The sequence below is a fragment of the Saccharibacillus sacchari genome, assembly GCF_037722395.1.
Lineage (GTDB): Bacteria > Bacillota > Bacilli > Paenibacillales > Paenibacillaceae > Saccharibacillus > Saccharibacillus sacchari_A.
Window position 1 is genome coordinate 1 of the sequence record NZ_JBBKAR010000058.1, and the last position, 57,671, is coordinate 57,671.

General features: G+C 55.4%; 49 protein-coding genes (1 of these 49 running past the window's edge). 36 read left to right on the forward strand and 13 right to left on the reverse strand.

Features of this window, described 5'->3' with window-relative positions:
* The first annotated feature begins 160 nt into the window (after window positions 1-160).
* The 12 genes from aroD (at window position 161) to WKI47_RS24250 (ending at window position 16,371) form a co-directional block, all read left to right on the forward strand.
* Window positions 161-916, forward strand: coding sequence for a type I 3-dehydroquinate dehydratase (gene aroD / locus WKI47_RS24195; RefSeq protein WP_340229768.1), 756 nt, complete (start codon window positions 161-163; stop codon window positions 914-916).
* Window positions 917-1,112: 196 nt separating this feature from the next.
* Complete coding sequence (locus tag WKI47_RS24200; RefSeq protein ID WP_340229769.1) at window positions 1,113-1,673, forward strand: hypothetical protein; 561 nt, start codon at window positions 1,113-1,115, stop codon at window positions 1,671-1,673.
* Window positions 1,674-1,950: 277 nt separating this feature from the next.
* The gene (locus tag WKI47_RS24205) at window positions 1,951-2,736 is read left to right on the forward strand and encodes a nucleotidyltransferase domain-containing protein (RefSeq protein ID WP_340229770.1); all 786 of its coding nucleotides are present in this window, start codon (window positions 1,951-1,953) and stop codon (window positions 2,734-2,736) included.
* A 6-nt stretch (window positions 2,737-2,742) separates the two neighbouring features.
* Complete coding sequence (locus tag WKI47_RS24210) at window positions 2,743-4,062, forward strand: class I SAM-dependent methyltransferase (RefSeq protein WP_340229771.1); 1,320 nt, start codon at window positions 2,743-2,745, stop codon at window positions 4,060-4,062.
* A 4-nt stretch (window positions 4,063-4,066) separates the two neighbouring features.
* Entirely contained in the window at window positions 4,067-6,709 is a 2,643-nt protein-coding gene (locus WKI47_RS24215; RefSeq protein ID WP_340229817.1) for an AAA family ATPase, read from the forward strand.
* Window positions 6,710-6,946: 237 nt separating this feature from the next.
* Window positions 6,947-9,004 carry a hydantoinase/oxoprolinase family protein gene (locus WKI47_RS24220; RefSeq protein ID WP_340229772.1) on the forward strand — a complete coding sequence of 686 codons (2,058 nt, stop codon included), beginning with the start codon at window positions 6,947-6,949 and terminating at the stop codon, window positions 9,002-9,004.
* A complete protein-coding gene (locus WKI47_RS24225; protein ID WP_340229773.1) occupies window positions 9,001-11,007 on the forward strand; it encodes a hydantoinase B/oxoprolinase family protein in 2,007 nt (668 codons plus the stop codon). Before WKI47_RS24220 ends, WKI47_RS24225 begins: the two co-directional genes overlap by 4 nt.
* Before the next feature lie 144 nt (window positions 11,008-11,151).
* Window positions 11,152-12,264, forward strand: a complete 1,113-nt coding sequence (locus tag WKI47_RS24230) for an ABC transporter substrate-binding protein (protein ID WP_425355506.1) — start codon at window positions 11,152-11,154, stop codon at window positions 12,262-12,264.
* Window positions 12,264-13,409: an ABC transporter ATP-binding protein gene (locus WKI47_RS24235; protein ID WP_340229774.1), complete on the forward strand. Its 1,146-nt coding sequence runs from the start codon at window positions 12,264-12,266 to the stop codon at window positions 13,407-13,409. Before WKI47_RS24230 ends, WKI47_RS24235 begins: the two co-directional genes overlap by 1 nt.
* Window positions 13,406-14,317 (forward strand): ABC transporter permease, encoded by a 912-nt coding sequence (locus WKI47_RS24240; protein ID WP_340229775.1) that lies wholly within the window; start codon window positions 13,406-13,408, stop codon window positions 14,315-14,317. The genes WKI47_RS24235 and WKI47_RS24240 overlap by 4 nt, the downstream gene beginning before the upstream one ends.
* On the forward strand, window positions 14,310-15,158 hold the full coding sequence (locus WKI47_RS24245) for an ABC transporter permease (RefSeq protein WP_340229776.1): 849 nt from the start codon (window positions 14,310-14,312) through the stop codon (window positions 15,156-15,158). Before WKI47_RS24240 ends, WKI47_RS24245 begins: the two co-directional genes overlap by 8 nt.
* Before the next feature lie 52 nt (window positions 15,159-15,210).
* Complete coding sequence (locus WKI47_RS24250; RefSeq protein WP_340229819.1) at window positions 15,211-16,371, forward strand: amidohydrolase; 1,161 nt, start codon at window positions 15,211-15,213, stop codon at window positions 16,369-16,371.
* A gap of 111 nt (window positions 16,372-16,482) precedes the next feature.
* On the opposite strand, the gene WKI47_RS24255 is transcribed toward WKI47_RS24250, so the two are convergent.
* Window positions 16,483-18,264, reverse strand: a complete 1,782-nt coding sequence (locus WKI47_RS24255; protein ID WP_340229777.1) for a DUF4127 family protein — start codon at window positions 18,262-18,264, stop codon at window positions 16,483-16,485.
* A 284-nt stretch (window positions 18,265-18,548) separates the two neighbouring features.
* Here WKI47_RS24255 and WKI47_RS24260 point away from each other — a divergent pair, with 284 nt between their 5' ends.
* The 9 genes from WKI47_RS24260 to WKI47_RS24300 all read left to right on the forward strand — a co-directional run bounded on the left by WKI47_RS24260 (window position 18,549) and on the right by WKI47_RS24300 (window position 29,154).
* Window positions 18,549-18,893: an RNA polymerase sigma factor gene (locus WKI47_RS24260; protein WP_340229778.1), complete on the forward strand. Its 345-nt coding sequence runs from the start codon at window positions 18,549-18,551 to the stop codon at window positions 18,891-18,893.
* Entirely contained in the window at window positions 18,836-19,048 is a 213-nt protein-coding gene (locus tag WKI47_RS24265; protein ID WP_340229779.1) for a hypothetical protein, read from the forward strand. Before WKI47_RS24260 ends, WKI47_RS24265 begins: the two co-directional genes overlap by 58 nt.
* A gap of 178 nt (window positions 19,049-19,226) precedes the next feature.
* On the forward strand, window positions 19,227-19,805 hold the full coding sequence (locus tag WKI47_RS24270; RefSeq protein WP_340229780.1) for a TetR/AcrR family transcriptional regulator: 579 nt from the start codon (window positions 19,227-19,229) through the stop codon (window positions 19,803-19,805).
* A gap of 24 nt (window positions 19,806-19,829) precedes the next feature.
* Complete coding sequence (locus tag WKI47_RS24275) at window positions 19,830-20,186, forward strand: Asp23/Gls24 family envelope stress response protein (protein WP_340229781.1); 357 nt, start codon at window positions 19,830-19,832, stop codon at window positions 20,184-20,186.
* Between the two features lie 123 nt (window positions 20,187-20,309).
* Window positions 20,310-21,197 (forward strand): radical SAM/SPASM domain-containing protein, encoded by an 888-nt coding sequence (locus WKI47_RS24280; RefSeq protein WP_340229782.1) that lies wholly within the window; start codon window positions 20,310-20,312, stop codon window positions 21,195-21,197.
* 215 nt (window positions 21,198-21,412) lie between these two features.
* Complete coding sequence (locus WKI47_RS24285; protein WP_340229783.1) at window positions 21,413-21,895, forward strand: GNAT family N-acetyltransferase; 483 nt, start codon at window positions 21,413-21,415, stop codon at window positions 21,893-21,895.
* A 172-nt stretch (window positions 21,896-22,067) separates the two neighbouring features.
* Window positions 22,068-23,375: an acyl-CoA dehydrogenase family protein gene (locus WKI47_RS24290; RefSeq protein ID WP_340229784.1), complete on the forward strand. Its 1,308-nt coding sequence runs from the start codon at window positions 22,068-22,070 to the stop codon at window positions 23,373-23,375.
* 222 nt (window positions 23,376-23,597) lie between these two features.
* On the forward strand, window positions 23,598-24,020 hold the full coding sequence (locus WKI47_RS24295) for a hypothetical protein (RefSeq protein ID WP_340229785.1): 423 nt from the start codon (window positions 23,598-23,600) through the stop codon (window positions 24,018-24,020).
* 25 nt (window positions 24,021-24,045) lie between these two features.
* Complete coding sequence (locus tag WKI47_RS24300; RefSeq protein ID WP_340229786.1) at window positions 24,046-29,154, forward strand: DUF4132 domain-containing protein; 5,109 nt, start codon at window positions 24,046-24,048, stop codon at window positions 29,152-29,154.
* A 388-nt stretch (window positions 29,155-29,542) separates the two neighbouring features.
* Here the strand turns inward: WKI47_RS24300 and WKI47_RS24305 are convergent, their stop codons facing one another.
* Window positions 29,543-30,088 carry a hypothetical protein gene (locus tag WKI47_RS24305; protein ID WP_340229787.1) on the reverse strand — a complete coding sequence of 182 codons (546 nt, stop codon included), beginning with the start codon at window positions 30,086-30,088 and terminating at the stop codon, window positions 29,543-29,545.
* Window positions 30,089-30,337: 249 nt separating this feature from the next.
* On the opposite strand from WKI47_RS24305, the gene WKI47_RS24310 reads away from it, so the two are divergent.
* Together WKI47_RS24310 and WKI47_RS24315 are read left to right on the forward strand one after the other, a co-directional pair.
* Window positions 30,338-32,059, forward strand: a complete 1,722-nt coding sequence (locus tag WKI47_RS24310) for an alpha-keto acid decarboxylase family protein (protein ID WP_340229788.1) — start codon at window positions 30,338-30,340, stop codon at window positions 32,057-32,059.
* A gap of 243 nt (window positions 32,060-32,302) precedes the next feature.
* Window positions 32,303-33,760, forward strand: a complete 1,458-nt coding sequence (locus tag WKI47_RS24315; protein WP_340229789.1) for an N-acetylmuramoyl-L-alanine amidase family protein — start codon at window positions 32,303-32,305, stop codon at window positions 33,758-33,760.
* Window positions 33,761-34,233: 473 nt separating this feature from the next.
* Here WKI47_RS24315 and WKI47_RS24320 read toward each other — a convergent pair whose 3' ends face one another.
* Window positions 34,234-34,851 carry a cyclase family protein gene (locus tag WKI47_RS24320; RefSeq protein WP_340229790.1) on the reverse strand — a complete coding sequence of 206 codons (618 nt, stop codon included), beginning with the start codon at window positions 34,849-34,851 and terminating at the stop codon, window positions 34,234-34,236.
* Window positions 34,852-34,989: 138 nt separating this feature from the next.
* Here WKI47_RS24320 and WKI47_RS24325 point away from each other — a divergent pair, with 138 nt between their 5' ends.
* The 6 genes from WKI47_RS24325 (at window position 34,990) to WKI47_RS24350 (ending at window position 42,080) form a co-directional block, all read left to right on the forward strand.
* Window positions 34,990-35,589 (forward strand): hypothetical protein, encoded by a 600-nt coding sequence (locus WKI47_RS24325; RefSeq protein ID WP_340229791.1) that lies wholly within the window; start codon window positions 34,990-34,992, stop codon window positions 35,587-35,589.
* A 208-nt stretch (window positions 35,590-35,797) separates the two neighbouring features.
* Window positions 35,798-36,559, forward strand: a complete 762-nt coding sequence (locus WKI47_RS24330) for a methionine ABC transporter ATP-binding protein (RefSeq protein WP_340229820.1) — start codon at window positions 35,798-35,800, stop codon at window positions 36,557-36,559.
* Window positions 36,556-37,233: a methionine ABC transporter permease gene (locus tag WKI47_RS24335; protein WP_340229792.1), complete on the forward strand. Its 678-nt coding sequence runs from the start codon at window positions 36,556-36,558 to the stop codon at window positions 37,231-37,233. The genes WKI47_RS24330 and WKI47_RS24335 overlap by 4 nt, the downstream gene beginning before the upstream one ends.
* A gap of 47 nt (window positions 37,234-37,280) precedes the next feature.
* On the forward strand, window positions 37,281-38,138 hold the full coding sequence (locus WKI47_RS24340) for a MetQ/NlpA family ABC transporter substrate-binding protein (RefSeq protein ID WP_340229793.1): 858 nt from the start codon (window positions 37,281-37,283) through the stop codon (window positions 38,136-38,138).
* A 171-nt stretch (window positions 38,139-38,309) separates the two neighbouring features.
* Window positions 38,310-40,013, forward strand: coding sequence for a methyl-accepting chemotaxis protein (locus WKI47_RS24345; RefSeq protein ID WP_340229794.1), 1,704 nt, complete (start codon window positions 38,310-38,312; stop codon window positions 40,011-40,013).
* A gap of 441 nt (window positions 40,014-40,454) precedes the next feature.
* Window positions 40,455-42,080: a glycosyl hydrolase gene (locus tag WKI47_RS24350; protein WP_425355508.1), complete on the forward strand. Its 1,626-nt coding sequence runs from the start codon at window positions 40,455-40,457 to the stop codon at window positions 42,078-42,080.
* Between the two features lie 115 nt (window positions 42,081-42,195).
* Here the strand turns inward: WKI47_RS24350 and WKI47_RS24355 are convergent, their stop codons facing one another.
* From WKI47_RS24355 to WKI47_RS24370, 4 genes are all read right to left on the reverse strand, one after another.
* The gene (locus tag WKI47_RS24355; protein WP_340229796.1) at window positions 42,196-42,708 is read right to left on the reverse strand and encodes a hypothetical protein; all 513 of its coding nucleotides are present in this window, start codon (window positions 42,706-42,708) and stop codon (window positions 42,196-42,198) included.
* Window positions 42,709-43,166: 458 nt separating this feature from the next.
* Window positions 43,167-43,544, reverse strand: coding sequence for a hypothetical protein (locus WKI47_RS24360; RefSeq protein ID WP_340229797.1), 378 nt, complete (start codon window positions 43,542-43,544; stop codon window positions 43,167-43,169).
* Window positions 43,545-43,710: 166 nt separating this feature from the next.
* Entirely contained in the window at window positions 43,711-44,256 is a 546-nt protein-coding gene (locus tag WKI47_RS24365) for an NAD(P)H-dependent oxidoreductase (RefSeq protein WP_340229798.1), read from the reverse strand.
* A gap of 117 nt (window positions 44,257-44,373) precedes the next feature.
* A complete protein-coding gene (locus WKI47_RS24370) occupies window positions 44,374-44,787 on the reverse strand; it encodes a helix-turn-helix domain-containing protein (RefSeq protein ID WP_340229799.1) in 414 nt (137 codons plus the stop codon).
* A 90-nt stretch (window positions 44,788-44,877) separates the two neighbouring features.
* Between WKI47_RS24370 and WKI47_RS24375 the strand changes: the two genes are divergently transcribed.
* Complete coding sequence (locus WKI47_RS24375) at window positions 44,878-45,087, forward strand: hypothetical protein (RefSeq protein WP_340229800.1); 210 nt, start codon at window positions 44,878-44,880, stop codon at window positions 45,085-45,087.
* Between the two features lie 51 nt (window positions 45,088-45,138).
* Here WKI47_RS24375 and WKI47_RS24380 read toward each other — a convergent pair whose 3' ends face one another.
* Complete coding sequence (locus WKI47_RS24380; protein ID WP_340229801.1) at window positions 45,139-45,819, reverse strand: stalk domain-containing protein; 681 nt, start codon at window positions 45,817-45,819, stop codon at window positions 45,139-45,141.
* Between the two features lie 359 nt (window positions 45,820-46,178).
* Here WKI47_RS24380 and WKI47_RS24385 point away from each other — a divergent pair, with 359 nt between their 5' ends.
* The 3 genes from WKI47_RS24385 to WKI47_RS24395 all read left to right on the forward strand — a co-directional run bounded on the left by WKI47_RS24385 (window position 46,179) and on the right by WKI47_RS24395 (window position 48,003).
* Window positions 46,179-46,673 (forward strand): hypothetical protein, encoded by a 495-nt coding sequence (locus WKI47_RS24385; protein ID WP_340229802.1) that lies wholly within the window; start codon window positions 46,179-46,181, stop codon window positions 46,671-46,673.
* Between the two features lie 176 nt (window positions 46,674-46,849).
* Window positions 46,850-47,434 carry a DUF1273 domain-containing protein gene (locus tag WKI47_RS24390; protein WP_340229803.1) on the forward strand — a complete coding sequence of 195 codons (585 nt, stop codon included), beginning with the start codon at window positions 46,850-46,852 and terminating at the stop codon, window positions 47,432-47,434.
* A 44-nt stretch (window positions 47,435-47,478) separates the two neighbouring features.
* Window positions 47,479-48,003 (forward strand): hypothetical protein, encoded by a 525-nt coding sequence (locus tag WKI47_RS24395; protein WP_340229804.1) that lies wholly within the window; start codon window positions 47,479-47,481, stop codon window positions 48,001-48,003.
* Window positions 48,004-48,209: 206 nt separating this feature from the next.
* Here WKI47_RS24395 and WKI47_RS24400 read toward each other — a convergent pair whose 3' ends face one another.
* The 3 genes from WKI47_RS24400 to WKI47_RS24410 all read right to left on the reverse strand — a co-directional run bounded on the left by WKI47_RS24400 (window position 48,210) and on the right by WKI47_RS24410 (window position 50,549).
* Window positions 48,210-48,704, reverse strand: coding sequence for a hypothetical protein (locus WKI47_RS24400; protein WP_340229805.1), 495 nt, complete (start codon window positions 48,702-48,704; stop codon window positions 48,210-48,212).
* A gap of 250 nt (window positions 48,705-48,954) precedes the next feature.
* Window positions 48,955-49,734 carry a Cof-type HAD-IIB family hydrolase gene (locus WKI47_RS24405; RefSeq protein ID WP_340229806.1) on the reverse strand — a complete coding sequence of 260 codons (780 nt, stop codon included), beginning with the start codon at window positions 49,732-49,734 and terminating at the stop codon, window positions 48,955-48,957.
* A gap of 38 nt (window positions 49,735-49,772) precedes the next feature.
* Window positions 49,773-50,549: a Cof-type HAD-IIB family hydrolase gene (locus tag WKI47_RS24410; protein ID WP_340229807.1), complete on the reverse strand. Its 777-nt coding sequence runs from the start codon at window positions 50,547-50,549 to the stop codon at window positions 49,773-49,775.
* Between the two features lie 351 nt (window positions 50,550-50,900).
* Here WKI47_RS24410 and WKI47_RS24415 point away from each other — a divergent pair, with 351 nt between their 5' ends.
* Window positions 50,901-52,307 carry an NAD-dependent malic enzyme gene (locus WKI47_RS24415; RefSeq protein WP_340229808.1) on the forward strand — a complete coding sequence of 469 codons (1,407 nt, stop codon included), beginning with the start codon at window positions 50,901-50,903 and terminating at the stop codon, window positions 52,305-52,307.
* A gap of 363 nt (window positions 52,308-52,670) precedes the next feature.
* On the opposite strand, the gene WKI47_RS24420 is transcribed toward WKI47_RS24415, so the two are convergent.
* Both WKI47_RS24420 and WKI47_RS24425 read right to left on the reverse strand, forming a co-directional pair.
* The gene (locus WKI47_RS24420; RefSeq protein WP_340229809.1) at window positions 52,671-54,047 is read right to left on the reverse strand and encodes an LLM class flavin-dependent oxidoreductase; all 1,377 of its coding nucleotides are present in this window, start codon (window positions 54,045-54,047) and stop codon (window positions 52,671-52,673) included.
* A 220-nt stretch (window positions 54,048-54,267) separates the two neighbouring features.
* Window positions 54,268-55,167, reverse strand: a complete 900-nt coding sequence (locus WKI47_RS24425) for a LysR family transcriptional regulator (protein ID WP_340229810.1) — start codon at window positions 55,165-55,167, stop codon at window positions 54,268-54,270.
* Between the two features lie 204 nt (window positions 55,168-55,371).
* Here WKI47_RS24425 and WKI47_RS24430 point away from each other — a divergent pair, with 204 nt between their 5' ends.
* Complete coding sequence (locus tag WKI47_RS24430; RefSeq protein ID WP_340229811.1) at window positions 55,372-56,040, forward strand: carboxymuconolactone decarboxylase family protein; 669 nt, start codon at window positions 55,372-55,374, stop codon at window positions 56,038-56,040.
* A 64-nt stretch (window positions 56,041-56,104) separates the two neighbouring features.
* Window positions 56,105-57,671, forward strand: the 5' portion of a protein-coding gene (locus WKI47_RS24435; RefSeq protein ID WP_340229812.1) for an ABC transporter substrate-binding protein. The gene runs 56 nt beyond the window's last position; the window shows 1,567 of its 1,623 coding nt (coding positions 1-1,567); it begins with the start codon at window positions 56,105-56,107; its stop codon lies off the right edge, out of view.

Here is a 57,671-nt window from a genome sequence, read left to right on the forward strand (position 1 = left end):
TGCTCGCGGTATTCTTTGATTCGATTTTGCATGGCAGGACCGCTTTCTGTAATTTGAGCGTTGAAAACACCTTGTAACTCTCTCTGGTAATTAACGCGGATATGCGTTACCGTAGAAGAATCAATATAAGGTAGATCGTTGGTGAAAGGAGCAAAAAGGAATGAGTCGCATTGTGGAAGTCAGAGGGATTCGTTTGGGAGAAGGGATGCCCAAGATTTGTGTTCCGCTGACCGGGCGAACGCGGGAAGAACTGCGTGAGGAGGCTGAACTGCTGCGTACGATCGATCTGGATTTTGCGGAGTGGAGGGTGGACTTTTTCGCAGAGGTGGATTCGATTGAGGCCGTATTGGAAGAGTTGGCCGAGCTGCGGAGTTTGCTGGGAGACATTCCGTTGATCTTTACGTTCCGTAGTGCCCGTGAAGGCGGACAGCGGGAATTGACGATAGAAGCATATACCCGTCTGAATCGCGAAGCAGCGGCTTCCGGTCATGCGGATGTGATCGATATCGAACTTTTTACCGGGGACGAGATCGTACGCGAATTAACAGCCGAGGTTCGCCGCACGGGTGCCGTTTCGATCGTATCGAATCATGATTTTGACGCGACGCCTTCGCATGAGGAGCTGGCTTCTCGGCTTCGGCGGGCACATGGGCTTGGCGCCGATATTCCGAAGATTGCAGTGATGCCTCGGCATCCGGGAGATGTGTTGACGCTGCTGGCGGTAACCTACGAGGTTAGTTCCGAGGAACAGGGGCCTATCATTACAATGTCGATGGATAAGGCGGGCGTGATCAGTCGAGTCGCAGGAGGAACATTCGGCTCTGCACTGACTTTCGGAGCGGCGAAAAACGCATCTGCACCCGGGCAGCTTGCCGCAGCGGAGCTGAAAGGGATTTTGAACGCGCTATATACGTGATACCTGTTGCCCATACTGAACCGGAATCCGTGCAAAACAGACGAATTCCGGTTTTTTTTATATGTTATACTCGCCTGAAATTTGTGATGTTCAAAAAATAGATAAAACTTTGTGAAAAATATTACTTTATTGAACCGGACATTGTGATATATTGAACAAAGTAAAGAGAAACTATTCATAAGGGGAGAAATTACACATGAAAAAAGCAGCAGTAGGCATGGGTCTGGTATTGGGATTTGCACTTTTGGCAGGATGCGGAAGCAATGACGCGGCAACGGTAGAAACACCGGCAGCAACAGAAACTCCGGCAACAACAGATACTCCGGTTGCGGATGCGGCAACGACCGCTTCGATCGTCAACGACAACGACGCTTTCCTGAACGCAATCAGCGCCAAAGGCACATGGATCATCGCGGTTCTGAACGACATGACGATCGATCAGGATCTGGTTCTGGACGGACAATTCGAAAATAAAGATGAGCCTGCACGCAAAATCGCTTTGTATGCACAAGATGCTGACCGCAACGTAACGGCACGCTATACACTGACCGCTCCAAAACTGACGGTAAACAGCGAAAACGCACGTATTCAAGGCGGCACGTTCAAAGGCGACGTATACGTAACGGCTGACGGTTTCCAAGTGGTGGACGCTACGGTTGAAGGTAACCTGTACTTCTCGACGCAAGAACAACTGGACGCTTTCAAGCTTGAAGACGGCGCGAAAGTAACAGGCGAAACAGCTGTGAAAGCCGAGTAGTTTTTTCGGAAAATGTTTTGGGATATGAAGGATCAACCCGGAAATTAGGGAGTGAAAAGCTCTGAACCGTTTGGCGGTTCGGGGCTTTTTTGCGTTTTTGGAGAGGCGTCGCCATACTTTTGCCCTGGAACGGGGAGAGGGGATGGGGGAGAATGAAGGTAGTTGAAATTTGGGAGTGATGAAGTGTTGAAGAGGTTAAGAGATCCAGTCAAAAGAGTTTCTTCGAATCAAAAGAGTCGCTTGGCGCGCGCGTGTTTAATCTTCTTGCCCGGAGGGGTTGAAGATTAAACGAACAAACATCCAATCCGAACTCTCCCGTATCGAACGCGAAGAAAACGTGCGTATCCTGTACGCGTGCGAATCCGGTAGCCGGGCATGGGGATTCCCTTCGCAAGACAGCGATTATGACGTACGTTTTCTGTATGTGCATGAGCCGGACTGGTATCTGTCCGTGTTCGACCGGCGCGACGTGATCGAACGGCCGATCAGCGATCTGCTCGACGTGAACGGCTGGGATCTGCGCAAAGCGTTGCGGTTGTTCCGCAAAAGCAATCCGCCGCTGCTCGAATGGCTGCAATCGCCGATTGTGTATCGGGAGATGCCGGAAGCGACGAACGAGATTCGCAGCCTATCCGCTCCGTCTTTTTCCGCCAAAGCTTGCACGTTCCATTATCTGCATATGGCGCGCGGCAATTACCGGGACTATCTGCAAGGAGACACGGTGCGCAGCAAAAAGTATTTTTACGTGCTGCGTCCGCTGCTGGCTTGCGCCTGGATCGAACGTTTCGGAAGCCTGCCGCCGATGGCGTTCGATACGCTCAAAGACACGTTGCTTGAACCCGGCGAACTCCGAACGGCCGTCGATGAATTGCTGGAGCGCAAAAAATCCGGCATCGAATTGAAAGCGGAACCCCGTATTGAGGTTATTAATCAATATCTGGAAACTCAAATTTCTTATTATGAACAGCAAGCCCCGCGTATGCCGGATACCGGACAGTCGGTCGATGATCGTCTCGATCCGTTATTTATTTCCGTACTGCGAGCGGCCTGGAAGGAGACGTAGAACGATATGGCTATTGTCCAACTAAGCTCGACCCATCCCGATTTTTCTTTTTTAATCCGCAAAAATCCGTCGACCGGCATGTTGATCCGTCCGATCCGCAAAGGTCTGGCCTACGGCTGGTACAGCGATCCGCAGACGTTCAACGTATACTTCAAAGACGCGGACAACGAAGTTTCCTACAAACGCAGCGAGCTGGAAGAATTCGAGTATCTGAACGTCTCCCGCTATAACACGCCGCTGTTTCCGCTGAATGCGATCAATGAGTTTTTCTCGCATCCGCTCAAGCCCGACGAACGCGATACGGACGGGGCAACCGCGACGCTGTTCATCAATATGGTGCATATCGAGCGCGACCGCTATATTCACTTTTTCGCCAAGCATTTACCGGATATTGATTTTGAATTAACGCATCTGGCCCACAAAAGCTACTCGCTGAAAATGACGACCGACCGCAATCTTCATTATCTGCTGCACGCGGCAAGCGTATTGTTTTTGTTCTTGTCCATGTTCGGCAAAGAGTTTTTGGATGTCAGTGACGCGATTCTGGACAAGTATATTCGCAGCGTGAACATCATCGACGCGCCGTTTTATATCCGCAGCCTCTTCGTTCGCAATTTTCTCGGCTCCCGTTCGCGGTTCCGTAAATACGTGGGAGAGCTGGAACGGACGGAGCGTTACAAGATCGCGTTCGATTTCGGCGGTACGGCTTATCAGCGGCGCAGCGTCATTTCCGGGCAACTATCGTTCGACAAATCTATTCTCGATATCGGTTGCGGCGAAGGCTTTTATGCGATTCCTTACGCCGGGCAGATCAAGGAAGACTACAACTACTATGCGATCGACGTGAACGAAGAAGTGTTGGAGCAGACCGTACGCAAAGCCGCAAGCAAAGAACTCGACAACCTGATCCCGTTCGCTTCGCTGGAACTGTTTTTGGACACCTACAACGGCGAGCAGGTCGACGTCATTCTGACCGAAGTGATCGAGCATATGGGCAAAAAAGAAGCGGCGGCGCTGATCCGGCAGGTGCTGGACAAGGTGGACTTCGACCGTTTCGTGATCACGACGCCGAATGCGGACTTCAACCGTTTTTACGAGTTGGAAGGCATGCGGCACGACGATCACGATTGGGAAATGGAGCAGGCGGAGTTCCGTACGTGGATCGAAAGTCTGGTTGCAGCGCGAGGACTGCACAGCGAATGGCTGGAGATCGGCGACCGGGTGAACGACGTCTCGACGACCCAGGGCGTATTGTTCGTGCAGGAAGAAGCGAAGACCGCATCCACGGAAAAAGGAGGAGAAACCCATGAGCGAATCCACGCCTAAAACGCTGGAAATCCGCACGAAAGTGCATACGGTGCTGATGCTGGTCGGCCCGACGGAATGCGGAAAAACGACGTTTGCCGAACGCGTCCTGCTACCGAAGTTGCGTTTGCAAAACGAAGAACGCGGCTTGCAGGGCAACGTTCAATTGCTGGCGTCCGACCGGATTCGGCAGGAGCTGCTCGGGTATGATTACGACAAATACGATTCGGTGATGCTGGAAGCGAGCGAGCAGACGTTTGCGCTGTTGTTCGAACGGTTGAAGCTGGCGACGACGTTTCCGATCAATGCGGAGTTCGTGATCGTCGATACGACCGGGTTGTCCGAAGACTTCCGGCAGCAGGTGCGCGCGATCGCCAAAGCCAACCATTACCGCGTGGAAGCGGTCGTGTTCGATTACCGCAAACGCAGCGATTATTACGCGTCCGAACGCTCCAAACGGCTGATCTCGACCCATATCAATCGGTTGAAAAAAGACGTGCTTCCGGTGTTGGCGAAAGAGCAGTATGACGCGGTACACCGGATCAAAGCGAAAGATTTCGGAGAAGCGGCCTTGCTGGAAGCGGATGAGCCGAATATATATTCTACAGCCGCGCTTCAATCGGATGAACGTACCGAATACTCCGTTATTGTCGAAAATGAAGCGGAGTATATCGACAGCATCCTGCCGCGCGACCGCGATTATATCGTAATCGGCGACGTGCACGAAAGCGTGGATGCGCTGCATGGACTGCTGCTCGATCACGGCTGCAAGCTGGAAGAAGACCGCCTGCTGCTGCCGGACCGGCTGGAACGGACGAAGTTTATTCTCGCAGGCGACTGGATCGACAAAGGCAAACGGACGCGCGACATTATCGAATTTTTGCATAAGAACCGCGAGCATTTTTTGTTCGTCAAAGGCAACCACGAAAACTTCGTCTACAAATATTTGCGCGGCGAAATCGCGGGCGTGGACGGCGAAGTGTTGGACAGTTATTTCGATTCGATCCCGACGCTGCAACAAGACGAAGCGCTGCGCGCCAAGTTCGACGAGTTGGCCGAAGCGTCCTGTACCTTTTACCGCCGGATCGGCGTGGGCGAAGGGCAGCCGTCTTTTTACGTGACCCATGCGCCGTGCGAAAACAAATATATCGGCAAGTTCGACAACTATGCGCAGCGCCATCAACGCACGTTCCGCCTACTGCCGGACGTGCCGAAAGAAGAACAGTTGTCCTTTTTGCAACGCGACGCGGTCGGCAACCATCCGTACCATCTGTTCGGCCACGTGGCGGCAAAGCAAGCGTTCCGTCTGCGCAACAAGCTGCATCTGGACACGGGCGCGGTTCACGGCAATCTGCTGACTTCGGTCAGCATGGGCTATAAGCCGTTTTTCAAATCGCATAAATCGGCCGCGGCCGCAGTACCCGACGAGCTGTCGACGTTGTTCCGGCAAGAACGACGTATTCAGCCGCGCGAGCTGAGCGAAGACGATGTGCGCCGATTGCGGTACATTTCGCGGCACAAGATCAATTTCATCTCCGGAACCATGTCGCCTTCGGACAAAGACATGAACGCGGAGGAATTGGAATCGCTGCGCCGCGGGCTGGATTATTTCCGGGGAAATGGCGTGAACGAAGTCATTTTGCAGCCGAAATATATGGGTTCGCGCTGTAATCTGTATTTGCATCGAACAGTGGAAGACAGCTTCGCGGTCAGCCGCAACGGTTACAAGATCAAGCAGGTCGATCTGACGCCGGTGTATAAAAAGCTGCTGGAGCGTTTCGGCGAGCATATGGAGCGGAACGGTATCGCCATCCTGATCCTCGACGGAGAACTGATGCCGTGGCATACGCTGGGCGAAGGGCTGATCGAGCGTCAATTTCGTCCGATCGGCGCGGCGCTGGGCAGCGAGCTGGCGTTCCTGCGCGAACACGGCTTCGAACAGGCGCTCGACCGTCTAAGCGAAGATTACGATAACAGCGGGTTCGCGCGCGACCGGATTCACGATTCCAAAAGCAAGCTGATCGACAAATACGGCAACGGCGCTTACCAGAACTACAAATACGTGCACGATATCCGCCAAGCGCGTATGCCGCTGGATGCGCATGAAGAAGCCTACGCCGTGTACGACCGCCAGCTCGGACTGTATGCGGGTGAAGGCGAAGCGGAGTACAAACCGTTCGGCCTGCTCAAAATCGTGTACGAAGACGGTCGGGAGGAGCTGCCGGGGCAGGCACGCAAACAGTCGGAGTTGTACGCATGGCTATCCGACGACGAGGCATTGAAGCTCGACTTGTCGGCGGAAGATGCTTATGAGCAGGCGGCTGACTTTTTCAGCAAGCTTACACTGGATCGCGGCATGGAAGGCGTCGTCGTCAAGCCGGAGCTTCCGGCCGAAGGCGTCGCGCCGAACATGAAGATCCGCAACCCCGATTACCTGACGATCGTTTACGGCTACGATTACCGTTTCCCGCACAAATACGCCAAGCTGCTCAAGCAAAAAAGCATCCAGCGCAAGCTGCGTACTTCGATCGCGGAACATAAGCTGGGGCAGCGCATGCTGAACGTGCCGATCGACGAGATTTCGCCGGACCATGCGCAATACCGCGAAGCGGCGTCGGATTTGCTGTTCGAAGTGGCGGGGGAGAAAGAGATCGATCCTCGGTTGTAAAAAAAGAAATCAATCAAAAGAAAAATCGATAAGCCGTTTACCGACCCCGATGCTCGCGAAAACCGAGTATCGGGGTCGCGTACGCGGTTTTTGTTTTTGATACGGAATGTTGAAAATTGACGAAAAATCATGAAAAAAAGTTGTATACCTACTTCAAATGAACTATAATTCCGATAAAGTTAGTATAATTAATCATTGTATTCATCAATTTTTTCGATATACGGGAGGAACATTCTATTGGACAGCCAGAATTGGAGGCTTGGGATTGATATCGGAGGAACGTTTACCGATCTGACCTTGTTGGAACAAAGCAGCGGGGAAACGATCACGCTCAAAACTCCGACCGTGCCGGCAGATCCGGCGCAAGGGATCGCGAACGGTCTGGAAGCGTTGAAAAAGCGTGGCGTGAATCCTTCGGATATCCGTTATTTCGTGCATGGGACGACGATCGGTCTGAATACGCTGTTGCAGCGCCGCGGAGCGAAGATCGCCCTGCTCGTGACCGAAGGCTTCCGCGACATATTGAATTTGCAGCGTTTGCGGTTGCCGGTTCCGTACGATTTCCGTTCTCGGTTGCCGGAGCCGTTGATACCGCGCGAGCGGGTATTCACCGCGTCGGAACGTTTGCTGCACGACGGCAGCGTCCATGAACCTCTGGACGAAGAACGGCTGCGCGGCACCGTGGCGGATATTCTCGGCAGCGGGGCGACCGGGGTCGTGATCTGTTTTTTGCACAGTTACAAAAATCCGGCGCACGAGCGCCGCGCGGCCGAGTTGATCGCGCGGTGGAGCGAAGGCAGGCTGGACGTATCGGCTTCTTCCGGGCTGTGGCCGCAGATGCGCGAATACGAGCGCGCCGTCATGACGTCGGCGAACCTGTATATTCAATCCAACGTGCAAAAATACTTTAGTACGCTACAAGAGCGCTTGAATGAAGCGGGTGTAGCCAGCACGCCTTTCATCACCCAATCCAACGGCGGCATCATGGATATCCGCTCCGCGGCGGAAGCCCCGGTGCGCACCTTGTTCTCCGGCCCGGCGGCCGGCGTGATCGGAGCGGTGCAAGCCGCGAAGTCGGCCGGTATCGACAACGTGATTACGTTCGATATGGGCGGAACGAGCGCCGATATTTCGATCATCGAAAACGGACAGCCGACCTTTTCGCAAAGCAATCATCTGGCCGGCCTGCCGATTCCGCTTCCGGCCGTATCCATGTATTCGGTCGGAGCGGGCGGCGGTTCTTACGGTTGGATCGACAACGGCGGCCTGTTGAAAGTCGGCCCGGAATCCGTCGGTTCCGATCCCGGTCCGGCTTGTTACGGGCGGGGAGAACGGGCGGCGCTGACCGATGCGTTCCTGGTCTGCGGCTATTTGAATCCCGACCGGTTCGCGGCGGGCAACGTGCGCTTGCACGGCGACCGTTCGCTGCGGGCGCTGGAGCCGATCGCCCGGCATCTGGGCACGGACGCGCGCGCCGCGGCGGACCGGATGCTTCAGGTCGCCATCGCGAACATGTATGCCGAGCTGAGCGCCGTCATGGAGCAGCACGGGTTCGATCCGCGCGAATTCAGCCTGTTGGCTTTCGGCGGAGGCGGACCGGTAACGGCCAATTTCCTGGCCGAAGAGATTCAGGCGCGCAGCGTGCTGATTCCGCCGAAGCCGGGCACGCTTTGCGCGCTGGGCGCGTTGAGCGCCGATTTTGCGCATGACGCGGTATTGTCGCTGCAACGGATGGCCGCCGACGTGCCTTTCGCCGAACTGGGCGGCCATTACGCCGCATTGGGCGGTTCCGCGTCATCCTGGCTCGATGCGCAGGACGCGCCGGGTCTGGAAGGACGCACGCTGTTCTATTCGCTGGACGCCCGGTACAAAGGCCAGGCGTTCGAGATCGAATTGCCGATCCCGCCGGAATTGTTGCAAGACGGCGATTATTCCCGTTTGGAGACAAGCTTCCACGATCTGCACCGCCGCCAGTACGGACACAGCGATCCGGGCGCGCAGATCGAATTGATTAATTTGCGCGCCCGGATCGTCGGTCATGTCCGCAAGCCGGACGCGCAATCCATTCCGGCGGCGCCAAGCGAAGCCAAAGCTTCCGGCGTGCGCAACGTGCTGCTGAACGGCCGGGAATACGAAGCGCGGATTTACGCGCGCGGCAACCTGTTGGCGGGCCATGCGATTTCGGGCCCGGCGATCGTGGAACAGGACGATACGACGATCGTCGTGCTTCCCGGTTGGGGCGGCCGCACGGACGCGGGGGGCAATCTGATTTTGGAAAAGGAGGCGAAGGCATGAGAACCGATCCGGCCACGCTCGAAATCATGCGCAGTTATTACAACGCGATCGCGGGCGGCATGGGCCATATCATCGAACGGACGTCGTTCACGACGTTCGTCAAAGAATCCGCCGATTTTGCCACGGCGCTGGCGGCGCCTTCCGGCGAATTTTTCGTTTACCCGAAAACGGTGGGCGTTACGATCTTTCTCGGCCTCAGCGTGGCGAAAGCGGTGGAGTCGGTCGGCAAGCTGGAACCGGGCGATATCGTGATCACCAACGATCCGTACACGACGGACGGATTGGCGACGCACCTGCCCGACGTGCACGTATTCAAACCTATTTTCGCGGACGGGGAATTGATCTCTTACGCCTGGGCATTCGTGCATTGCAGCGACGTGGGCGGGCTGGTTCCGTCCAGCATCTCCCCGGAAGCGACGGACATCCATCAGGAAGGGCTGCGCATTCCGCCTGTCAAGCTGTACCGGCGCGGCGAGCGCAACGAAGACGTGTATACGTTCCTGAACGCGAATAGCCGCGTGCCGCGCTTGAACGAAGGCGACGTGCATGCGATGGTCGCCGCGGTCAATACGGCCGAACAGCGCATGCTCGGCCTGATCGGCAAATTCGGGACGCAGGCGGTCCGCGACAGCATCGAAGATTTGATGGATCAGGGCGAAGCGCGGGCGCGCGGCGTGATCCGGCAAATTCCGGACGGCACGTACGCTTTCGCCGATTATCTGGACGACGATATGCTGTCGGACACGCCGGTACGGCTCGCCGTCGATTTGACGGTGGAAGATGGGAACATCACGATCGACTTCACCAAGTCCGATCCGCAGGTACGGACGGCGTTCAATCTGGTGACCAACGGCAAAAAGCACTCGTTCCTGTACCAGGGACTGATCAATTTCATGATCAGCGAAGATCCGTTCATTCCGGTCAACGGGGCGATCACCCGGCCGATCTCCGTGATCTCGCCGGTCGGGACGCTGGTGAATCCGGTCTATCCCGCGGCCGTCGGCGTCAGGCACACGATCACGATGCGCATGTACAACGTCGTGCTGGGCGCGCTGGCGCAAGCGATACCCGACCGGATTCCGGCGGCGGGCGCGGGGCAGTCGGCGATCGTCGTGCTGTCCACGCCGGACGAACAGACAGGCAGCCGCAACATGGCGGTCGTGCAGCCGATGGGCGGCGGAGGCGGCGGCCAAAGCGATATGGACGGAGCGGACGGCATCGACCACGCTTCCGGGTTTCTCAAAAACACGCCGATCGAAAGCCTGGAACAGCATATCGACATATTGGTCAAACGGTACGAATTTTTGCCGGACACGGCCGGAGCGGGCAAAAGCCGCGGCGGCCAGGCGATCCGGCTTGATTTCCAAATCGTGCGCGACAACTCGTTGGTGACGGCCCGGGGCATGGAGCGGCTTCGTTTCCATCCGTGGGGACTCGCCGGAGGATCGGCGGGCGCGCTCGGACGCGTCGTGCTCAATCCGGGCACCGACCGGGAACGCGAGCTGTCGAAGATCAGCGTGTTGGCGCCGCAGCCGGGCGACGTGGTCAGCATCTTGTCGCCGGGCGGCGGCGGTTGGGGCAATCCGCTTCAGCGCGAAACGGCGTCGGTCGAGAACGACGTTAACGCGGGGCTGATCGCGCCCGAAGCCGCAAAATCGGAGTACGGCGTCGAGCTTCGGCGCGAAGGCGCAAGCTGGAAAACCGACGAAGGCGCGACCGCCGTACTGCGCGGACGCCTGGCCGCCGAACGCAACGCGTCGGCCGCTGCCGCGGAGCGCTACCGGGCGAAGATCGATTTCGGCGAAGCCCGGCTGGCTTACGAAGACGTCTGGACGCCGGAAGCGAGCGACGCGCTGGCGCTGCTGCTGTACAGGCTTCCGCCGACGCAGCGTGCCGCCCGCAAACAACGGGTGCACGAAGAGGCTGCGTCGGCGTATCCGGGAACGGCGCTCGACGCAAGCAAAGTCGCCGCGATCTGGGAGTCGTTGGCGGGCAGCCGCTGATCTTGACGGAAACGCGCCCGCTCGGCAATCGAGCCGCATGATTGACGAGCGGATTGTTTCAACGAACGATATATCAACGAAAAACGTAAAACGCCGGAGCGGCGGCGCTTGCTCCGCGCGTCAAAAAAGAGAGGGGCAATACTAATGATGCGTTTGAATAAAAAATGGTCGTTTTCCGCTTTGGCTTTGAGTTTGACACTGGCGGTTTCCGGCTGCGGAGCGGCAGGAGAATCCGATAGCGCGTCCGGCGGCGAGCCGCAAGCGACCGATACGGTGGTCATCGGGGTATCGGGAGGCGCGTGGGAACAAAATATCCGCGCCGCCGCGCTGGACCAGTTCGAAAAAGACACGGGCATCAAAGTGGAAGTGGTCGCGGGCACGGACGCGGAATGGTTCCCGAAACTGAAAGCGTCCAATGGCAATAATCCGGCCTACGACGTGCTGGTGCTTCAACCGGATACGATCGAACGCGCGGTCGCGTCCGATTTGCTGCAACCGCTGGATACGGCCAACGTGCCGAATCTGGCCGATCTGTATCCGTCGGTCGAAGAACGCTTCACCAAAGACGGCAAAGTCTACGCGGCCGGATTCAGCATGGGGCAGCTCGGCTTGGCTTACCGCAAAGACCTCGTTTCGACGCCTCCGACCAAATGGACGGATCTGTGGAACGACGAGTACAAAGGCCATGTCGCGATTTCGTCGCCGACGTATTCGGCGGGCCTGCAATTCTTTTCCGGTCTGGTCGGAGCGCTCGGCGGAACCGTCGACAATACGGCCGACGTGGACAAAGCGTTTGCCAAGCTGGCGGAGCTGAAAAGCAGCGCGGTCGCTTTCCCGGATAACGCCGGTTCGATCCAGACGTTGCTGGAACGCGGCGACGCCTGGATCGTGCCGATGTGGGACGGCCGTACCTTCGCGATGGCCGACAGCGGTCTGGATGTCGGATTCGCGTATCCGGAAGACGGTCCGGTAGCGGCCGTCGCGAGCTGGACGGTCACGAAAGGCAGCCCGAACCTCGCCAACGCCTACAAGTTGGTCGATTATCTGTCCAGCCCCGACGTGCAGAAGAAGTTCTCCGATCTGTCGCTGTACGGCATGACCAACAAAAACGTGGAATACAGCGATTCGCTCAAAGAACGCGTGCAAGTCGGCGAAGAAGCGTATAAGAAATTGACCTGGGTCGATTACGCCGTAGCCACGCCGAATCTTGCGGATTGGACGAACCGCTGGACCGAGGCGCTGGGCGGTGGGCAGTAATGAGCGGAATCCGCATTGAAGAAATCAGCAAAACGTTCGGCGACCAGACGGCGCTGAGCCATGTCGATCTGGAAGTCCGGGAAGGGGAGTTTTTCTCCCTGCTCGGGCCCAGCGGTTGCGGAAAAACGACATTGTTGAACATGATCGCCGGTTTTCTCGAACCGACGACCGGAGGCATATGGATCGGAGGCCGGGAAGTGACCGGCCTTCCGCCTTACCGCCGCGAGATCGGGATGGTGTTTCAGGACTACGCGCTGTTCCCGCATCTGTCGGTCAGCGACAATGTGGCGTACGGCTTGCGCATCCGCAAAATGCCGCGCAAAGACATCGCGGAGCGCGTGCGCGAAAGTCTCGCGCTCGTCCAGCTCGAAGCTTACGCTTCGCGCATGCCGCACCAGCTCAGCGGCGGGCAGCGCCAGCGCGTGGCGATCGCGCGCGCGTTGGCGGTACGTCCGGCCGTGCTGCTGCTGGACGAGCCGCTGAGCAATCTGGACGCCAAGTTGCGCAAAGACATGCAGACCGAGCTACGAAATATTCAGCGCACAACGGGCGTCACGACCGTGCTGGTGACGCACGATCAGGAAGAAGCGCTCAGCTTGTCGGACCGGATTGGTATCCTCGGCGACGGGCGCTTGCAGCAGCTCGGCACGCCGCTCGACGTCTACCGCCGCCCGTCCAACCGGTTCGTCGCCGAATTTATCGGCCAGGTGAACCTGATCGCGGCCAAGCCGCTGCAAGGGGACACGGGCTTGGGCGGCGCGCAAGCGTACGCCGCGACCGAACTGGAGACGGCTCAGGGCCGCGCGCTGCGCTTGGACTTCGATCCGTCGGCGGCGGACGGCGGAAGCTCCGCCGAAGCCGCTTCGCCCGGCGGCGAGACGCTGTTCATGCTGCGTCCCGAACGTATCCGCGTCTCGGCTCCGGGCCGGGAAGCGGGCGCCAACCGCACGCCGGCCCGCGTGAGCGGCGTCAGTTACGCAGGCAGTATGATGCGCGTGCAGTTCGAACTGGAAGGGCGCGGCTCGTTGACCGTGCACGCGTCCGACCCGGAGTTTCCGTCGTTGCCGGAACCCGGACAGTTCTATGACCTGCATTGGAGCGCGCAGGATCTGATTCCGATCCTGCCCGGGGAGAATCCGTTATGAGCCGGTCCGGCGCAACGCCAGCCGTTACGCGGCGCAAAAGCAAAGGAGCGGGTCGGAAAACGTTCCAGTGGCTGCTGCTTTCGCCTTCGCTGCTGTTTTTGACCCTGTTTCTGGTGGTTCCGTTCGCGATGCTGCTCGTGCTCAGCTTCCGGGACGTCGACAGCCTGCTGACCGTGCTGCCGACGTACAGCTTTTCGCAATACGTCACGGTGTTCACGACGTCCGCTTATGCGCGCACGATCGGCTCGACGCTGTGGATGGCGCTGATCACGACGACGATCTGCGTGCTGATGGCGTATCCGGCCGCGTATCTGCTGGTTCGCACGCCCAGTCGCGGGCTGCGCACGTTCTTTTATATTTTGCTTGTGTCGCCGCTGCTGACCAGCGTGGTAATCCGCACATTCGCATGGATCGTGCTTCTGGCGCAAAACGGCCTGATCAACGAAATGCTGATGAATCTGCATCTGATCCGCCAACCGCTGTCGCTGCTATGGAATATGAACGCGGTCATCATCGCGTACGTGCAGGTCATGCTGCCGTTCGCCGTGCTGCCGCTCGCGACGTCGATGGGCGAAATCCCGCCCAATCTGCGCCGGGCTTCGATGATCCTGGGCGCGGGGCGCGTCCGCACCTTTTTCCGCGTCACGCTGCCGCTGACCGTTCCGGGCATGTTGTCGGGCGCGGTTATCGTGTTCTCGTTGGCCGCGGGCAGTTACATCACTCCGCTGCTGGTCGGGGGGCGGCTTCAACCGCTGCTGCCGCTGGCGATCTACCAGCAGGCCGTGCAGGTGTTCAACCTGCCGCTCGCCGCCGCCATGTCGATCACGCTGCTCGTCGTCGTAGGCGCCGTGGTCGCTTTGGCCGGTTGGGTATCCAAACGATGGGAGGGGAAAATGCGAGATGTCTGAACGCAAAATCTCCGCGAACGGCGGAACTTCCGTTCCCCGTTCCCGCAAACGTCGCCGCATCAGCCCGCTGACGATCGCGATCTGGGCGGCCGGCCTGCTCGTTTACCTGTTTTTGATCCTGCCGGTGCTCGTCATCTTTTTGTCGGCGTTCAGCCCGCAGGAGTATCCGCAGTTTCCGCCGGAAGGATTTTCGGTGCGCTGGTTCGAAGCGTTGTTCACGAACCGCCAATGGCACAGCGCGTTATGGAACAGCATCGTGCTGCTGCTGATCGTCACGCCGCTGACCGTCATTTTGGGCACGGGCGCGGCGTATGCGCTCGGACGCCTGCAATTCCGGGGCAAGCAGGCGCTGCAATCGTTCATGCTGTCGCCGCTGATGATCCCGCAGGTCGTCCTGGGCATCGCGCTGCTGTACGAATTGACGACGCTCGGTCTTATCAACTCGATCTGGGGTCTGGTGATCGGGCATATCGTCGTCGCGTTCCCTTATGTCATTCGCACGGTCGGGGTCAGCGTATCCAGCCTCGATCCGAAGCTGGAACTGGCTTCGATGAGCCTGGGCGCCGGACCGGTTACGACTTTTCGGCGGGTCACGCTGCCGCTGATCCGTCCCGGCATCGTGGCGGGCGCGATCTTTTCGGCGGTGACGTCGTTCGGCGAAGTCTCGATCAGCTTGTTCGTGTCGTCGCCGCGAACGATCACGGTTCCGGTGCGCATTTTCGGTTATATCGATCAGACTTTCGATCCGTCCGTCAATGCGATCTCCGTTATTTTCATCGTGCTCGCGGTCGCGGCTTTGATCGTGATCGACCGGACGATCGGCTTGACCAAAGTAATGTGAAAAGGAGTCGGTAATCTTGAGCGATCTGGAGCAGTGGTTGTCCCGCGCGGAAATGCTGGATGAGCAGGTAAGGCAATGGCGGCGGCATTTTCACCGTCATCCCGAGCTGTCTTTCGAAGAATACGAAACGTCGCGTTATATCTATGAACAATTGGAGCGCATCGGCGGATTGCAATTGTCCCGTCCGACGCCGACCAGCGTGGTCGCGCGGTTGATCGGCGGCAAGCCCGGCGGCACGCTGGCGCTGCGCGCGGATATCGACGCGTTGGCGATCCATGAAGAAAACACGTTCGAATACGCGTCGGCGCATCCGGGAGTGATGCACGCTTGCGGACACGATTCGCACGCGGCGGTGCTGCTCGGCGCGGCGGATATTTTGTCCAAAAGCCGGGAGCGGCTGCGCGGCGAGATCCGCTTCGTGTTCCAGCACGCCGAAGAAGTGCCGCCGGGCGGCGCGCAGCAGTTGGTGGAGGCGGGCGTGCTGGACGGCGTCGACGCGATCTATGGCCTGCATTTGCTGAGCTGGCTCGATACCGGCAAGATCGGCTTGATCGAAGGGCCGGTCATGGCGGCGACGGACAATTTCGACCTGACGATACGCGGAACCGGAGGCCACGCCGCTTATCCGCATCACGGCGCGGACGCGATCGCGGCGGCCGCCCAGGTGGTCGCCAATCTTCAGCATGTCGTGGCGCGGCAGACCGATCCGATGAAGCAGGCGGTGTTATCGGTCACGCGTCTTCGCGGCGGAGACGCGTACAACGTTTTCCCGGAAACCGTGGAAATCGGCGGCACCGTGCGTTCGTTCGATCCGGAGCTGCGCGAGACGTTGCTGGAACGTATCCGCCATACCGCGACGCATATCGCGGAAGCGCACGGCGCTTCGGCCGAATTGTCGGTGCAGCGCGGGTATCCGGCGCTATACAACGACAAGCTTCTGGTGAGCATGGCGGAAGAAACGGTACGCGCGGAGTTCGGCGAAGACGCGATCGCGCATTCCGATCCGACGATGGGCGCCGAAGACTTCGCGGCTTACGCGCGCCGGATTCCGGGCGCGTTCGTGTATATCGGCGCGCGAAGCGAAGCCGCGCAAAGCCATTATCCGCATCACCATCCCCGTTTCACGGTAGACGAGGAAGGCATGAAAGTCGCGCTTCGCTTCTGGTTGGCTCTCGTCGACCGTTGGCAGCGGGAATCGCCGCTCGCGAAATAAGCTCAAAAAGCCAAAAAAGCTGTTCCCCGGTGACTGCGTCACTTTGGGAACAGCTTTTTTTATAAGCCGTTTTTTACAAATCGGCCCGGGATGTCCGGGAGCGGTTCGCGGTTATTCGCAAGCGCCCTGCGAAGTCCGCTCCAGATCGATCTGCGGATTCAGCGTGATCTCGAACGCGCGCCACCAGATAAAGTCCGGGTCGTCCTGCGGCAGCACGACAGCGGCATACTGCGCGAAGCGCCAGTCGCGCGAGTTCGGCCCGGCTTCGCCTTGCGGAACGCCGAAGCGCCGAACCGCGCAGGTCGGAGCGCCCGTGCCGATGCCGAACGCCGGAGTCGCCGCCAGTTCGGCGGTACGAGTCTGCATATCGGTACGCAGCAACTGCACGAGGTAATCATAGTCCTGCGGCGTGTTGAAGATTTTCATGTTCTGATCGGCCGTCACGTTGGTGTACGGCGTGCGGGCGCGCGATTCCGTGCGGATATTCGCGATCTCGATCGTTTTGTACGAATAGTCTTTCAGGAAGCGCTTGAACAGCAGCGAGCCGTGCGCGTCCAGCGCGAGGCCGAGCGCCCGTTCCTGCGTTTCTTTTTTGAGGAAAAAGAAACGGGACAGCGCCATGCCGAGCGACATGCCGATCTTGTTGCCCGCCGTGTTCCAGGCGCTGTAGCCGAACAACGTGCCCGTCGCCGGAGAGTTCAGCAGTTCCGGGGTCACGACCGTGCCCGCCGAACCGCCGCGCGTGAAGTCCACGACCAGCGTCGGCAGTTTGGCAGCGCGGTTGGCTTCGAGATACGCGACCGCCGCGCCGATCTGATCTTCGCCCGTCAGCGCGACAAGTTCCAGCTCGTAGTCGGGATTCGAGACCGAGCGTCCGTCGCCGGTATACGCCCCGCCCACGATATCGATATGCCGCAGGATATTGGTATGCACGTCCATGTATTCGTAGGCGTTCACGATCTCCGAGCCGTCGCGGCCGAAGTAACGGACAGCCACCACGGGCTTGACCGGTTGGGCCGCCGATCCCGCGTGCAGCTTGGCCGCCATGCGCGCCATCAGGGAATGACCGAGACCGTCGGCATCCGGCAGGATGATCGCCCGCTCCGGATTTTGTCCGCCGCTGCCGCTGAGCCATGTGTCGATCTGGGCTTCGATCCAATCGATCTCGTTCGCCTGCACGCCCTGGGTCGACGCGTCATCTACGCCGAAGGCTACGAAATCCACTCCGGCATCGCGTACCAGTGCTTCCAGCACGTAACGGTTGGTTTTGAATTTATGTTGGCGGGCATTGTAATAGGTTTGCTTGTCGAAATAAACGGTATCTTCGTAGTTGCTTCCGTCCGGCTGAAGATCGTAACCGCCGAGGATGTCATCGAATTCCGTTTGCGCGAGACGGGGCTTCATCATGAGCGCTCGCGATTCGGTGTACGCTTCGATGCTGAGACTTTCCGCCATCGTGGTCGTCGCCAGCCGCATCACCGTATCCAGCAGGAAGATCGGCTTGTTCGGATGATCGCGTTTCAACCCGGCAATCGTATCGAGCAGCGACGTCGTTTGCGGATCATAGGTCGGATAATCGGCTCCGCCGTCCGCCCGGAGGCGTCGGCTGCCGATCAGACCGCCGTAAGCCAGCATATCGATCGAGATGATAAAGCCGTCCGCTTCGGCTGCTTTGCTCAGCAAAAACTGCCCTACCGCTGCCGGATCGCCGTAGACCGCTCCGCTTGTTCCCACCACTTCCGTGCCTTCGATCTCTCCTGTGTCGTCCATTCGGTTGCGGATGATCGAGGCGTTCGGCGTCACGACCTCCAACCCTGCCGCATGTCCTTGCACAATCACGTCATCGAGATTTGCCGGACGGTCGTCCAGCGGGATGTATACGATTTTTTTCATAAGTATCGCTCCTTTGGCTTGGTTTGGCGGCGGCTTGCGTAAACCTGCTGTTTGTCCGCCGTTACTTGATAAGGAGAAACGGAGAGACGTTTTACAACCGTTCGCCCAAATTTTTTTTGTAAAATCCCCTCTACGACTAACTTGGTCAAGCTACTACGATGTACGCCGCTTTTTTCGTAACGTTGTGCCTTTTTCGAAAATGGTTCTATCCAAATGGCAAAGGTTATAAGATAATAAACAAGAACATTTGTTCTGATTATAGAAATAGGGGAGGAAAACCATCCATGGAAGAAACGATCGACAACTATCGGCAAGAGCTTCGGCGTACCGCTTGGCGGGTCGCTTATCATCAGAGGGCGCGCTATCGCAAAGAAGTCATAGGCATCGAAATTGAAAGCTTGAGCCGTCCGGCAGAATCTTGCTCGCATGAAATAGAACAAGGACTAACGGAATATATCGAACTGATTCCTTTTGACAAAGGCAGACAGGTCATGCAATCCATATTCATGGAGGGAAAAACGGAAGCCGAAACAGCCGAACGCATGCAAATCAGCCAACAGGGGGTGAGCAAATGGAAACGAAAATCGTTGGAACATCTGCGGCAGACGCTGAATTCCCATCCTTGTTGAAACGTTCCCGCGCAGGCGATTCCGAAGCGCTGCGCCAAGTGGTCGAACTGCTGGAGCCGGATATCAAGGAACTGAGCCGGCAGATGAGGATGGACCGAAGCGACGCCGAGCAGACGCTACGGGCGGAGGTGATCGGGTGGGTGTTGGGAGAGTAACCGGAAGTATGGAAGATTCTAAGCATGTGCGAAAAAGCATGATTTCAAGTTTGTTTTTCCGTAACCCAAGCGTTAAAATAAACGTAGAGATGATAGATTGATCTATCAAAATTAAACTGCGCATTTGTGTTTGTCTCGGCCCTTTAAAAGTAAGGCAATCGGGTAGGGGGAGTACGTTTTGGAAAAAGAACAAATACCCGCCAAACAAGCCAAGTTGAATGCGATTTTGGATGCGGCGACGTCGTTGTTGGTGGAAAAGCCGACGGCTTCGCTGAACGAAATCGCGACGCGTGCCGGTATCGGAATCGCGACGCTGCATCGTTACGTGGAGAGCCGGGAGCAGTTGATGCTGCATTTGGGTTTTCGGGCGATGGATGTGTTGCGGGAAGGTTTTGAATCGGTGGAAAAAGAAGCCTGCGCCGCCGAGCGATACATTCCCCGATTGATCGAAGCGCTGATTCCGCTGGGGGATCGGATTTACTTTTTGACCCGGGATGCCACGATTGACAGTAATCCGGATATGGAGCATAAGTATCGGGAGATTCGCCAGCCTGTTTTGGAGAAGATCGCGAAGCTTCAGCAGAACCGGATTTTGCGACAAGACTGCGATGCGGAATGGATCTGGAGCGTGACGGAGTCGATGCTTTTTCTGGCCTGGGAAAGAATGGCGAGCGGACATCTGACTTCACGTTCGGCGGCGGCACTGGTTGAAGGCACGATACGCAGGGGTTTCGGAGTCGGCGAACGTCAAACATAACGGATAATCAAGGGAGGAATAGCGATGAGTATCGAAACGGGAGTCGGACGCATCACGATGACGGAGAAAGTGCTGTACAAAATCGTGGCCGGAGCGCTGGCGGATACGGAGGGCGTGGCGTTGGGGACGGACGATTCCGCCGATCTGCCGGAGCGTTTGCGTGCAGCGGGAAAAAGCGGCCGAATCGTGCTCAAGCTGCTTGAAGACGGCGTGGACGTTGAGCTGCGTATTGACGTGCGCTTCGGCGAACGGATTCAGGAAGTATGCCGCGAGCTTCGCAGCAATGTGGAGACAAGCGTTGAAAAACTGGCCGGCATGCCGGTCGTAGCGGTCTCGATCATCGTCGAAGGCTTGGTCGGAGCGCGAACGGATCGTTTTTAAAAGGATTCGGGGTTGAGCTTTTGCTTCTCGGGACACATAATAGACACAGAACCCATTTGCATGGCCCGTATCGTCTATGGGATCTCGGAATAGGTATTTTACCCGGAAATGGAGCGTCAACCTGTGCGAACATTCAAAAAAGTATATATCGAAATTACGAGCGTATGCAATCTGTCCTGCCACTTTTGTCCGCCGACGGAGCGTCAAGCCAAGTTTATCAAGCCGGAGACGTTCGAGCAGATTTTGGATAAGATCGACCCGCATACGAACCATATCTATTTGCATGTAAAAGGAGAGCCGCTGCTGCATCCGAAGATCGATCTGCTGCTGGATGCGGCGCATGAGCGCGGCTTGAAGGTCAATATCACTACCAACGGCACGTTGATCAAAAAAAACCGCGACAAGCTGCTCGGCAAGCCTGCTTTGCGCCAGATGAACTTTTCGCTGCATAGTTTCGACGGTCATGCCGGTTCGACGGATCGCGATGGTTACCTAAATGAGATTCTGTCATTCGTGCGCGAGGCTTCTCAGCATGATGTAGCCAATAAGGTCTTGTTCTCGTTCCGCCTGTGGAATCTGACCGAGGACAATATGACCAATGCCGCACGCAGCCGCAACCGCGAGACGCTGGAACTGATCGAACGCGAATACAATCTGGATTACCGGATCGAGGAAAAGGTGGAGCGGGGCAAGGGTCTGAAAGTGTCCGATAACGTCTACTTGAACCAGGATCACGAGTTCCAATGGCCGAGCCTGAGCGCGCCGGAAGACGACGGAAAAGGCTTCTGCCACGCGCTGCGCAACCATGCGGCGATTCTGGTCGACGGCACGGTCGTGCCTTGCTGTCTGGACGGGGAAGGCGTGATGAAACTCGGCAACGTGCTGGAGCAGGAGTTTTCCGAGATCGTGGAAAGCAAGCGTGCCAACGATATCGTGTATGGGTTTTCCCGGCGCGAGGCGGTTGAGGAGTTGTGCCGGAAGTGTGGGTATCGGACACGGTTTGGAGCGTGAATGGCGCTGCGGGAGAAATTCGTTCAAAACGCTGTCTCACCCGGAAATTTGAGGTTGGCATATATGCCAACCTCAAATTTCCGGGTTCAAAGGCGTTTTGAACTGAATTTCTCCCTCCGCTAGGCACGCTCGTTTTTTAGTAATAGGCTAAAAAACCAAACCGCTTAGAAGGCGGTTTTTTTGTACATAAATCAAATGAAAAAGGGAGCATCAAGATGGGGCAGAAAAAAGTGGTTTTGGAACTTATAACAGAGGAAGAGTTTGTGGGATACCGGGCGAGGTCGGTTGCGGAGTTTGCGGAGGATAAGGTTAAGGCGGGGAGTTGGAAGGAAGAGGAGGCGTTGAAGCTTTCGGAAGAGACGTATCAAAAATATTTACCGGATGGGATTCATAGCAAGGAGCAATATTTATATGTTGTGCGTCAGGAAGGGCAGCAGGCGGGTGTCGGTTATGTTTGGCTCAATGTAGCGGATACTCCGGCGGGGACGCGGGCTTTTTTGTATGACATCATTATCGAAGAAGAGTACCGCGGCCAAGGGTTGGGGCAGGCGACGATGAGGGCGTTGGATGATACGGCGCGTTCGCTCGGAGCGGCGACGATTGGGTTGCATGTGTTTGGTCATAATCAGACGGCGCTGCATGTGTATCAGAAAGCCGGATATGCGGTCACGGATTATACGATGGCTAAAAAGCTGTGAAATCTACAATGGCCAGGATCGAAAATAAAGCTGGATCGCTGCTGGAGTAGCGGAAATCCGGCTTTTTCGTATGGGATTCCAAATCCCGAGTCACTCGCTTTGCTTTATGGGTATTTTTTTCTCTATAATAGAAAGAAAATGTATAGCGGAAATCTGGAAGGGATGAGCGGAATTGAGGAAAAAGGCGATAGACGCATTTGTCAGAAACGAACGCGAGGCGAAGCTTGTTCATTGGGCGGATCTATTGGCTGAACGGTTTGCGCAGCGGGCCGCCAAGCATGATCGGGAAGGTTCGTTTCCTTTTGAAAATTTCGAAGAGTTAAAAGCAGCCGGATATGCCAAACTTACGCTTGCCCAGGAGCAGGGCGGTGACGGGGTATCCTTGTATGAATGGTTGCTCGTGCAGGAGCGGATAGCGCGCGGCGACGGATCGACGGCGCTTAGCGCAGGCTGGCACGGCGGGATGATGCTGCATTACCGGGAAACGGACATTTGGCCGGAGCCGGGCTTTTCGAATTTTTGCCGGGATGTCGCGTGTTCGGGAGCGATGATCAACAAGTTCGCCAGCGAACGTGCGACCGGAAGTCCGACACGCGGCGGTCGTCCGCAGACGACGGCGGTTCGCGTGGAAGGCGGCTGGAAACTGAGCGGGCGCAAAACGTACAGCACGCTCAGTCCATTATTGACGGATTATATCGTAAGTGCGGGTATCGAGCATTCGCCGGAGGTTGGAGATTTTATCATTCGTCTGGGCAGCGAAGCCGATGAACCGACGTACGCGTCCGGATCTCCGTTTGATGCGGACGGAACGTTTTTGCCGGAGCTTGAGGAAATCGCAAGTCGTGCGCAAACTTCCCGGCAGCGTGCGGCGGAACTTCGAGCTGCGGCAGGCGTCACGCTGGAAGAAACGTGGGATACGCTCGGCATGAGGGCAACAGGCAGTCACGATATCGTGTTGGACGGAGTGTTCGTGCCGGACGAGCAGGTGATGGGCATTTACACGCCGGGACAGTCCAAAGGCGGCGTGGATGACGGAGACGGCTGGATGCTGCATATTCCGGCCTGCTATCTGGGGATCGCTTACGCCGCACGCGATTACGCCCTGAATTTTGCAAAAAATTACACGCCGAACAGCTTGAAAGAGCCGATTGCTACGCTGCCCCATATTCGTCAGTGGATCGGGCAGATCGACAGCGAGCTGCGTCTGGCCCGTACGGCGTTGTACGACATTGCGGATCGTTGGGACCGACTGCCTGATGAACGTGCGATCATGCGACCGGAGTTCGGCTGGGTCAAATACAATGCCACCCATCTTGCCGCGCAGGTCGTCGATAAAGCGATGAAGATCGTGGGCGGAGCCAGCTTGTCGAAAAGCGTGCCGCTTGAACGGTATTACCGGGATGTGCGGGCAGGTCTGCACAATCCGCCGATGGAAGACGCGGTGCTTCAATCGTTGGCACGGACGGCTTTGGACGAATAAGTTTTTTCATGACGGAAGTCCTGGCTTTTTAAAAGTTAGTTTGTATATCCAAGACTTTGCGCCTAAGACCCGACCGCTCTTGCGGCGGGTTTTTTTGTGTGGCGAATTCTGGTAGAATAGAGCTTAAGTAATACGGGAACACTTATTCGCTTTTTTGGATCGTCGGATGCTTTTAAGCTGAGCGAAGATCATACAGAGTCGAATCGCGAAGGAGGAACAACGATGAAGCTGACCGCATTGGTAAAAAGTCCGGGTCGCAAGCGCGGTATCGCCGGACGCGAGCTGGATTTGCCCGGCATGCCGCGCACCCTGCGAGAGTTGATCGAACAAATCGTGCAGTTGACGGTAAGCGAATATGAAGAACGGCGCACGGGCGACGATCTGCTTCGGGCGCTAACCGAGCAGCAGATCGACAGCGGCGCAGAAAACGGCAAAGTCGGCTTCAAAGCCATTTACGGTGAGAAGCCAGCCAATAAGGAGTCAGCTGTGGCTGCTGCATTATTGGGCTTTGAGGATGGGTTATACCGAGTTTTTCTGCGTCGGGAAGAAGTGACCGGCCTGGATGCTCCGTTAACATTGGCAGACGGGGACGAGGTTGTGTTTATGCGTTTTACGATGTTGGCAGGCGGGTTATGGGGTCGATAATCGAAACTGGGGAGGCGAACGAAAGATGAACGAAGAGGTGCAGCAGAAGCGTGAAGAGCAGTATTTCGAAACGCTAAAAGAACGTACAGGCAAGCTGAGCGGTTCGGAGGCACAGATTGCGGCCTGCTTGTTGGAGATTGCGGAGTACGGTTATGTGAATGAGTATCAGGAGCCTGTGCAGCTTATGCGCCGACTGTTGGAAGAAGCGTCGAAAAACCGGCCGGATACGCTGCTGAAGCCGCTGGAACAGGCCGTTCTTGCATTGGCCGGAGAAGCGATGTCCTTGCAGGCGGAGCGAATGATCGACCAAGCCGCCGAATATCCGTATGCCAACGGGTACATGCGACGTCCGTTCCGCACTTCCGAGCCTTCTGTGCATCTGGTTCGCGTTCTGACGAAGATTGTCGGTTTGTTATGGATGGAAGCGGCAGGCTTTACGCTGGAAAAGTATCTGACGGAACGCGAATATTCGAGTGCTCATACGAGTAACTTTTACCGGGTCAGTCACGTGCTGTCCGATCTGATCGCCCAGCAACTGGATGACCATGATCCAACAGTCGAAGCGGCACTCAGAGACATCGTTCTCGGCGAGAATCAGACGGCGCTGCTGACGCGGCAGATGGTTTCCGGCATGCTGATGAGTCACCGGTCCGATATGCACGCGCTGGTCGGGGATCTGCTGATCGCCGCGCGTCTTCAGGAAGGATTGCGTCAGTCGATCGTGGAAAGCATGGACTTCGGCACCGTGGAAGCCTTTACCTATTTGCTGAAATTGATTCTGGATCACGGATTCGTACGTTACGCTTCGATCGTGCGCGCGGCTGCCGTTTGGACAGGAATGCCGTTTGACGTCTCCGACGAGCGAGTGGTCAGCAAGATGCTGGAGAAGATCTACTCGGCCATAAGCGATGCCAAACTACGTGAAGAATGGGTAGATTCGAGCAATGCGCAGGACGTGTTTGTAGGGCTGTTCGTTCAAGGGCTTATCGAAGAGAGCGAGCTTCCGTCAAGCGTGAACCGTATTATGGAGAATGGCCCGCATTATCGCAAAGTAGCGGCGCAATACGTGATTTCCATGAGCCAATACGAGCATTTCAAATATGTCTCGGCGCTGCATGTTCTGCTCGGCGGCGAACGCGATCCCGAGTTGCTGTATTGGATGATGAACAACTATACATATGACTATGCCCTAACGTGGATAAGCGAAGAGGAAGAAGACGAAGATCAATCGATGGCTTGGATGGAAAACGAACGGAGAAAGCTGCAAGTCCATCGCGCTCCCGGTCTTGAAGACAAGGAAGCCCGCCGCGAGCAATTCGAAGCTTTTGCCTCGTTGCTCAGCGACGGACTGACCAAAACGATCAGCAAAAAGTCGGGTGCGCTCGATTTCTTGTCCTACACCTACGACCCTGCGGGAATTCTGCGTAAAATGATGTATCTGACCGCTTACGATATGGATCGCGAATGGGTATCCCGTCTGATCGACTTGTCCCCTCTAATGAATGCCGACAGACGTAATGATGTATTGAAATTTTTCCTGGTTCATCCGGAAGAAGTGAAACAGCGGGACTTCATTTTCGCTATGCTGTCGGATAAAAGCATGCCTAACCGCGAAACGGCTTTGAAGCGCGCCCGCGGCCTTGAATTGAACGAGTCGGAGCTGCAACGGGTGGAGGCGCTGTTGAAGCTCAAAACAGGTTCGCTTCGCCAAAGCGCGATCGGCTTGTTGTTGGGTCAGCCGCAGACGGCGCTGGAAGGCGCACTGGATCGGTTGCTTGGCGCCAAGGCAGAGCTTCAGCGTCTGGCTGGCTTGGAACTGTTGACTGAGCTGTCCGCCGACGAGGAGCGCAAGGAAGACTATGAACAGCTTCTGCCTCTGGCCCGGAAAGTGAGTAGCCCGACGCCAAAAGAGTCACAGTTGCTTAAAAAGCTGGAGTCTCCGGGAACGCGCAGCGAATATACGGCAGCCAAAGGCTTTGGATTATACGACCCGAACGCGACCGAGGAATGGCTGATGCAACCGGGCGGCGAGCAAGCGGATTTCGATCAAGTCTTTTTCTTGGATGAGGAAAAAGCGGCTGGCTTTATCCGCGGCCTGGACGAATTGGTGCATCGCCTGCGCGATACGGAGTACGAGGTGCAGTATTATGCGGGAGCCAAGGAGAAGCTGTTGATCGGCGCGGAATTCCGCCAGACTTCGTATCTTACAGGCCATAACATTCCGATGCTGGAGCCGGACTATGCACGGAGTTCTTCGTTGGACCTGTACCCGTTGGAGGAAGAGTGGAAAGCTTATCTGGACGCCAGCGGATTCGGGGCGGAAGAACTGCTGAATTTGCAAATGGTGGTAGACACCAAAGAACTGTCGGGAACGCTCTATAACTTCTATAGCGAATTCTCCGATTATTACGATTACCAAAAGATGCAGCGGGTTCGTTTGCTTGAAGGTTGGCGGGAAGAATTCGTTGCGGGCCTGTATCCGCTCGACCGTTTGAAAAGGTTATGGAAACTGCTGGACGAATGTCGGTATACGGATACGGTGTGCACGTTGCTGGGCGCTTTTTACGCAGACTCCGCTCCGGAGCCTGCTTTTGAAACGGCGGCGTCCGCGATGGAGCGTCTTTTGGCGGAATTTCCGGAAGAAGCGCCGGAAAAAGAAAAACCGGTGTGGGCGACGCTTGCGGGCGACTGGATGATCGTGCTGCGCCGGAGCGTGCACGACGATGCTTCGTTCAAGCGTTATCTGTCGCTTTGTTACCGTTACGACAAGCAGCAACAGCAATTTGACGATGTTCATTTCCGTTCGCTGCTGGATATCCGTATGGTTTTCAAAGCGCATACGCTGGGCTTGATCGGCGACAATGAAGCGTACAAGCATCTTTTGGGCGAAAACGCGAATTACATGATGCGCCATCTTACGAGCCATCCGCCGGAAGAACTTCAACAAAGCGAAAGGTTGCAAGACATTATGGCGTCGATCGTAGGCCGTCTGCTGGAGATCGAACTGGCGCGCGGCGATCTGGCGACCGAAGCGACTCCGCTCACGATGGCTTTGCAGCGCATCGAAGGCTTGGATGCTTTGATCCGTATTCTGGTCAGCCTTGGCGGGGAAACGTTCGTGCGCGGCTATATTTACGGCTACGGCGACAATCAGACCAAAAAGGAATCGCTCAGCCATCTGCTCAAAGTCTGTCATCCGGCGGAAAGCGATGACGCGGCCGCGCTTTCGGAAAAGCTCAAAGGAACGGGAATCTCGGAGCAGCGTTTGCTCGAAGCCGCCATGTATGCCCCGCAATGGATCGAGATCGTATCGGCGCATCTGGATTGGCCCGGACTGCGCAGCGCCGCCTGGTATTTCCACGCGCATATCAACGAAAGCTTCTCGGCGGAAAAAGAAACGATCGTCGCGCATTATTCGCCGATCACGCCTCAAGAGTTCAACGACGGAGCATTCGACGTTCAATGGTTCGAGGAAGCTTTCGACACCATCGGAGCGGAACGCTTCAAGCTGCTGTACGATTGCGCCAAGTATATCTCGGGCGGCGCCAATCACCGCCGTTCGCAGCTTTTTGCCGACGCGGTACTCGGCAAGCTGAAACTGGAAGAGACGCGTAAACAGGTAGAGTCCAAGCGCGGCAAAGACCAACTGCTGGCGTACAGTCTGATTCCGCTCGCGAAAAAGCGGGAGCCGGATCTGCGCGGACGTTACGATTTCATTCAGAAGTTCCTGCTCGAAAGCCGTCAGTTCGGCGCGCAGCGTCGGGCCAGCGAAGGGGCGGCCGGTCAGATCGCGCTCGGCAATCTGGCAAGAAGCGCGGGATATGCGGACTCGACCCGTTTGCAGTGGGATATGGAAGCGGGCAAGATGGACGAACTGAAAGTCTACACGGAGCTGCACCAGGTCGACGACGTCGAAGTGAAACTGGCGATCAACGAACGCGGCCTGCCGGAGATCGAGGTGACGAAGGGCGGAAAAGCACTCAAGTCCGTACCTTCGCGTCTGAACAAAAACGAGCATATCGTCCGGTTGAAAGAGGTCAAAACCGAATTGACCGAGCAAAACCGCCGTTTTGTGCGCGAGTTGGAACGTTCCATGGAGAACGGGGCGGTGTTCCGTCTGGACGAGCTGGTGAAGCTGTACGGGAATCCTGTGGTTGCTCCGCTACTGGCTCAACTGGTTTTCCGCGCCAACGAAGATTCATCGGCCAAGCCGACGCTGGGCTATTTCCGTGAGAAAGAGCGTTCGCTGGTGGATATCGAAACCCGGGAAGGCACGCCATTGGCGAAAGAGGCAGAGCTGATTATTGCACATCCGGTCGATCTACATGCAAGCGGGCAGTGGCATTTGTTCCAACGCGACTTTATCGAACGCAATCTGCAAGCGGAAGCCACTGGAAGATTCGTTCCTTCGAAGCAGCCGTTCAAGCAGATTTTCCGCGAATTGTACATGCCGAACGCCGATGAGAAAGCGACAGGAACTTCGTCTTCGCGGTATGCGGGACATCAGGTGCAGCCAAGCAAGACGGTTGCCCTGCTGCGCGGACGCGGCTGGACGGTGAGTTATGAGGAAGGTCTCCAGAAAGTCGATTATAACCATAACGTGATTGCGACGCTGTACGCGATGGCGGATTGGTTCTCGCCGGCGGATACGGAAGCGCCGACGTTGGAAACGATCCACTTCACCGACCGCCGCACGCATAAGCCGATGGCTCTGACCGACGTTCCTCCCGTGCTGTTCTCGGAAATTATGCGGGATGTCGATCTGGTCGTGAGCGTCGCCCATGTAGGCGGCGTCGATCCGGAAGCAAGCCTGACGACAGTGGAGTTGCGGACGGCTATCGTGCGCGAGTCCTTGTCTCTGCTTCGTATCGAAAACGTACGTCTGGACGGGAGTTACGCGCGTGTCGACGGTACGCTGGGCGAGTACGCAGTGCATCTGGGCAGCGGGGTTGCGTACAAGCAGGCGTCAGGTGCGCTCAACATCATTCCGGTTCATGCCGGGCAACGCGGACGGTTCTTCCTGCCGTTCCTGGACGAAGACCCGCGTACGGCCGAGATTTTGTCGAAGATCGTGCTGTTGGCGGAGGATACGAAGATTAAGGACCCTCAAATCTTAGAGCAGATAAAAGGGTGATGCGTTAACTGAGGTAGTTCCTATTCGGGCGTTTTGAAGCGGGGCGGCTGCGGGGAAAATTCGTTCAAGACGCTGTCTCACTTGGAAAAACAGATTCGAATTCTATAAGGTTGTTTTCCAAGTTCAACGGCCAACACTATATAGGTGTTACCGCAGGTTTTCTTCGAAACCCTGTATTTCACTGAATTTCTCCCTTCGCCTGGTGCTTCAAAGGAATAGGAAAAGCGCAAAGAGCCTAGTTGAAGACTCGGATGAATCGAGTGCTCCAGCTAGGCTTTTATGTTGTATCCAAAAATTTAAAAATTCTAGGGCCAGTCGGGTGGATTGTTCCAAGTAACTCCATATTGAAAAGGACGAGCGTAACCTTGCCTTCACTTGGTAGAGAGTACTATTGGCCGGTGTAGGTGTAGGCGGAAAGATCATGTTTAGACAGAGACAGGACGCGATTGAGCCAGGTTTCGAGTGTTTGTTGCTTGATGAACGGGTCGCCGCCGACGGGGAGGAGGATGTGGCGGTCTTGGGGAGGGAGTAACGGAATTAGAGGGAAAAGGAGTTTGTCGGCTGCAAAGTCTTGGCGCGCGTAATAGACAAGAAGTTCTTCCTGGTTTTGCGTATGGACCACCAAAAACTGGAATTCCAGATCGCCCCTCAATACTTCGGCATGTCCGCGGATGTTGGGGTGGCCGAGGACGTGGGTGCCTTTGAGTTTTCGCAACTGATATAAAAAGCCGTCGAATTGCGCTTGGTTCAGGTGATAGTCGGCGAAGGCGAAGGTTTCGAAAGGCTTGTTCGGGTTGGTTTCCAGGATCTCAAGGTTTACAATGAAGTCGGCACCTTTTCGCAGTATGGGATTTAAATAATCGGTTTGCCACATCTGCCCTTCATAAGGTTCAAGCAGCGAGCGGACAAGGTTGTTCATGTTGCTATGGTCCATATCGGACCCGTAGGTGATGACAAGCTTTCGGTTGCGTACATGACTGGAATCGGTAATGGAAATCGCTCCTTTTCAACAAGTGTGTCTGAAGGATTGAACGTCTTATCAAAGTGCAGGGTTACGGAAGGTATTAGCAATTTTCGCAAAATAATGACCTATCGCCCCGCTTCCGGGGTAATCATAGTTAGAGGCTGACCGTTCGGCGCAGCGCCGAGGGGCAGTCAGCGATCGCGGAAGGAGTGTGCCAGCATGGCCAAAACAATTATGGGAAAAGTTCGTTCGAACGCACAGGGAGAGGGGCAAGCAACGCTCGGCACCTATTTGTTCGATTGTTTAAAAAAAGAAGGCGTGACCGAAGTGTTCGGCGTACCGGGCGATTACAATTTCACGCTGCTGGATACGTTGGAGCAGTACGAAGGCGTCAAGCTGGTTCCGGCTCGCAACGAGCTGAACGGCGGGTATGCGGCGGACGGTTACGCAAGGGTAAAAGGTCTCGCGGCGCTGATCACCACGTTCGGCGTGGGCGAGTTGAGCGCGGTCAATGCTATCGCGGGCGCTTACAGCGAAAACGTGCCGATCGTGCATATCGTCGGATCGCCGAAATCGCAAAAACAAAAACAGCAAAAGCTTTTGCACCATACGCTAATGGACGGCGATTTCGACGCTTTCCGCCGCGTGTACGAGCCGATCTCCGCGTATACCGCGATCTTGACGCCGGACAACGCAACGGTCGAGATACCGAAAGCGATCCATATCGCCAAACGTACCAAAAAGCCGGTCTACCTGTCGGTGGCGCTGGATCTCGTGCAGCAGCCGCTGGCGATGAAAGTGCCGAAACTGGAGCAGCCGAAAACGAACGAGTCTTCGCTGAAGTCGGCTTCGCGCCAAGCTCGCAAAATGCTGAAATCGGCGAAACAGGTCGTGCTGCTCAGCGATACGCAGGTGAAAAGCTGGAAATGGGAACCGCTCGTGCGCGCGCTTGCGGAACAGCTTCAAATTCCGGTCGCGTCCACGATCACGGGCAAAGGCGGATTCGACGAAAGCCATCCGAACCATATCGGCACGTACGGCGGCCAAACGGGCAGCGAAGGCGTGCGTGCGGTCGTCGAACAAGCGGATTGCCTGATTATCGCGGGTTACGTGCCGTCCGATACGAATCTGGGTGGGGAAGGCTCGGAACCGAATCCGAAAAAAACGATCGTGATCCATCCGGAATCCACGATCGTCGGCGGCCAGACCTATACGGATATTTTGGGCGCGGACATGCTGAACGAGCTGACCGGACTCGGTTTGACGGCCGAACAGCCCGTGCCTGCCGCAGATTACCCTTATAATAGCGGCACCCAGCTCGACGGTAGCCATGCGCTGACGGCGAAAGAATACTATCCGTTGATCCAGCGTTTGCTGCAACCGGGCGATATCGTCGTGGCTGAAACGGGCACGCTCGCTTACGGGTTATCGCAAGTCCAGCTTCCGCAAGGAGCGACGTATATCGCGCAAGGCGGCTGGCAAAGTATCGGGTACGCGACGCCTGCGACTTTGGGCGCGTGCATCGCCGCTCCCAAGCGCCGCGTGCTGCTGTTCACGGGCGACGGCTCGCTTCAGATGACGGTGCAGGAACTGAGTTCCATGATGGCGTACGGCTGCAAGCCGATCATTTTCGTGCTGAACAACCGCGGCTATACGATCGAAAAGCATCTGAATTTCCGCACGCCGACCGAGCGCCAATCGTACAACGAAATTCCGGGCTGGAATTATCTAAAGCTGGTCGAAGCGTTTGGCGGTCAGGCATATACGGAACGTGTACGTACGATCGGCGAATTGGCGCGGGCTTTCCGCGACGCCGAACTTCAACGCTCGGACAAATTGTGCCTGATCGAAATGGTCGTGCCGAACGATATGGATGCTCCGGAGTATTTGCGTCAGGTGAGCAAAGAGATGGAGCGTCAGGAAAACAAAAGCAAAAAATAACGAGCGGCGCCGAAGCGTTTTCGATTCGGTTTGACGTATCGCGATGCCGCGCCTTTTTCAAAGATCAAAGCTTTTACCGCGACGCCGAACGTCCCGCGAAGGACTTCGGCGTTATTTTTTATTTCCGTAGCCGTCCGCTCAGGAACTTTATCCGGCAAACGTACGTCTATAGCAATGAGGCGCCGATTCGGCGTTTTTGTTTTTTGAAATTTCGCAAAAGGAGAGATACGAGGTGGGAAAAGAATGAAAGCGACACCAAGACAAGCAACATGGAGCAAAGTGGCGATCGCGGCGTTTTTTGCTTTGGCGGCGGTGTTTTTCTTTTCGGTACAGGTGGGTCAGGCAGCTTCGGCTACCAAGATCGTTCTGGACGACAGGGAAGTGACCGGTGCCAGGGACGTTTTGACCGTAAAAGGCACGACAATGGTTCCGATCCGGGTCATCTCGGAAGAGTTGGGTTATGCGGTAGGTTGGAATTCGTCGAGCCGCCAAGTCACGGTCGGCCCTTCGGGCGACCGCGTGACGCTGACGCTCGGCAGCCGGGCCGCCGATTCGCCGGAAGGGCCGATCACGCTGGAGCAGGCGCCTTTTTCCCAAAGCAATACGACTTATGTTCCTCTACGCTTCGTAGGTACGGAGATGGGTTTGACGGTCAAATGGGACAATGGCGCGAAAACGGTCTTTCTGACCTCGCCGCCTCCGCTGGAACAACCGGGCGGCACGGGACCGAACGACGATGTCGATCCGCCGGCCGAAGTGCCGGGCGGCACGCCGACCACGTCCGCGCTCGTCGAGCAGGTCAGCTTCAGCGAAAATCGCCTGATGATCTCGACCAGCGGCAGCGTCACGCCCAAAGTATCCGCCGTCACGTCGCCTAACCGGATCGTGATCGACTTGCCGGACACCTCGTTCAGCCCCGTGTTCGCGGAAGCGCAAGGGCTGCTGGTCGGTCAGCAGGGAAACATCTCCGCCGTCGGTTCGACCGACGTGACGGGCATCCGTTTCGCGCTGAACAACGATTCGCCGCTGCGCGTACGGATCGTCATCGACCTGAAGCAAGCGAAAAATTACGAAACGTACCGCGAAGGCAATCTGTTCTTCGTCGACCTCAACCGCCAAAGCGGTCCTTCCACGCCGGGCGTAGGCGACGACGGCAAAAAGATCGTCGTGATCGACGCCGGACACGGAGGCAGCGCGACGGGAGCGATCTATACCGGAGGGCCGACTTTGATGGAAAAAGACGTCAATCTGGACATGGCGCTCAAAGTCGAAGCATTGCTCAAGCAAGTCGACGGGTTGGACGTGGTGATGACGCGCAGCGACGACACCGCCGTTTCCCTGCAAGGCCGGGTCGATATCGCGGAAAGCCTCAATGCCGACATCATGGTCTCGATCCACGCCAACAGCATGACCAAAGGTACCAAGCCGACAAGCGGCACGGAAACGCTGTACACCAAGCCGGAAAGCAAGTTGCTGGCGGAAACGATCCATAAATACGTGATCGTCGCCACCGGACTGCCCGACCGCAAAGCGAAATACCAGAACCTGCACGTCGACCGCGAATCCAATATGCCGACCGCGCTGGTCGAAACCGGCTTCCTCTACGCAGGCGGCGACGTCGAAAAAATCACCGACCCCGCCTGGCAAAACCGCGTAGCCGCCGCGATCGTTGCGGGAATCCGCGAATATTTAGAGGTGTAAGGTGTAAGGTGCATGGGCGACGGGGAGAATCCGGTCGAGTCGCTGTCTCAGTCGGGAAGCTGGATAGATTTTAAAAGGACGCTTCCCGACTTCAAAGGCGACATCTCCCTGGATTCTCCCCTCTGCCCCGAACCTTCTGTGGAGTGTGGTAGGAGGGGGGAAGGCGCGTGGGCGACGGGGAGAATCCGGTCGAGTCGCTGTCTCAGTCGGGAAGCTGGATGGATTTTAAAAGGACGCTTCCCGACTTCAAAGGCGACATCTCCCCGGATTCTCCCCTCTGCCCCGAACCTTCTGTGGAGTGTGGTAGGAAGGGATTAAAGGCAAAAGATCAAGTACAGGAGATCAAGGGCAAAGGTTATTTCCTACCAACAACATCATAGCGTTAAATAAAACGGGGTATGGTTTGAAGCCGTACGTCAACGTGACTTTCCCGACACACCAAGACGTACGGCAAAAAACCGTACGTCTTTTTTTTACGCGAAACGAGCGATGACTCTCGCCATCGAAGCGTCGGCGCGGATTCGAAGCGGCAAAGCGAACACTTCGAACGAACGGGTTTGCAGCAGCCGGTCGAGGTTCGTCAGGTTTTCCGCGATCAAAATGCCGTGATTCATAAAAGTCAAATGCACCGCGTACGGGTCTTTGTCGGGAGAAGGCGTGTCGAAGCCGACCATTTTCACTTTTTTGCGTACCAGCCATTCGGCGAAGCGTTCGGTCAACACCGGATAATCGGTAAAATACTGCGGCTGCCCGAACAACTCGCCGTGACCGGTATGCAGCAGCAGGATCACGTTTTCTTCGACGATTGTTTCGTATTCCGGCTTGAAGTCGATCTCGCGCTGACCGCTGACGTCGAGCACGCAGCCTTTTCCGACAAAACGCTCCAAAGGCATATCGCTGATAAACGTGCGCGAGTCCGTCATGTGCATCGGGCCGTCGATATGGGTTCCGGTGTGCATATTGATCGTCAGTTCGTGGTTGCAGTAGCCGTCTTCGTCCAGATTCCGTGTCTGTTTAAGTGTCATGGCGCTGTCGCCAGGAAAAACGGGAGTGTCGTCGAGCAACAGCCGGGTCAAGTCGATCAAAGTCATAGATTCCTCCGCGGCAGACCGGATTTTGGGCGGAAGCCGAATAAGTCTGCTTGTCTGTTCAAAACGTAAGCGATGTAAGCCGGAAAGGCAAGCGCGCGAGTTGAGGGTAAAAGAAGATAGATCGAAAGGAGGAGCGGCATGGGAAAAAGGGACAATAAAGCTTCATCTGCGCAGCGTGCGCATCGCCGGGAATCTTCAAGCGCCGGAAATAGCACGGGAACATGGTCGGCAGGGCGCGAAACGGAACGCTTTTTCGCACGCGGTCGGGTTTCGAGTCTTCTTTTTTACGGATTGGCGGGATTGCTGTCGGGCGTGCTGCTCGGTCTGGCGCTTAAAGCCGTTCAGCACTTTACCGGACACGAGGTGTATCGGCTGCTGCTCAATGCGGATTACGTGCCGGTGTTAAAAGAATTCCGGTTGAGCGAGCGGGCGGAGTTCGGTATTCATCTGGTCATTTCAATCGTGCTGTGCATAATTTTGGGGTTGATCTGGGAACGTCTGGCGCGCGGGGGGCGGCTATCGGGAAGCAAGATGACGGGCGCGACCGCCGCGGTTGGCATCTTAATCGGCGCGCTGCTGTATCCGACCACTCTGCTTTCTTCGGGCGGCACGCCTCCGATCGACAGTTTGCCTTCGTGGTTGTGGTGGTTGTCGGTTCATGCGGTGTACGGCGCCGTTTCCGGGGTGTTGCTGTTTCAGGTGCTTCGCGTGTTTCTTTTCCGCCGCTCCGGGTATTGAACAGCGGTCAACGAAAAGCGAAACCTTTACAAAAACGTTTCACTCTTTTTCGTTGCGTCAACAAGCATGCCCGCCATTGCGCAGATTGTAAAAATATTATTAAAATTCTTTGTAAAAATGGTGACACAGCGTATAGATTGTCTTATAATTTAGACGATTAAAGAATGTAACAGCGAAGTGAAAATACTGGTACAAGGAGGGAGCGGCTATTCTATCCCTGCAAAAAGTCAGTAAGTCGTATACGTCGCAGGGCCAGACGTTTCAGGCTGTTCTTCCGGTTAGCATGGAGATCGAGACAGGCGGCATCCACGGGATCATCGGAACGAGCGGAGCCGGCAAATCCACGCTGCTGCGGCTGATGAATCTGTTGGAACGGCCGGATGAAGGAAGCGTGTTGTTCGAAGAACGTGATCTGATGCGGGTCAGCGAACGGGAGTTGCGCGAAGCGCGGCGGTCGATCGGCATGATTTTTCAACAGTTCAATCTGGTTCATAACCGTACCGTTCATGGCAACGTGGCGGCCGCGCTGGAACTGGCGAGAACGCCCAAGCGGGACCGGGAACGCCGGATCACGGAAGTGCTGAGCTTCGTCGGCCTGGAAGACAAAGTGCGGCAGTATCCGGCCCAACTCAGCGGCGGACAAAAGCAGCGGGTCGCGATCGCGCGGGCGATGGCGAGCAATCCGAAGCTGCTGCTGTGCGACGAGCCGACGTCGGCGCTCGATCCGCAGACGACGGAAGATCTGCTGAACACGCTGCTGCATATCAATCGGACGCTGGGCGTCACCATTGTGATCGTCACGCACGAGATGGAAGTGGTCCGGCAAATCTGCACGCGCGTATCGGTTATGGAAATGGGCGCGGTCGTCGATACGTTCGATCTGCCGAAGCGCTCGGAAGAACGCGTTCGTCCGAACCTGTCGTACCGGGAGCAGATCTTGGGCCTTGTACATAAGGAGGACGCGCAATGAGCATCGAACGGATTATGGAAATCTGGGCGCAGTACCACGAGCAGATCTGGGAAGCGATCGGGCAGACGTTCTATATGGTGGGCATGTCCACGATTGCGGCTGTAATTCTGGGCATTCCGCTGGGGACGCTGATCTTTGTTACCCGGCCGGGCGGAATGTTGGAAAATCGCGGAGCATCGGTGTTTTTGAATACATTGGTCAATGTGATCCGCTCGTTCCCGTTTCTGCTGCTGGTCGTGTTCATGTTCCCGCTGACCCGGCTGATCGTCGGGACGACGATCGGCACGACGGCGGCCACCATCCCGCTCGCCATCGTCGCGATCGCCGGTTACTCGCGGCTTGTCGAGCAAGCGCTGGTGGAAGTGCCGCGCGGCGTGATCGAAGCAGCTCGTTCGATGGGCGCGTCGCGGCTGGAGATCGTTTGGAAGTTCCTGTACGTCGAAGCCCGTTCGGGTCTGGTGTTGGGACTCACGACTTCCATCGTCAGCTTTATCTCGTACTCGACGGTCGTTGGGATCGTGGGAGGCGGCGGTGTAGGCGATTTCGCGATCCGCTACGGGTATCAACGTTTCGAGATGGACGTCACGATCTGCATGATCGTTCTGATGGTGCTGCTCGTCCAGATCGTGCAAGTGCTCGGCAGTACCATTTCGCGCAAGATTGACAAACGTTAAGCAATACAGCAACTCAAATAATCTTTCAACGGGGGTACCACACGATTATGAAAAAGTCTCTGCTTCTGATTTTGACCGCACTGTTTCTCGTTCTGGCCGGTTGCGGGCAAAGCGCGACGACCACATCGAACAACGCGGCCGACGCGACGGACAAAACGGCAACTACCGAAAATACCGACAGCAAAGAATTGACCACGCTGAAAGTCGCTTCCCTGCCTGCGCCGATGGACGCGATCCTGCTGCTCGTGAAGCCGCTGCTCGTCGAAGACGGCATCAACCTGGAGATCGTCGAGATGTCGGACAATATCCAACCGAACGACGCGCTGGCGAACAAAGAAGTGGACGCGAACTTCTTCCAGCACGTGCCTTACGCCGAAGCTTATAACGAAGCCAAAGGCGCGAATATCGTACCGGTTCAACCAGTTTACAACGCGCTGTACGCCGGTTATTCCAAAAAGTACAAGTCGGTCGACGAACTGCCGGATAACGCGATCATCGCGATCCCGAACGATCCGCCGAACATCGCGCACTCGTTGCTGCTGCTGGAGCAGAACGATATGATCGAACTCAAAAAAGGCGTCGGCATCAAAGCCACGCTGCAAGATATCACGTCGAACCCGAAAAACTACCAGTTCAAAGAAGTCGATCTGCTGACGCTGAACCGCATGATGGACGACGCCGATCTGGTGACGATGTACCCGGCTTACGCGAAACCGCTGGGTCTGTCGGCGAAAAAAGACGCGTTGATCGTCGAAAAAGACATGCAGGCGTTCGCCATCACCCTGATGGCGCGCGAAGACAACAAAGACGACCCGGCGATCCAAAAACTGGCGGAACGCATGCGCGGCCCGGAAGTCAAAAAGTTCCTGGAGGAAGAATACACGGACACGTATCCGGCATTCTGATTCCCCGTTGTTCCTATCCTGGATTGATCAGACCAATCGGCGCAAGCCGGTTGGTCTTTTTTTGTCGAAAAAAGGAGTTTGGACTTAACAAAAGCAAGCAGCTTGCCGAAGTATATGGAGTGCAATTGAATTTTCGGAAATTTTCAGGGACAAAAGAGGAGAGACAACCAGATGAAGCTTACGATCAGACAGAAGTTGTTCAGCGGATTTGGCGCCATTATCGTATTAATCATCATTTTGAACACGCTAACGAACGTCGGCACTTCGAACCTGAGAGATCGGGCAGACGAATTGAAAGACCGGGATATTCCCAATGTGGTCATGCTGGAAAAAGTGAACGACCGACTGAAAACGATCGACCAATTGACCATGCGCAATATTTTGCAAACGAGCAGCGCGGACATGAACGAAAGCCGGGCCGCTATCGAAAAAGCGATCGAAGAACTGGGTTCGGCGATCGATACGTATGCGGCCACGCTGAAAACTCCGGAAGAGATCGAAGGCGCGGAGACGTTCCGTCAAGCAGCCGAAGCTTACGAACAAACGGTGACGCAAATCCTTCAACTGTCGCAAGACAACAAAGACGACGAAGCGGCCGCTTTGCAGCAGCAAACGCAGGATGTCGTCAACCAGATGACGGACGCGCTGCGCACGTCGATGGACGAGAAGATCCAAACGATGAACGATTCCGCTTTCGCTCAACGGGACGAGACCGGACGTATCCTGTTCATCTCGATCGGTGCTCTGATCAGCGCGGTGCTGCTGTCGGTGCTGCTGTCTTTCCTGATCTCCCGCAGCATCACGCGTCCGTTGGGGCAATTGACCCGTCAAGTGGGTTATATGGCAAAAGGCGAACTCGACAAGATCGACGAACTGCCGACCGGACTCAAAGGCGAACTGGGTCGTCTGTCTTCGGCGCTGCGTCAAATGGGAGAAAGCCAACGCGACGTTCTGCTTGAAGTCGGCCGGTCGGCGAATGCTTTGGCGGCTTCCGCCGAAGAGTTCAAATCGGTTGCCCAGGAAAGCGCGGAAGGGGCGGAACACGCCGCGTCCTCGATGCAGCGCATGGCCGAATCGAGCGAAACGCAGCTTGCGACTTCGCGTTCCGGCGGTCAACTGATGCAGCGCATGTTGGACAAGATCGTCGTGATCCGCGACCGCGTGGGGGAATCGTCCGAAGCGGCGGCGCACGCCAGCTCGCATTCGGAACAAGGCGCGGAGATCGTCGGCGAAGCGGTGCGGCAGATGGAATCGACCACGCTGAGTATGTCCGAAATGACGCAAGCAGTCGAGGCGTTGAATCAGCGTTCCGTGGAAATCGGCGGTATCGTGCAATTGATTACCGGCATCGCCAAACAAACCAACCTGCTTGCTCTTAACGCTTCGATCGAAGCCGCGAGAGCCGGCGAACAAGGACGCGGATTTGCCGTCGTCGCGTCCGAGGTCGGCAAGCTGGCCGAGCAATCTTCCGCTTCGGCCGCGCAAATCATCGGCATGATCGACCTGGTTCAAGCCGATACGTCGCGTCTGAGCGAAGTGATCGGGGACGCGTCGAATCGCGTAACCGCGGGAAGCGAAGCGATTCAGGCGACCGGCGAACTGTTCGGCCGCATTCGCGAAACGGTAAGCCGCGTCGGCATGCAAACCGACCAGGCCGCCCAGGCTTCCGGCGAGATGGTCCAAGTCGTCGAAACGGTCGCTTCGGCGATCATGGAAGGCGGCTCGCAGATGGAGCGCACGTCCGAAGAGATCCAAAACGTCTCCGCCGTGTCCGAACAACAAGCGGCCGCGATGCAGGAAATGTCGGCCGGGGCCGTTTCGCTGTCCGAGATGGCCGAAGAACTCCAACGTTTGAGCGCCAAGTTCAAACTGTGAGGTTTAGTTTTGAACATCCTGTTCGGGGGTGAAAGCGGGGGGCGCTGCGGGAGAAATTCGTTCAAAACGCTGTCTCACCCGGAAAACTTGATTTGAATTTAAGTTGTATGTTTTCCGGGTTCAAAGGCGTTTTAAACTGAATTTCTCTCTCCGCTCTTCGCTTTCATCGAAGCAGGCTTTTCAATAAATCTTCTCCTTTGATCTTGGAAGGGGAATAATATATTAAGGACTTGGAACAGAGGAGCAGATTGTATGGCTCCTCTTTTGTTTTTTAACACTCTATGGTTTAAAAACTGTTCTCCCGCAGCACCCCAGCTTTGCCCCTGCGAACAGGATTTCAAACTGCCCCTCTCTTCATGCGAGGGGCCTTTTTGCCGATAAAGGAAAAGATAGCCTGCAAGCAAACCAGCAGGCAACAGAGACAAGAAGGGGATGAGCGTGTTGAGGGGAACACGAACAAGGTTCAAAAAATGGGGAGCCGTCATATTGGCCGCCGCGCTGCTGACGGGAACGGCGGCTTCCGTGCATCCGCAAAGCGTACAAGCGGCAAGCGTATGGAATCTTTATAACGACGCTATGCGACTAGATAAGCAAGGCAAATATGCGCAGGCGATCGCCAAATACGAGCAAGCCGGACGGGAAATGGCGGCAAGCCGGGACTACGGCAATGCGGGGCGCATGTACCGCAACGCGGGCGAAGCTTACGTCAAGCTTAAGCAGTACGACAAAGCCGTGACGAGCTGGGACCTCGAAGCGATGTATTACGCGAAAGTGAACCTGGTGCAAGACAGCATCGCCGTGCAGCGCAAAGCCGACGCGCTGCGCAGCTCGGTCCAGCTTTATTACGAGACGGGGCTGTCCGCGGCAGCTTTGAAAAACCGCACCCGCGATCTGGCTCCTTTGGAACCGGCGAACGGGATTCTGCTCGGCGCGTACGCGGAGCAAAACAAAAAAGTGCACAACTCCGCCGGCGGTAAGTTTTACGCGGACGAATATCCGGCATTTACAGGCAAAAAGCACGCCGGTTACCTAATCTACTTCACCTACGGCACGTCGCTGTCGACGATTCAATCGCATATCAATGCGGCCAAACGCAACGGGACGGCAATCGAACTGGGCGTGCAGCCGCTTCGCGGGATGGCCGAGGTGAAAGACGACGCCTATCTGCACCAGCTCGCCAAAGACGCAGCCGCGTCCGGCGTGCCGATCTTTCTTCGTTTTGCCAATGAGATGAACGGAAACTGGACGCCTTGGAAAAGCACGCCGCAGACGTATATCCAGAAATTCCGACTGGTCGCCGACGTGTTCCACAAGGAAGCCCCGAAAAACGTCGCGATGCTGTGGGCGCCGGGCGCCAATCCGATCGACAATATCCAAAGCTACTACCCGGGCGACAAGTACGTGGATTGGGTCGGCGTCAGCTTGTATTCGATCTACAGTCCGACCGCCGATCCGCTGGGCCAGGGTATCGACCGCAGCAGCCATATCGCCAAGTTGGACGCGGTATACAAGTGGTACGCCGACCGGAAGCCGATCATGATCGCGGAAGGCGCGGTATCTTATATGTATCCGGAAAAAATGCGCGACGTCACCGACTGGTCCGTTTATCAAATGCAGCAGTTGTACGCCACGCTGCCGATGAAGTACCCGAAAGTGAAAGCCGCTTTCTGGTTCGACGTCGATGCCAAAGGCACCACCGACCGGGTCAAATACTACGGATTATCCAACAACGAGAAGATGCTGGCAAGCTACAAAAAAGCGATCGCCGATCCGTATTACCTGAGCGATATAGGCGACAGCACCACGCTGTCTTACAATCCCATCACAACTATCGTTCCGGCGCAAAAGCTGAAAGTCTCCGGCTACGTCAAAACCTGGTCGCCGACGCTCGGCAAAGTCATTTACAAGATTGGCGGCACGCAGGCGGGCGTCGCGACGACCCCTCCGTGGACGGCGGAGATCGACTTTTCTAAGTATAAAGGCAAGAACATCACGATTGACGTACTGGCGTATGACAAGCAAGGCAAGCTGGTGACGACGCAGTCGGTGAAGGCGAAAGTGCAGTAAAAAAGGAAAAGGACTTGAATATCAAGTCTTTTCCTTTTTAAAATAGTGTTTGTCAGTAGTTTAGTCTGTAACGAAACCACACAGGGTTCGTTACAGACTTTTTGATTCGCTGCTGTTATTCCGCTTTGATTTCCTGTACCTTTTCGATCAAGTTCTCCAATGTTTTTCCGTTTGTGTCTTCTGTAAAAGTGCTCGTATCTTGGTCTTCTGCTTCAAAAGCAGAAAGTACATAATTGTCGTCAACTACATAGTATGTGCCATAACGGGTAAACGAGTAGTTGTTTTGTTGTTCTTCGCCTATTCCTTTTTTGATCGCTGTCAAAATTTCCATGCCTGGCTGCAAGACCGGTTCCACCGATTGCAGTTCTTCACTGACGATCAAGTTAATTTCTTGGCCGACTTCGGCTCCCGCAACAGCCTCTTTGACTTGTGCCTGATAAGAAATGAATGTAGCGGAGGCAGGCTTTGCACCTTGCGCTTCTTGCTTTTCGGATAAATTCCCTTCCGGCGTTCCGGGTTCCGTAATCAGTCCGACTTCAAGGTCCGGGTTGCGTTCGCCAATGGTGACAACGACGACGGCATCCGCATAAGAAAGCACTTCTTCGAACGGAATATCGCGCATCTCCAAATTCGCGGGACTGCCACCGGATACAGGATACGTTTTTCTTAATTCCTGAACTCGCTCAGCAGAAAGCGAAAGATCTTTTTGAGGCTGCGAAGACGAGAGGGCATTAGAACAACCTGCTATCGTCATTATAGACAGGATTATGATTAAAAACCGTTTCATTCCGATCTACCTCCATTCAATACTTGTTGTTTAAATCATTCGTATCATGCGTTTTGGGAGTGTAATAGCCCTCGTAATTGCCCCAAGTCCGCATAACGGATTCTGCATTGACAGGATAATAAATATCGTTGGGATGTCCTAATCCCAAAACATGTCCGATCTCATGCGTCATGACCGCTACTCGATGGTTTCCTGGATTGGTACTACTGTAATTGGAAGAGTAAGGCGTCATATAAATTTGCGCAGAAGCAATTTTTTTGGAAGAACTTTGAACATTGGAACTGCTAATCAGTAGACCGTCAGTGCTTCGCAAGCCAGCAATAGCAATAATCCCTACCCCCACTGATTCCAAATCGGCTATCCCAATATGTTTTGGTCGCAGAAGCAATATCTACGTTTGAAGAGCCGAACCCAGTCTGAGCAATAGTAACTTTTTGGGAATAAGTATCCCATAATTTTGAAGCAGTTTGATAAGCACTGGTGTATGAAGAGTCCAAATTATCTCCATTGATTTTTAAATAAGCTTGTCCGTTGTTTAAATTGGCCCATTTTATTGGAATTGCAGTCCAATTGGGTGAACTCCCAGAGTAATACATCTCATGTGCATAAGTTTTTTGGATAACGTTTACAACTGATAACACGAAAAAAAGTAATAAAACTCTTTTAATAATTCTCATTAAAAAACCTCCTTTTAATCATATTTTATAATAATATGAAAAAAATCAAATTAACCATTAAATGTTCAATGTGAATTGAATATATGCAAAAGATCTACATCCCAAAAAGACACGTCTCCTTTTGGGGATTGTGTCTTTTGATTAAAGTAAGTTGGATGAGCATCTGTTAGACCACGTTTTCCGTCGCTCCCAACAAATGCCCCATATACCGCTCCGCACTCCTCCGAAGTTCATCCTCGCTTGTCCGCGAATTGACGCCGTAGTGGATAAACGGTTCTTCGTAGCCGCTTTTCAAATAACGCGCCGTCATTTCGAACGGAAGCAGCAGCGTGCTCATTTCGTGCAGGTATTCGCCGCTCGGGCTGTAATCCTGCTTTTTAACACCGACGGATACCGCAAGGCCAATCGTTTTCTTGTGCTCGAACAACCACGAACCTTCGCCGTACGCCCAGCCTTCCAGTAGCACTTCGTCCAGCCATTGCTTCATCAGCGGCGGGCAGTTGAACCAGTAGAACGGGAATTGCAAAATGATGCGATCATGCTCTTCGACCAGCTTTTGTTCCGCGGCAATATCGATCACGCTGTCCGGGTATTTTTCGTACAACGAGCTGACTGTAATCTCTTCCGGATATTTGCGAATTTCCTCCAGCCACTTCCGGTTAATGCGCGAAGTCTCCAATGCAGGATGCGCGGCAATTACCAACGTTTTCATTTCCAAACACTCCTTCCGTATTCGTCTTGCTCAATTCTCAAGTACAAGGCTCATTGTAGAAGGGGAGGAAACGTTTGTTAAGTACGCACTTTTCGGTAACCGCACGCCTCCGATCGGTTATTCTCGCTTCAATCCCGCACCGCTCGCGATCTGCAACATCTCTTCTTCGCTCATAAAAGGACCTTCCAACGCCACACTTTTGTCCCCGTAGACCCGTTCCAGATGCGCTTCGCCCCAGTAGCAAAAAAAGTCCAGCACGCCGATCAGTCCTTGGCCGTACTCGCTCAATTCGTATTCGACGCGGGGAGGGACTTCGTTGTAATCATGGCGAAAAACCAGACCGTCCCGTTCCAATTCCCGAAGCTGTTGGGTCAACATTTTGTGGCTGATGCTCGGAGTCAGGCGTCGCAACTCATTGAACCGTCTTTTTTCGTCCACCAGATGATATAAAATAATGCTTTTCCATTTGCCACCGATGACGTCCAGGGTGGCTTCGACGCCGCTTTGATACTTTTTCACAGGCTGCTCCAATTCGGTATGCTCCTTTCGATTGTCGGTTCGCGATCCTTTCCGTTAGAATAACATGATTGGGCGTTGGAAAGGGAAGGGAGCGTTAAGGGGATGGAAGCGAAGATTTTTGCGGGAAAAGGATTGGGGTACACGGTTCGTCACGCCGAGGTAGGCGATGCGGCTGAATGTTCGGCGTTACGCGTGCAAATCGACGGCGAGACCGAAGGCGTATTGAAAAACGATCGCAAACATGCGGACGGTTGTTACTACGATACGGTGCTCATGGGACGATTCCGCACAAAAACAGCTTCGTTTCCCTGATCGGGACAGCGAAGCTGTTTCTTTTTGCTTATTGGGCTGGTAATCCGCGGATTATTTTCCGCTCCATACGATATCGACCACGTTGAAGCCTTTGTTGCTGCCGGTTCCCAGTTTGGCATCAATCGTAACGGCGAACGATCCGCCTGCGTCTACAATAGTGATAGCCGACGCGCTGACTTCTTCCATTTTGCTGGTAGCGCCTTTTTTCGCAAAGTATTGCTTGTACGTATTGCCCAGCGACAACAGATCCTGTTTCGTCGTGTACTTGAATGTTGCCGACGGCGTGCCTGTTCCGCCTGCTACGCCTTCAACCAGATCGTAGACCTTGGCGTCGGACGGCAGAGGGAAATCGGTAGGGATCGTAGTCGGACGTTGAACGGAAGACGATCCTGTCGAAGGCGTTGTCGGCGTCGAAGTATTCCCACCGGTCGAACCGGAAGAAGTACCGCCACCGATCACGACGCGGCTATTTTTTGCATCATAGGTTACCGAGGTATTCAGAGCTTCGCCGATCGAGCGCACAGGCAGGTAAGTTGTGCCGTTGTACGTGATCGGAGCGAGCGTTTTGCCGTTGCCGTCTTTAGGCGTGTATGCGCTGCCGTTCACCACGATGCCGAGACCGTTGTTTAGGGAGGCACGGATTTCCTGGATGTTGGCACCTGCATAGACACCGGCTGAAGCCGTCAAAGTAAGTACCGCACCAAGTGCGATCGCAGTCAGCTTTTTTTTCATTGTCAAATTCATCCTTCCAAAAATGTAATGACCGACGGGTAAGCATGAGCAAGTCTTGGAACCTGTCGAAGTATGTAAGGTCGGCAGTAACCATTAACCACCATCTGTTCCTATTAAACGATTTATTGGGTAATTGGGACGTTTGGCGTCCATACGGGATTTATCAGCCCAAACAGGGTAAAAAAAGCTTAGGCGTACCGTACCTGGCAAGCTAAATTTCAAGGGAAAGAAGACCAGCTTCGAATACGATCGAGGCCGGGAGCGAGAATGGTAATGACGAGGCTTCGTGAGCGAACTTGGCGAGATCGGGTACTGCGCGACCTGAAACGGCAAGGCAGTAGGGAAAAGGAGGCGTACGTATGGAACTTTATTTTTCGGATAACTTTTTTAACGCGGGGCAGACAGAAATTTTGAATCAATCCGGCGAAGCGGCAGGAAGGCTGGATCTCAGAAGCATGATCGGTTCGGCGCTGGATGTGTATGGACCCCGCGGCGAGCTGCTTTATTCAGGCCGGTTCCAGCTGATGCTGCGGCGTTGGCGGGTGCTGGATGCAAGTGAACGGGATATCGGGCTGCTTCGTCCAAGATTCACGCTGTTCACCAAAAAATTCGAGTACGATGCGGGCGAGCGCGGTGTATACGAGATCGAATCGCCCAACTTTTCAAAAGAATATATCATCACGGAAAACGGAACCGAAGTGGCGGAATTCGCTCGAACGAGCGGCTGGATTCGCAGCGGCGCTTACCGATTGCAGAATCGCTCCAGGCTACCCGATTACGAGATGATCGCGGTTGTGATGGGCGTCAACGCGATTCGCAAACGACAGCGATCGGCAGCAAATTCCGGAGGTTAGTACTTTGGCCGCATCCAATCCAAGGTTTGCGTTCATCGGAAACACGCACGGTTCAAGCGGGTTTTCGAGGGGCGTATCCTAACCTATTAAGCGGTCATGGCACTAGCGGTACATAAAAAAACGGATTGCCGCATATGGTACACTGGAAGGAAAGACATCAGGGAGGCTAGACGAACGTGAAAAATTTGCTGGTCACCGGCTACCGCGCGAACGAACTCGGGATTTTCAACCAGAAGCATCCCGGTATCCCGTTTATTCGCGAAGCGATCAAGCGCCGGCTGATTCCGCTGATCGAGGAAGGGCTGGAATGGGTGCTGACTCCCGGCCAATACGGCGTTGATCTCTGGGCGTGCGAAGCGGTGATCGAACTCAAACAAGACTATCCGCAGCTCAAACTGTCCGTTCTTGCGGCTTTTGCCGGGATGGATGAGAAGTGGAGCGACGAGAAAAAAGAATATTGGCAGACGCTGCTGAAGCAGATCGACTATTACGGGTTGGTCAGCAAAGAATCCTACAGCGGTCCCTGGCAGTTCAAAGCGCGGGACGGACTGTTATTGCGCAAAAGCGACGGGATGCTGCTGGTCTACGATGACGAGGCTTCGCCGGGCAGTCCGCGTTACTTCCGGGAAGCGGCGCTTCAGATGCGTGAAGAAGAAGGATACCCGCTGATCCAGATCACGCCGGAAGATATCCAATCTATCGCGGAAGATATGCAGGCTGACTTGGCTGATGCGCATAGCGACGGAGGAGATTGGAATTAGCACGGAAAAAGGGTGTCAGCATCGAACCGAAGGGGGAGGCAGGCATGGAGCTTTATTTTTGCGGACAAAAAAGGCCATTCGGTAAAGGCGTTATTCGTCAAATCGGCGGAAATCGAAAAGGCTCGATCGATTATAACGGAGAAGGCGATAACGGTCTGTATGTACTCGACGGCGACGATTACGTGCTATACCGTGGCTGCGTGGAGCGTTCATCGGGCAAATGGGCGATACGGGATGAGCGAGAAGAGGTCGTGGGGCGTTTGAGCCGGGAGAAAAACGGTCTTGAAACGTACTACGGATACGATGCCGGCCTGCGCGGGTATTACCGGATCGAGCATGACGGGGGCGGCTACCGGATCGAAGACACCAACGGAGACGCGGCTTTCGTCGATAAGAAAAAGCATTGGGTCAAAGGCGGCGAGTATTGGCTGCAAACGGAAGACGGCATGCAAGGAAGCGTGAACGAATACGAATGGGTCGCGGTGGTGCAAGGTATCGAAGTGCTGCGCGGTCAGCGTACTTTCTGGCCGAACGCGATCGCCAATGCGATCGGAGGGGCTTTTTCCTGATCGGCATACGAAGGAAAGTCACGGATCGCGAAAAAAGCGAAAGATAACAAAAAACCGAAAGATAACAAAAAAACCGTTTGGAGATACGTTCGTACGTATCCTCAAGCGGTTTTTGTCAATCATGCAAGATCGGATGCAGGTTACGACCTTTCCTTTGCCTTTTATCCGAAGAAAAGATCGAACGCTTCAAAACGCACGACCCGGCTTTACTTGCGGTTAAACGTAAAGCCTTCTTCCGCCAAATATTCTTCCGATTCCTCGCGCGTCTCGAACGCCATCTCCAGGCTAGATCCCGAATAGATGAAAAATGTCTCGTCTTCGAACTTGAGAATCAGCTCCTGCCCGTCCCCGTCCGTCCAGATCTCGTCTCCTGTCGATTGCGCCGAAGCTGCGGAAACAGGCTTCGACGGACTGGTTTCTCTATCCGAAGACAACGAACGAATCGAAGCATCCACGATCTCGCGCAGTTCCGTTTCGGTAAAGTCGCGTACATTCACGAAGCCTTTATCATCCGTATCGTAATCCCCGACCAACCCCGCAAACACGAAGCCGTTGCCGTTCGGATGGAAGCGATAACCGACGATTTTCTTTTCGTGCACGCTGCCTTCAAAATGATAATTGACCCGTCCCATTGACACGTCATTGCGCGTAAGCTCCGGGAACGACTCCAAGACCGCGATTTTTTGTTCAAAAGTAAGCATAAATAATATGAACCTCCAAAGGTTTGATAAACGAACACCCGCCGGCCGTCATAGCCCCGTCCGTAATTCTTTTGTTAGTATAGCATGTTGCACTCTTCTGCCGCCTTTTGCTTTGAAGCTTATGAGCTGGTAAACGGCAAGGGCAGAGGGGAATTTCAGTGAAGGTACAGCATTTCGAAGAAATGCACTTCGGAAGCATAATCCGCGAAGTTCCCCCTACGCCCCTAAGCCATTACCAACGAATAGGACTTTAAAGCAGTCCGGCCAATTTGAGGCCATACGCGATTCCGTCGTCTTCGTTCGTTTTCGTCACCCATTTCGCGACGGCTTTGACTTCCGGCAGGCCGTTGCCCATCGCGACGCTGTTGGGAATGCCGCTCAGCATTTCCATATCGTTCAACGCATCGCCGAACGCGTATTGGCGCTCCGGCGGGATGCCGAGTTTGTCCGTGATTTTGCGGATGCCTTCGAGTTTGCTTCCGCCTGCCGGCAGTACGTCCGCGGAGATGGGGCTCCAGCGGATAAAGGACAAGGCAGGGAAGACCGCGTCGTATAGTTTTTGGTCTTCTTCGTTGCAGAACAGCGAAGCCTGGTACACGAAGCCCGTTTTATAAAAGTCCGGGTCCGGCGTTGCGAGCGAGATGTAGTTAAATAGCATACCGAAGCCTTGCGCGACGAATTCGTCGTTGGGCACGGTGGCTTTCATTTCCTCGTCGTCGATCAGGATGACCGGGTGATTGTGTTTTATGGCGATCTCCGTCATTTGCTCCAGCGAACTTTTATTGATCGGATTGGTGTAGATGACCTGGCCGTTCAGCACGACGTATTGACCGCTATAGCTGACGTACGTGTCGATGCCCAGCTCCTCGCGGATTTCTTTGAACATAAACTGCGGCCGTCCCGTCGCGATGGCCACGATATGACCTTGTTTTTTAAGTTCGAGGATCGCGTCTTTGGCGGATTGCGGCACGTTTTTTTGCTCGTCTACCAGCGTACCGTCGATATCGAAAAAGATAATGCTTTGCTCCATGTTTGCGCCCTCGTTTCTTTTTATCACGTGATTTTAATTTAGAGCAGTCCGGCCAGTTTCAGCCCGTGCGCGATGCCGTCTTCGTTATTGGAAGTGGTGACCCACTTGGCCGCGTCTTTGGCTTCTTGCATTCCGCTGCCCATGGCAACGCTGTTTGGAATTCCTTGTAACATCTGAAGATCGTTGAGCGCGTCGCCGAACGCATATTGGCGCTCCGGCGGAATGCCGAGTTTCTCCGTGATTTTGCCGATGCCTTTGAACTTGCTGCCTCCTGCCGGAAGAACGTCAACGGAAAACGGATGCCAGCGAACGAAATCGAAAGCGCTGACCAGCGATTCGTAAGGTTTCTCTTCGCCTTCCGCGCAGAAAAGCAGGGATTGATAAATAAAACGATCTTTGTGGTACGACGGATCGTGCGTGGGCAGAGTACCGATATTCAATGTGCCGATACTTTCCGATACGCGTTCATTGTCGGGTACATTGGCGCGCATGTCTTCGTGGTCCATGTAGACGACGGCGTGCTCGTTTTGCATCGCGATATCGGTCAGTTTTTGCAGGGCGTCCGCGTTGAGCGGATTCGTGAACAGGACTTCGCCTTCAAGGACGACATACGATCCGTTATAGCTAACATACGTGTCGATGCCCAGTTCTTCGCGGATATGATCAAAAAAGAAAGGCGCTCGGCCTGTTGCGATTGCCACGATGTGGCCTTGTTTTTTCAGTGAGGCGATCGCTTCGCGGGTTGATTCGTTGACCTGCTTTTCGTCGTTCAGGAGTGTACCGTCAAGGTCGAAAAAGATAATGCTTCTCTCCATATGCGTTTCCCTCCGGATGCGGATGTCGCGACAAGTATTTTGGATCGTCGCGCGTTCGCTATTTCTTCTGTGGCTTTATTTATCTATTTAGGTGCTCTCTCTGTCTCTCCTATTATAACATGACGAGAGGAGGTGAGCCTTGAGTTAACAAACTAATACATAATCCTGTCAGTGCGTTAATCTTTTCCCGCAGCAGCTTCGGCGCACAGAACGGATAGGTTCGCCAAAAGCGGTCGCGAGCGGAGAACACGCAGTTATGCTATAATAATGGCGGATTTAGATGTAAGCGTTATCAGTTAGCGGGCGAGGTCTTGTGCCTTTTCCCTATTCCGTATCCTCAGGAGGTAGACGATGGCCCTTGGAACGAGCATGATTATACGTTTGCAAATGGATAAGAGACAGGTCACGTTCGGCGAAGTGGCGGGAGCGATCGGAGACGGCGGCGGCGATGTCGTCGCGATCGACGTGATTCATGCCAGTCCCGAACATACCATCCGCGACCTGACCGTCAATTTGCCCGAAAAAATGCGTGAAGCGGTACTTGAGGCGGTCGAGGCGCTGCCGGGCGTGACGATCGTCAACGTATCGGACCGTACGTTTTTGGCGCATTTGGGCGGCAAGATCGAGATCCGGTCCAAAACACCGGTCAAAAACCGCGAGGATCTGTCCCACGTTTATACGCCGGGCGTTGCCAAGGTATGCCGTGCGATCCATGAAGATCCTCAGAAAGCTTTTACGCTGACGATCAAACGCAATACCGTAGCCGTGGTCTCTGACGGAACGGCCGTGCTGGGACTTGGAGATATCGGACCGAGAGCGGCCATGCCGGTTATGGAAGGCAAAGCGATGCTGTTCAAGCAGTTCGCCGGCGTCGACGCGTTCCCGATCTGTCTCGACACGAAGGACACCGAAGAAATCATTCGCACGATCAAATTGATTGCCCCTGCGTTCGGCGGCATCAATCTGGAAGATATCGGCTCGCCGCGCTGCTTCGAGATCGAGCGCAGATTGGCGGAGGAACTCGATATTCCGGTGTTCCACGACGATCAGCACGGAACGGCAGTGGTCGTGTTGGCGGGATTGCTGAATGCACTGAGCATCGTCGGGAAAAAATTGGAGGACGCCAAAATCGTGCTTCTCGGCGTCGGTGCGGCAGGGTCGGCGTGCATCAAAATGCTGCTGTCCGCAGGCGCGCACAACGTGATCGCGGTCGATCATTGCGGCGCGCTGCACAAGGCGGACAAATACGACAATCCGATGTGGGAATGGATCGCGGACAACTGTAATCCCAACGGGGAAACCGGGCAGTTGGAACAGGTCATCCAGGGCGCGGACGTCTTTATCGGCGTGTCCCGTCCGAATCTGCTGACGCTGGATCATATCAAGTCGATGGCATCCGATCCGATCGTGTTCGCGATGGCGAATCCCGACCCGGAGATCGATCCCGAATTGGCGGAAGCCCATGTCCGCGTGCTGGCGACGGGGCGCAGCGATTTCCCGAACCAGATCAACAACGTGCTGTGCTTCCCCGGCATGTTCCGCGGCGCTCTGGACTGCCGCGCCAGCGTCATCAACGAAGCGATGAAAGTCGCCGCCGCCCAAGCGATCGCGTCCGTCGTCGAAGACGACGAGCTGAACGAACAATACATCATCCCGAGCGTGTTCAACGACAAGGTCGTCGACCGTATCCGCGACGCCGTCGTCAAAGCCGCGATGAAAACCGGCGTAGCGCGGAGAATCCCGCCGGAGTTCCGTTAAGCGGATCAGGGGGTAGACGTAGGGCAGCGTTGAGGATTAGAGTATGCAAGGGGGTTCGTCGATTAAGTGCAGATGTGCAATTATTTCAGGCTTCTTTTTCCCGGCAATCGAAATAGATGCGCATATCCATTTATTTGGAGAGAAAAAGCGCAAATCAGCGTGAAGACGGCGAATTAACTGTATATTTGCGCTTATTTTTTAAAAATGACTAAAATCGAAGAAAATAACTGTATATCCGCATTTATTTGAGCAAGCGTTCCTGTTCGCAAAAAAGGACTGTTTCCCAGCCGCCATCCGGCTGCGGGGCAGTCCTTTTTGTATATCTTTGAGCAATATTTTTCCGTTTGTTCACTTTTGCAAAAATCAGCGCGCTTTATCCGTTTCCGCAAGGTTGCGGAACGCCGCGCCCGGATGGCGGTCGGGCAATCGGCGATTTCCGGCGCCGAACAGCCGCTCCCGCAGCGTGCTTTCTTCGTACTCGCGCCGGAACAGACCGCGTTCCTGCAACACCGGCACGACCATATCGACGAAATCGCGCAACGTATCGGTCAGCAGATACCGTTCCAGGTTGAAGCCGTCGATGCCGGTCGCTTCCGCCCATTCTTGCATACCGTCCGCGATTTCCTCGGGCGTGCCGACCAATCGAATGCCGCGGAATTCTTTGTCGGCGAAATTATCCGCGACTTGGCGAACCGTCTGCACGCTGCCGGAATGGCGGGTATACCGCTCGGTGTGCGAACGTCCGCGCTCCGTGGATATGCCTGTGAACGGAGCATCGGGGTCGAGCGCATCCAGATCGATGCCGGTCGCATTCGCGTAGGTAAGCAAAGCGGCTTCGCGGCTGCGGTACGCGCGATACTCGGCTTCTTTTTGCTGCGCTTCTTCGCGGCTCCTGCCCACGATCGCGGACAAGCCGGAGAAAATCTTGATATCGCGCGGGTCGCGCCCGTGCGCTTCGGCGCGGCGTCGGATATCCGCGACCTGATCGCGCAAAGCTTCCTGCGTCGGCGCTTTGAGGAACACGCCTTCGGCATGTTTGGCCGCGAAGTCGCGCCCCCGCTCCGAGCTTCCCGCCTGGAACAGCACCGGCGTCCGCTGCGGCGAAGGCTCGCACGCATGCGAAGCCTCAAGCTTGAAATACCGGCCTTCGTGCCGGACGACATGGACTTTGGAAGCATCGGCGAACAAGCGCTTTTCCTTGTCGCGAACGACCGCGTCGTCCTGCCAGCTTCCTTCAAGCAGTTTGTAGCTGGCTTCCAAAAACTCGTCGGCCTGATCGTAGCGTTCGGAGTGTCCCAGCGTATCTTCGCGTCCGAACGCTTTGGCCGCGCTGGTCCCGCCGGCGGCAACCACATTCCAGCCGATCCGACCTTCGCTCAAATGATCGAGCGTGGAGAAGCGTCGGGCGTTGGCGAACGGCTGCTCGAACGTCGGCGAAGCCGTGGTGACGAAGCCCAGATGCGTGGTCGAGGCGGCAAGCGCGGACAGGAGCAGCATGGGATCGGCGACCGGGGCATACACGGCTTCGCGCAGCGCAAGCTCCGCGTTATTGTCCGGATACCCGTAGGAATCGGCAAAAAAGATAAAATCGAACTTGCCGCGTTCCAGTAGCTTCGCGATCTCGATCCATAGCGGCAGCGTGTTGTAGCGATGCGATTCGTTGCGCGGATGCGCCCACAATCCCTGGGTCATTTGATTAGGCGTCAAAATATCGAACACGCCGAGATGAAGTTGGCTCATGGTCGTTCCCCTTTCCGTATAGGCGATGAAATACGACCAACGATAACGGAGCGAGAGGCGATTGTACAATTGAAAAAGCGAAAGAGACGGTTTAAAAAAAGTAAATCGGCCGGCGCAAAAAGGCATGTACGCAAACTCCGCCGGAAGCGGCATAGGTCGGACAGGCAGACCAAGACGCGTGCCGTTAGTTCCAAGATACGCTTCCGGCCCGCCCTTCTGTTCAAACGGGCAACGCGCTTTCGGCCACGCTGCGTCCGATCTCTTCCAGCAATTCTTCGGTAATACGCGCCGGAGCCGGTCCGCCGCGCCGGGTCAGCAGACCGAGCACGGGCCCTTCCGATAAACCTTCCAAAGGCACGACTACCGTGCCGGGAAGAGGAGGAGACACCGCAACCGCCGGAGCGAGCGCGATGCCTAGCCCCGCTTGCACGAAATATTTGATCGCCGTGATGCCCGCGATCTCGACAGGCTGTTCGCGCAGCGTGCCGATATGCCCGGCGATTAGCGTCTCGATCCGAATGCGGAACGGGCAGGTGCCCGGCGTGAACAGGAACTTTTCTTCGCGCAATTCGCCCAGGCGCACCGATTCCAATCGTTCCAGCCGATGCCCGGCAGGAAGCAGCAGTACCAGTTTTTCGTACACGAGCGGCGAAAAGTCCAGCTCGATATGCGATTCCGGTTGATTGCACAGCGCGATATCGATCTCGTCTTCGAGCAGCATGCGGATCAGGTCTTTCGACGTGCCGATCTTGATCTGAAGCTGCGTTTTCGGTTTGCGCGCGGTAAACGAAGCCAAAATGCCCGGCAGCCGATTGCTGGCCGACGGCTCGGAAGCGCCGATGCGCACGATGCCGGCGTCGCCGGACACGAAGTCGCTGATCGCGGTGTTCATCGCTTCGTATTCGCGCAGCAGCGCTTCGGCGCGTTTGTTGAACAAGCGTCCCGCGCTGGTCAGCGTGATCGTTTTGCCGCGGTCAAACAGCTTGAAGCCCAGTTCGTCTTCCAGCTTTTTGATCTGGACGGTCACGGTCGGCTGCGAATATTGTAGCGATTCGGCCGCTTTTTGGAAGCTGCCGAGCTTGACGATCGTGTGGAACGTTTTGATTAAACGGATCTCCATGCCTGCGCCTCCCTTTTCCTAAATTCAGCAGCTTTCGACACCTATACGGCAAGCATAACCTTATCAATTTAAAAATATTAAATTGCGTCTTTAGGTTTTTCAATTATACGTAAACTGTGATTTGCACTATTATAACAGACATATACCCGACTAAATCAAGTGGAATACCAGATAAAATGATCGGGGAGAGGAGATTGTCCATTTATGTCCAACGAAAGTTTGTACGTCCGCCGTTCGCCGTCTTTTTCCGCCGCTTTCGCGGCTGCCAATCCGGAAGCCCTTCAGGCTTTCGGCGCTTTCAATAACGCGGTGTTCGCCGACCGGGAATTGAGCGTGAGAATCAAAGAACTGATCGCCGTCGCCGCGGCCCATATCACCGGCTGCCCGTATTGCATCGAAGCCCATGTGCGCAAAGCCAAAACACTCGGCATTTCGCAAGAAGAATTGTTCGAAGCGTCCACGGTGGCGGCTGCGGTCAATGCGCATTCCGCTTTTTATGCCAGCGTGAACGCCTTGAACGCGTACGAGCAAGAATTCGTGCCGGGAGACGATCTGTATCCGCGTTCGGCGCTTGAGCAGATCGGCCGGTTGGAACCTGCCGCGCCGGAAGCGTATGCCGCCTTTTTCGACTATGTGGAGACGACCCTTCGCCCCAACCGTCTGACCGCGCAAGAAAAGCTGCTGGTGGCGACCGCTTCGGCCCACGTGACGGGGAGCGCGTACAGCATCGAGATATTCACCCGCCGGTTGCGCGACACGGGAGCCACGCTCGCCCAGGCCGCCGAAGCCGTGCTCGCCGCGACGGCGCTGGCTGCGGGCGGCGTATTGGCGCACCGCGTGCATACGATAGCCGCTTACGAACCGCAACTTTAAAAACAAACGAGTACGACTGCGACACCGACCGGTCCAACCGCCGAATCCGAAGGAGGAACGTAACATGAAATCTTACCGTCAAACGATCGGCCTTACGCTGGCGGCACTGCTGCTCGCTTTCACGGCCGCCTGCTCGGACGGACCCGATACGACGGGAACCGCCGCCGCTCCGCAGGATGCTTCGACCGCTGCCGATCCCGCGTCGACGCCTGTTGCCGAGACGAACGCGGCGCAAGGGACGACGATCAAATACCCGTTGAGCCAAAGTCTGCCGACGCTCGATCCGCATCTGTCGCTCGGCGGCAGCAACGCGACGGTCGTGCTCAATATTTTCGAAGGACTGTTCGCTTTTAACGAAAATTACGAGCCAATCCCGATGCTGGCCGAGTCGTTCGACGTCAGCGAAGACGGCCGCACCTACACGTTCCGACTGCGTCAGGGCGTCAAATTCCATAATGGCAAAGAGATGACGGCCGCAGACGTTGCCGCGTCGCTCAATCGCTGGAAAGACACCGCTCCGCGCGCCAAAAGTTCGTTCGGCGAAGCTTCGTTCAAAGAAGACGGCGATTACACGGTCGTGCTGGAGCTGAACGATCCGAAAAACGATATTCAGGCGCAATTGAGCCACGTGCTGAACTTTGCCGCGATCATGCCCAAAGAAATCGTCGAAGCGGCCGCGCCGGACGGAGTGACCGAATATATCGGCACCGGCCCGTTCAAATTCGTCGAATGGAAAAACGATCAGTACGTGCATCTGGCGAAATTCGACGATTACCAAGCGGTAACGGCTGAAGCATCGGGCTTTTCCGGCAAAAAAGAAGCGCTCGTGCAGGACGTTTATTTCACGCTTGCCACCGATAACGCGACCCGTTTCTCTTCGTTCCTGGCCGGGGAATTCGATGCCGTCGACGTCAACCAGGACACGCTGCCGCAGGTGGAAAACGATCCGAACATCACGCTGATCAAAGACCTGTCTTCCGACTTCAATCTGGTATTCAACAAAAAGTCCGAGCTGTTCGCCGACGTCAAATACCGCCAAGCCGTAACGGCTGTGCTCGACGCGGACCAGATTTTGCTCGCCGTCGCGTCCACTCCTGAACTGTACCGACTCAACCCGAGTTATATGTACAAAGAAAACGCCCAATGGTACAGCGAAGCCGGAAGCGAATCGTACAACCAGAAAAATCCGGACAAAGCCAAGCAACTGCTGGACGAAGCGGGCTACGCCGGACAAACGGTGCGGCTGTTAACGACCAAAGAAACCGGCACCTTCTATAACGCGACCTTGATGCTGCAATCCCAACTGGAAAGCATCGGCGTCAAAACGCAGGTCGACATCTACGATTACGCGACCATGCTGACCAAGCGCGGCGAAGAAGGCTCCTGGGATCTGTATCTCGGACCGTTTCTCGTTCCTTCGACTCCGTCGCAACTGCTTTATCTCAACCCGACCTACGGCTTTGCCGACGACGCCAGACTGGCCGAATTGCTCAAAGCCGCCACGTCCGCGATCGGCGAAGACAACATCAAGCAAGCCAACGACGAACTTCAAGCTTACGAATGGGAATACCTCGCCGCCGCGAAGATCGGGGACACTTACAAATACACCGCGATCCGCAGCGACCTGAACG

Coding starts and splice junctions, on each gene's coding strand:
- WKI47_RS24310 (WP_340229788.1), top strand. CDS start 30,338: ATGGCCAAAACAATTATGGGAAAAGTTCGTTCGAACGCACAGGGAGAG.
- aroD (WP_340229768.1), top strand. CDS start 161: ATGAGTCGCATTGTGGAAGTCAGAGGGATTCGTTTGGGAGAAGGGATG.
- WKI47_RS24405 (WP_340229806.1), bottom strand. CDS start 49,734: ATGGAGCAAAGCATTATCTTTTTCGATATCGACGGTACGCTGGTAGAC.
- WKI47_RS24385 (WP_340229802.1), top strand. CDS start 46,179: ATGGAACTTTATTTTTCGGATAACTTTTTTAACGCGGGGCAGACAGAA.
- WKI47_RS24340 (WP_340229793.1), top strand. CDS start 37,281: ATGAAAAAGTCTCTGCTTCTGATTTTGACCGCACTGTTTCTCGTTCTG.
- WKI47_RS24325 (WP_340229791.1), top strand. CDS start 34,990: ATGGGAAAAAGGGACAATAAAGCTTCATCTGCGCAGCGTGCGCATCGC.
- WKI47_RS24230 (WP_425355506.1), top strand. CDS start 11,152: ATGATGCGTTTGAATAAAAAATGGTCGTTTTCCGCTTTGGCTTTGAGT.
- WKI47_RS24265 (WP_340229779.1), top strand. CDS start 18,836: ATGGAAACGAAAATCGTTGGAACATCTGCGGCAGACGCTGAATTCCCA.
- WKI47_RS24305 (WP_340229787.1), bottom strand. CDS start 30,088: ATGGACCATAGCAACATGAACAACCTTGTCCGCTCGCTGCTTGAACCT.
- WKI47_RS24410 (WP_340229807.1), bottom strand. CDS start 50,549: ATGGAGAGAAGCATTATCTTTTTCGACCTTGACGGTACACTCCTGAAC.
- WKI47_RS24415 (WP_340229808.1), top strand. CDS start 50,901: ATGGCCCTTGGAACGAGCATGATTATACGTTTGCAAATGGATAAGAGA.
- WKI47_RS24210 (WP_340229771.1), top strand. CDS start 2,743: ATGGCTATTGTCCAACTAAGCTCGACCCATCCCGATTTTTCTTTTTTA.
- WKI47_RS24430 (WP_340229811.1), top strand. CDS start 55,372: ATGTCCAACGAAAGTTTGTACGTCCGCCGTTCGCCGTCTTTTTCCGCC.
- WKI47_RS24365 (WP_340229798.1), bottom strand. CDS start 44,256: ATGAAAACGTTGGTAATTGCCGCGCATCCTGCATTGGAGACTTCGCGC.
- WKI47_RS24255 (WP_340229777.1), bottom strand. CDS start 18,264: ATGAAAAAAATCGTATACATCCCGCTGGACGACCGTCCGGCAAATCTC.
- WKI47_RS24275 (WP_340229781.1), top strand. CDS start 19,830: ATGAGTATCGAAACGGGAGTCGGACGCATCACGATGACGGAGAAAGTG.
- WKI47_RS24240 (WP_340229775.1), top strand. CDS start 13,406: ATGAGCCGGTCCGGCGCAACGCCAGCCGTTACGCGGCGCAAAAGCAAA.
- WKI47_RS24425 (WP_340229810.1), bottom strand. CDS start 55,167: ATGGAGATCCGTTTAATCAAAACGTTCCACACGATCGTCAAGCTCGGC.
- WKI47_RS24260 (WP_340229778.1), top strand. CDS start 18,549: ATGGAAGAAACGATCGACAACTATCGGCAAGAGCTTCGGCGTACCGCT.
- WKI47_RS24235 (WP_340229774.1), top strand. CDS start 12,264: ATGAGCGGAATCCGCATTGAAGAAATCAGCAAAACGTTCGGCGACCAG.
- WKI47_RS24345 (WP_340229794.1), top strand. CDS start 38,310: ATGAAGCTTACGATCAGACAGAAGTTGTTCAGCGGATTTGGCGCCATT.
- WKI47_RS24285 (WP_340229783.1), top strand. CDS start 21,413: ATGGGGCAGAAAAAAGTGGTTTTGGAACTTATAACAGAGGAAGAGTTT.
- WKI47_RS24420 (WP_340229809.1), bottom strand. CDS start 54,047: ATGAGCCAACTTCATCTCGGCGTGTTCGATATTTTGACGCCTAATCAA.
- WKI47_RS24315 (WP_340229789.1), top strand. CDS start 32,303: ATGAAAGCGACACCAAGACAAGCAACATGGAGCAAAGTGGCGATCGCG.
- WKI47_RS24250 (WP_340229819.1), top strand. CDS start 15,211: ATGCTGGATGAGCAGGTAAGGCAATGGCGGCGGCATTTTCACCGTCAT.
- WKI47_RS24375 (WP_340229800.1), top strand. CDS start 44,878: ATGGAAGCGAAGATTTTTGCGGGAAAAGGATTGGGGTACACGGTTCGT.
- WKI47_RS24380 (WP_340229801.1), bottom strand. CDS start 45,819: ATGAAAAAAAAGCTGACTGCGATCGCACTTGGTGCGGTACTTACTTTG.
- WKI47_RS24300 (WP_340229786.1), top strand. CDS start 24,046: ATGAACGAAGAGGTGCAGCAGAAGCGTGAAGAGCAGTATTTCGAAACG.
- WKI47_RS24400 (WP_340229805.1), bottom strand. CDS start 48,704: ATGCTTACTTTTGAACAAAAAATCGCGGTCTTGGAGTCGTTCCCGGAG.
- WKI47_RS24335 (WP_340229792.1), top strand. CDS start 36,556: ATGAGCATCGAACGGATTATGGAAATCTGGGCGCAGTACCACGAGCAG.
- WKI47_RS24395 (WP_340229804.1), top strand. CDS start 47,479: ATGGAGCTTTATTTTTGCGGACAAAAAAGGCCATTCGGTAAAGGCGTT.
- WKI47_RS24295 (WP_340229785.1), top strand. CDS start 23,598: ATGAAGCTGACCGCATTGGTAAAAAGTCCGGGTCGCAAGCGCGGTATC.
- WKI47_RS24360 (WP_340229797.1), bottom strand. CDS start 43,544: ATGAGAATTATTAAAAGAGTTTTATTACTTTTTTTCGTGTTATCAGTT.
- WKI47_RS24320 (WP_340229790.1), bottom strand. CDS start 34,851: ATGACTTTGATCGACTTGACCCGGCTGTTGCTCGACGACACTCCCGTT.
- WKI47_RS24200 (WP_340229769.1), top strand. CDS start 1,113: ATGAAAAAAGCAGCAGTAGGCATGGGTCTGGTATTGGGATTTGCACTT.
- WKI47_RS24245 (WP_340229776.1), top strand. CDS start 14,310: ATGTCTGAACGCAAAATCTCCGCGAACGGCGGAACTTCCGTTCCCCGT.
- WKI47_RS24225 (WP_340229773.1), top strand. CDS start 9,001: ATGAGAACCGATCCGGCCACGCTCGAAATCATGCGCAGTTATTACAAC.